Source organism: uncultured Methylovirgula sp., from assembly GCF_947646745.1.
Classification (GTDB): Bacteria; Pseudomonadota; Alphaproteobacteria; order Rhizobiales; family Beijerinckiaceae; genus Methylovirgula.
The window spans coordinates 1-47929 of record NZ_CANSHK010000026.1 but is presented as its reverse complement, the minus strand read 5'-3'; the positions used below and the strand labels follow the sequence as shown (position 1 = coordinate 47929).

52 protein-coding genes and 1 tRNA gene are annotated in these 47929 nt (G+C 63.1%); 20 read left to right on the top strand and 33 right to left on the bottom strand.

Annotated features, from left to right (window positions below):
* Together Q0025_RS09330 and Q0025_RS09325 are read right to left on the bottom strand one after the other, a co-directional pair.
* Nucleotides 1–1422, bottom strand: a 1422-nt coding sequence (locus Q0025_RS09330) for a nitrite/sulfite reductase (protein ID WP_297298278.1), incomplete at its 3' end; no start/stop codon positions are given.
* A 1-nt stretch (nt 1423) separates the two neighbouring features.
* Nucleotides 1424–1975 carry a DUF2849 domain-containing protein gene (locus Q0025_RS09325; RefSeq protein ID WP_297298276.1) on the bottom strand — a complete coding sequence of 184 codons (552 nt, stop codon included), beginning with the start codon at nt 1973–1975 and terminating at the stop codon, nt 1424–1426.
* Nucleotides 1976–2084: 109 nt separating this feature from the next.
* Here Q0025_RS09325 and Q0025_RS09320 point away from each other — a divergent pair, with 109 nt between their 5' ends.
* Both Q0025_RS09320 and Q0025_RS09315 read left to right on the top strand, forming a co-directional pair.
* Nucleotides 2085–2747, top strand: a complete 663-nt coding sequence (locus Q0025_RS09320) for a DedA family protein (RefSeq protein WP_297298274.1) — start codon at nt 2085–2087, stop codon at nt 2745–2747.
* 68 nt (nt 2748–2815) lie between these two features.
* Nucleotides 2816–3109, top strand: a complete 294-nt coding sequence (locus Q0025_RS09315) for a hypothetical protein (RefSeq protein WP_297298273.1) — start codon at nt 2816–2818, stop codon at nt 3107–3109.
* A gap of 1 nt (nt 3110) precedes the next feature.
* Here the strand turns inward: Q0025_RS09315 and rimO are convergent, their stop codons facing one another.
* Nucleotides 3111–4454, bottom strand: a complete 1344-nt coding sequence (rimO, locus tag Q0025_RS09310; protein ID WP_297298271.1) for a 30S ribosomal protein S12 methylthiotransferase RimO — start codon at nt 4452–4454, stop codon at nt 3111–3113.
* 141 nt (nt 4455–4595) lie between these two features.
* Nucleotides 4596–5297 (bottom strand): outer membrane protein, encoded by a 702-nt coding sequence (locus tag Q0025_RS09305; RefSeq protein WP_366939429.1) that lies wholly within the window; start codon nt 5295–5297, stop codon nt 4596–4598.
* Nucleotides 5298–5777: 480 nt separating this feature from the next.
* Here Q0025_RS09305 and Q0025_RS09300 point away from each other — a divergent pair.
* Nucleotides 5778–5867: transfer RNA gene (locus tag Q0025_RS09300), tRNA-Ser, on the top strand.
* Nucleotides 5868–6988: 1121 nt separating this feature from the next.
* On the opposite strand, the gene Q0025_RS09295 is transcribed toward Q0025_RS09300, so the two are convergent.
* On the bottom strand, nt 6989–7222 hold the full coding sequence (locus Q0025_RS09295; protein ID WP_297298267.1) for a hypothetical protein: 234 nt from the start codon (nt 7220–7222) through the stop codon (nt 6989–6991).
* Between the two features lie 426 nt (nt 7223–7648).
* The gene (locus Q0025_RS09285; RefSeq protein WP_297298263.1) at nt 7649–7987 is read right to left on the bottom strand and encodes a hypothetical protein; all 339 of its coding nucleotides are present in this window, start codon (nt 7985–7987) and stop codon (nt 7649–7651) included.
* Between the two features lie 101 nt (nt 7988–8088).
* On the opposite strand from Q0025_RS09285, the gene Q0025_RS09280 reads away from it, so the two are divergent.
* Nucleotides 8089–8787 carry a methyltransferase gene (locus tag Q0025_RS09280; RefSeq protein ID WP_297298261.1) on the top strand — a complete coding sequence of 233 codons (699 nt, stop codon included), beginning with the start codon at nt 8089–8091 and terminating at the stop codon, nt 8785–8787.
* Here Q0025_RS09280 and Q0025_RS09275 read toward each other — a convergent pair.
* The gene (locus Q0025_RS09275; protein WP_297298259.1) at nt 8767–9531 is read right to left on the bottom strand and encodes an SDR family oxidoreductase; all 765 of its coding nucleotides are present in this window, start codon (nt 9529–9531) and stop codon (nt 8767–8769) included. The genes Q0025_RS09280 and Q0025_RS09275 overlap by 21 nt on opposite strands.
* A gap of 179 nt (nt 9532–9710) precedes the next feature.
* Here Q0025_RS09275 and Q0025_RS09270 point away from each other — a divergent pair, with 179 nt between their 5' ends.
* Complete coding sequence (locus Q0025_RS09270; protein WP_297298282.1) at nt 9711–10604, top strand: AraC family transcriptional regulator; 894 nt, start codon at nt 9711–9713, stop codon at nt 10602–10604.
* Here the strand turns inward: Q0025_RS09270 and Q0025_RS09265 are convergent.
* From Q0025_RS09265 to Q0025_RS09255, 3 genes are all read right to left on the bottom strand, one after another.
* Nucleotides 10585–11055: a hypothetical protein gene (locus tag Q0025_RS09265; protein WP_297298257.1), complete on the bottom strand. Its 471-nt coding sequence runs from the start codon at nt 11053–11055 to the stop codon at nt 10585–10587. The two genes, Q0025_RS09270 and Q0025_RS09265, sit on opposite strands and share 20 nt — an antisense overlap.
* Nucleotides 11056–11187: 132 nt before the next feature.
* A complete protein-coding gene (locus Q0025_RS09260) occupies nt 11188–12690 on the bottom strand; it encodes a peptidase S10 (RefSeq protein WP_297298255.1) in 1503 nt (500 codons plus the stop codon).
* Nucleotides 12691–12754: 64 nt separating this feature from the next.
* Entirely contained in the window at nt 12755–14314 is a 1560-nt protein-coding gene (locus tag Q0025_RS09255) for a HAMP domain-containing sensor histidine kinase (RefSeq protein WP_297298254.1), read from the bottom strand.
* Between the two features lie 263 nt (nt 14315–14577).
* On the opposite strand from Q0025_RS09255, the gene Q0025_RS09250 reads away from it, so the two are divergent.
* Both Q0025_RS09250 and Q0025_RS09245 read left to right on the top strand, forming a co-directional pair.
* A complete protein-coding gene (locus Q0025_RS09250) occupies nt 14578–15408 on the top strand; it encodes an MBL fold metallo-hydrolase (RefSeq protein WP_297298252.1) in 831 nt (276 codons plus the stop codon).
* A complete protein-coding gene (locus Q0025_RS09245; protein WP_297298250.1) occupies nt 15377–16024 on the top strand; it encodes a uracil-DNA glycosylase family protein in 648 nt (215 codons plus the stop codon). Before Q0025_RS09250 ends, Q0025_RS09245 begins: the two co-directional genes overlap by 32 nt.
* A gap of 16 nt (nt 16025–16040) precedes the next feature.
* Here the strand turns inward: Q0025_RS09245 and Q0025_RS09240 are convergent, their stop codons facing one another.
* Nucleotides 16041–16733: a TerC family protein gene (locus tag Q0025_RS09240; protein ID WP_297298249.1), complete on the bottom strand. Its 693-nt coding sequence runs from the start codon at nt 16731–16733 to the stop codon at nt 16041–16043.
* Between the two features lie 139 nt (nt 16734–16872).
* Nucleotides 16873–17511: a peptidase C15 gene (locus tag Q0025_RS09235; protein ID WP_297298247.1), complete on the bottom strand. Its 639-nt coding sequence runs from the start codon at nt 17509–17511 to the stop codon at nt 16873–16875.
* Between the two features lie 140 nt (nt 17512–17651).
* Between Q0025_RS09235 and Q0025_RS09230 the strand changes: the two genes are divergently transcribed.
* Complete coding sequence (locus Q0025_RS09230) at nt 17652–17960, top strand: STAS domain-containing protein (protein WP_297298245.1); 309 nt, start codon at nt 17652–17654, stop codon at nt 17958–17960.
* Here the strand turns inward: Q0025_RS09230 and Q0025_RS09225 are convergent.
* The 7 genes from Q0025_RS09225 to Q0025_RS09195 all read right to left on the bottom strand — a co-directional run bounded on the left by Q0025_RS09225 (nt 17957) and on the right by Q0025_RS09195 (nt 25276).
* Nucleotides 17957–19243: a glycerate kinase gene (locus Q0025_RS09225; protein WP_297298243.1), complete on the bottom strand. Its 1287-nt coding sequence runs from the start codon at nt 19241–19243 to the stop codon at nt 17957–17959. The two genes, Q0025_RS09230 and Q0025_RS09225, sit on opposite strands and share 4 nt — an antisense overlap.
* A gap of 107 nt (nt 19244–19350) precedes the next feature.
* Entirely contained in the window at nt 19351–19800 is a 450-nt protein-coding gene (locus Q0025_RS09220; RefSeq protein ID WP_297298241.1) for an Rrf2 family transcriptional regulator, read from the bottom strand.
* A 118-nt stretch (nt 19801–19918) separates the two neighbouring features.
* Complete coding sequence (locus Q0025_RS09215) at nt 19919–21766, bottom strand: ABC-F family ATP-binding cassette domain-containing protein (protein WP_297298239.1); 1848 nt, start codon at nt 21764–21766, stop codon at nt 19919–19921.
* Between the two features lie 62 nt (nt 21767–21828).
* Complete coding sequence (locus tag Q0025_RS09210; protein ID WP_297298237.1) at nt 21829–22218, bottom strand: nuclear transport factor 2 family protein; 390 nt, start codon at nt 22216–22218, stop codon at nt 21829–21831.
* Between the two features lie 48 nt (nt 22219–22266).
* Nucleotides 22267–23115, bottom strand: a complete 849-nt coding sequence (locus Q0025_RS09205; RefSeq protein WP_297298235.1) for a DJ-1/PfpI family protein — start codon at nt 23113–23115, stop codon at nt 22267–22269.
* 43 nt (nt 23116–23158) lie between these two features.
* Entirely contained in the window at nt 23159–24100 is a 942-nt protein-coding gene (locus Q0025_RS09200; protein ID WP_297298233.1) for a DJ-1/PfpI family protein, read from the bottom strand.
* Nucleotides 24101–24214: 114 nt separating this feature from the next.
* The gene (locus tag Q0025_RS09195) at nt 24215–25276 is read right to left on the bottom strand and encodes an NAD(P)-dependent alcohol dehydrogenase (RefSeq protein ID WP_297298231.1); all 1062 of its coding nucleotides are present in this window, start codon (nt 25274–25276) and stop codon (nt 24215–24217) included.
* 255 nt (nt 25277–25531) lie between these two features.
* On the opposite strand from Q0025_RS09195, the gene Q0025_RS09190 reads away from it, so the two are divergent.
* The 4 genes from Q0025_RS09190 (at nt 25532) to glpX (ending at nt 28877) form a co-directional block, all read left to right on the top strand.
* Nucleotides 25532–25930, top strand: a complete 399-nt coding sequence (locus tag Q0025_RS09190; RefSeq protein WP_297298229.1) for a heme-binding protein — start codon at nt 25532–25534, stop codon at nt 25928–25930.
* A 115-nt stretch (nt 25931–26045) separates the two neighbouring features.
* Nucleotides 26046–26477, top strand: a complete 432-nt coding sequence (locus Q0025_RS09185) for a dihydrofolate reductase (RefSeq protein ID WP_297298227.1) — start codon at nt 26046–26048, stop codon at nt 26475–26477.
* A gap of 73 nt (nt 26478–26550) precedes the next feature.
* Nucleotides 26551–27855 (top strand): homoserine dehydrogenase, encoded by a 1305-nt coding sequence (locus Q0025_RS09180; protein ID WP_297298225.1) that lies wholly within the window; start codon nt 26551–26553, stop codon nt 27853–27855.
* Between the two features lie 8 nt (nt 27856–27863).
* On the top strand, nt 27864–28877 hold the full coding sequence (gene glpX / locus Q0025_RS09175) for a class II fructose-bisphosphatase (protein WP_297298223.1): 1014 nt from the start codon (nt 27864–27866) through the stop codon (nt 28875–28877).
* Between the two features lies 1 nt (nt 28878).
* Here glpX and Q0025_RS09170 read toward each other — a convergent pair whose 3' ends face one another.
* From Q0025_RS09170 to Q0025_RS09125, 10 genes are all read right to left on the bottom strand, one after another.
* Nucleotides 28879–29322, bottom strand: a complete 444-nt coding sequence (locus Q0025_RS09170; RefSeq protein ID WP_297298221.1) for a hypothetical protein — start codon at nt 29320–29322, stop codon at nt 28879–28881.
* Nucleotides 29323–29477: 155 nt separating this feature from the next.
* Nucleotides 29478–29780: a GlsB/YeaQ/YmgE family stress response membrane protein gene (locus Q0025_RS09165; RefSeq protein WP_297298219.1), complete on the bottom strand. Its 303-nt coding sequence runs from the start codon at nt 29778–29780 to the stop codon at nt 29478–29480.
* 93 nt (nt 29781–29873) lie between these two features.
* Nucleotides 29874–31106, bottom strand: coding sequence for a gephyrin-like molybdotransferase Glp (gene glp / locus Q0025_RS09160; protein WP_297298217.1), 1233 nt, complete (start codon nt 31104–31106; stop codon nt 29874–29876).
* The gene (gene moaC, locus Q0025_RS09155) at nt 31093–31590 is read right to left on the bottom strand and encodes a cyclic pyranopterin monophosphate synthase MoaC (protein ID WP_297298215.1); all 498 of its coding nucleotides are present in this window, start codon (nt 31588–31590) and stop codon (nt 31093–31095) included. Before moaC ends, glp begins: the two co-directional genes overlap by 14 nt.
* Nucleotides 31591–32427, bottom strand: coding sequence for an indole-3-glycerol phosphate synthase TrpC (gene trpC, locus Q0025_RS09150; protein ID WP_297298213.1), 837 nt, complete (start codon nt 32425–32427; stop codon nt 31591–31593).
* A gap of 75 nt (nt 32428–32502) precedes the next feature.
* Nucleotides 32503–33531, bottom strand: a complete 1029-nt coding sequence (gene trpD, locus Q0025_RS09145; RefSeq protein ID WP_297298211.1) for an anthranilate phosphoribosyltransferase — start codon at nt 33529–33531, stop codon at nt 32503–32505.
* Between the two features lie 340 nt (nt 33532–33871).
* Nucleotides 33872–34471, bottom strand: coding sequence for an aminodeoxychorismate/anthranilate synthase component II (locus Q0025_RS09140; RefSeq protein WP_297298209.1), 600 nt, complete (start codon nt 34469–34471; stop codon nt 33872–33874).
* A gap of 31 nt (nt 34472–34502) precedes the next feature.
* On the bottom strand, nt 34503–35507 hold the full coding sequence (locus Q0025_RS09135; RefSeq protein ID WP_297298207.1) for an aldo/keto reductase: 1005 nt from the start codon (nt 35505–35507) through the stop codon (nt 34503–34505).
* A 142-nt stretch (nt 35508–35649) separates the two neighbouring features.
* Nucleotides 35650–37161, bottom strand: coding sequence for an anthranilate synthase component I (gene trpE / locus Q0025_RS09130; RefSeq protein WP_297298206.1), 1512 nt, complete (start codon nt 37159–37161; stop codon nt 35650–35652).
* Nucleotides 37162–37164: 3 nt separating this feature from the next.
* Complete coding sequence (locus Q0025_RS09125) at nt 37165–39093, bottom strand: peptidylprolyl isomerase (protein WP_297298204.1); 1929 nt, start codon at nt 39091–39093, stop codon at nt 37165–37167.
* A gap of 164 nt (nt 39094–39257) precedes the next feature.
* Here Q0025_RS09125 and tpiA point away from each other — a divergent pair, with 164 nt between their 5' ends.
* From tpiA to Q0025_RS09105, 4 genes are all read left to right on the top strand, one after another.
* Nucleotides 39258–40022 carry a triose-phosphate isomerase gene (gene tpiA, locus Q0025_RS09120; RefSeq protein WP_297298202.1) on the top strand — a complete coding sequence of 255 codons (765 nt, stop codon included), beginning with the start codon at nt 39258–39260 and terminating at the stop codon, nt 40020–40022.
* A 123-nt stretch (nt 40023–40145) separates the two neighbouring features.
* On the top strand, nt 40146–40535 hold the full coding sequence (gene secG / locus Q0025_RS09115; RefSeq protein ID WP_297298200.1) for a preprotein translocase subunit SecG: 390 nt from the start codon (nt 40146–40148) through the stop codon (nt 40533–40535).
* The gene (locus Q0025_RS09110; RefSeq protein WP_297298198.1) at nt 40532–40825 is read left to right on the top strand and encodes an HdeA/HdeB family chaperone; all 294 of its coding nucleotides are present in this window, start codon (nt 40532–40534) and stop codon (nt 40823–40825) included. Before secG ends, Q0025_RS09110 begins: the two co-directional genes overlap by 4 nt.
* Nucleotides 40826–40896: 71 nt before the next feature.
* On the top strand, nt 40897–42525 hold the full coding sequence (locus Q0025_RS09105) for a CTP synthase (RefSeq protein WP_297298196.1): 1629 nt from the start codon (nt 40897–40899) through the stop codon (nt 42523–42525).
* 6 nt (nt 42526–42531) lie between these two features.
* Here the strand turns inward: Q0025_RS09105 and Q0025_RS09100 are convergent, their stop codons facing one another.
* Both Q0025_RS09100 and Q0025_RS09095 read right to left on the bottom strand, forming a co-directional pair.
* Nucleotides 42532–43395, bottom strand: coding sequence for a sigma-70 family RNA polymerase sigma factor (locus Q0025_RS09100; protein ID WP_297298194.1), 864 nt, complete (start codon nt 43393–43395; stop codon nt 42532–42534).
* On the bottom strand, nt 43392–43850 hold the full coding sequence (locus Q0025_RS09095) for a carboxymuconolactone decarboxylase family protein (RefSeq protein WP_297298192.1): 459 nt from the start codon (nt 43848–43850) through the stop codon (nt 43392–43394). The genes Q0025_RS09100 and Q0025_RS09095 overlap by 4 nt, the downstream gene beginning before the upstream one ends.
* 190 nt (nt 43851–44040) lie before the next feature.
* Between Q0025_RS09095 and Q0025_RS09090 the strand changes: the two genes are divergently transcribed.
* On the top strand, nt 44041–44382 hold the full coding sequence (locus Q0025_RS09090) for a hypothetical protein (RefSeq protein WP_297298190.1): 342 nt from the start codon (nt 44041–44043) through the stop codon (nt 44380–44382).
* Between the two features lie 4 nt (nt 44383–44386).
* Here the strand turns inward: Q0025_RS09090 and queF are convergent, their stop codons facing one another.
* The gene (queF, locus tag Q0025_RS09085) at nt 44387–44836 is read right to left on the bottom strand and encodes a preQ(1) synthase (RefSeq protein ID WP_297298188.1); all 450 of its coding nucleotides are present in this window, start codon (nt 44834–44836) and stop codon (nt 44387–44389) included.
* Nucleotides 44837–44875: 39 nt separating this feature from the next.
* A complete protein-coding gene (locus Q0025_RS09080) occupies nt 44876–45316 on the bottom strand; it encodes a MarR family winged helix-turn-helix transcriptional regulator (RefSeq protein ID WP_297298186.1) in 441 nt (146 codons plus the stop codon).
* Nucleotides 45317–45555: 239 nt separating this feature from the next.
* Here Q0025_RS09080 and Q0025_RS09075 point away from each other — a divergent pair, with 239 nt between their 5' ends.
* From Q0025_RS09075 to Q0025_RS09065, 3 genes are all read left to right on the top strand, one after another.
* Nucleotides 45556–46482: a ketopantoate reductase family protein gene (locus tag Q0025_RS09075; protein ID WP_297298184.1), complete on the top strand. Its 927-nt coding sequence runs from the start codon at nt 45556–45558 to the stop codon at nt 46480–46482.
* 36 nt (nt 46483–46518) lie between these two features.
* Nucleotides 46519–46899, top strand: a complete 381-nt coding sequence (locus tag Q0025_RS09070; protein ID WP_297298183.1) for a tautomerase family protein — start codon at nt 46519–46521, stop codon at nt 46897–46899.
* A gap of 25 nt (nt 46900–46924) precedes the next feature.
* Nucleotides 46925–47929, top strand: a 1005-nt coding sequence (locus tag Q0025_RS09065) for an aldo/keto reductase (RefSeq protein WP_297298280.1), incomplete at its 3' end; no start/stop codon positions are given.

The window sequence follows — 47929 nt, the reverse complement described above, 5'->3', positions numbered from 1 at the left end:
GCCGAGAATGCCGATGTGGCCGACATGGTGATGGCCGCAGGCATTGATGCAGCCGGAAATATTGATGTGCAGCTCGCCGATTTCGGCGGCGCGGCCGTTGTCGCCGAAGCGCTCGGAAATGCGCTGCGCGACCGGGATCGAGCGCGCCGTCGCCAGCGAGCAATAATCGAGGCCGGGGCAGGCGATAATGTCGGTGACGAGGCCGATGTTGGCGGTGGCGAGCCCCGCGGCCCTCAGTCGGTCGTAGACCGCCGGCAGGTCGTCGAGCGCGACATGCGGCAAGACGAGATTCTGCTCATGCGCGACGCGGATCTCGTGATGCGCATAGGTCGCGGCGAGATCGGCAACCGTCTCCATCTGCTCGGCCGTGATGTCACCGGGAATGCCGCCGATCGGCTTCAACGAAATCGAGACGACGCCGTAGCCCGCCACTTTATGCGCGACGACGTTTTGGGCGGCGAAATGGGCGAAGTCGGCGTCCTGCGCCCGGCGGGCTTCGAAATTCTGCGCCGGCACGAGCCGCGACGGCAGATCGGGCAGGGCGAAATAGCTCTTGACCCGGTCGATGATCGCCGGTGTCAGCACCACGTCCGGGTCGCGGCTGCGGGCGAATTCGGCTTCGACCGCCTCGCGCATCGCCTCGGCGCCTTTCTCGTGCACGAGAATCTTGATGCGCGCCTTGAATTTATTGTCGCGGCGACCTTCGAGATTATACACGCGCAAAATCGCGGCTGTGTAATTGATCAGATCGGCCTTGGGGACGAAATCGCGGATCTTATAGGCGACGAAGGGCGAGCGGCCGAGACCGCCGCCGACGTAAGCGGCAAAGCCGATCTCGCCGTCCGCATTTCGGACGATGTGATAGCCGATATCATGCACCTGGATCGCGGCCCGGTCGCGCGGCGCGCCGGCGATCGCGATCTTGAATTTGCGCGGCAGATAAGAGAATTCCGGATTGAGCGACGACCATTGCCGCAGCAGTTCGCAATAGGGCCGCGGGTCCTCGATCTCGTCCGCGGCGGCGCCGGCGAATTGGTCGGCCGTGACATTGCGGACGCAATTGCCCGACGTCTGGATGGCGTGCATTTCGACGCTGGCGAGCTCGCTCAAAATGTCCGGGCAATCGGCCAGCGCCGGCCAATGAAATTGGATGTTCTGCCGTGTGGTGAAATGGCCATAGCCCTTGTCGTAACGCCGGGCGATATGCGCGAGTTTGCGCAACTGGCGCGGCGACAACGTCCCGTAGGGGATCGCGACGCGCAGCATATAGGCGTGCAATTGCAGGTAGATGCCGTTCATCAGCCGGAGCGGCCGGAACTGATCCTCGGTCAATTCGCCGGACAGCCGGCGCGCGACTTGGTCTTTGAACTGCGCGACTCGCTCCGCGACAAAGGCCGCATCGAATTCATCGTAACGATACATGTCAGCTCCGCGCCGTCAGAGTGGGATGCGAAAAAGTGGACACCGGTTTTTCGCGTAAATCCCGCCCTGGATTATTAGAATCGATCACGTCCATGGTTTTGGATCGATTCGATCCAAAACCATCGTGCGGCGATGTCTTATAAGCAACGGTCGGTCCCAGCTCGCGAATGGCGTTGCGCAGGCTGATCGCATGCAGCCCATCTGTGCCTTGCTCGACCGGCACGGCAATAGCTTCGACGACTTTATTCTCGGCCACGGCGGCCTGGGCCTGTTGAAGCGCGGCCTCGATCTCCGGCTGTGCCGAAAAAACCGCCGCGCCCGCGAGCGATTCCACCCAATTCCCCTTCGAATCGAGGTAGACGACCAATCCGTCGCTGAGCCGGTTTGCCGAAACGACTTGCATCACGCCGCGTTTTCCCAAAAAGCTGAAGGAGCGGATAGGGATATAGGTCGAGCCGCGGGATTTTGCCAGAATTTTGTGACAATTGTTATATATCACAAGATAATGATGTGATATCGGCCGCGGCTCGGGTGCGGCGGCGGCCCTCAACATCCGGTCGCAAGTCTCGCATGGTGTGCCTAGGTCTTTTCGAAGACATGGAATTTTCGAAGCCGCATCGCGCTTTCAAGCCGATGCCCGCAATGCCCGCTTAGGAGGTCATTTGTTTTTTGGGATCGATTTCCACCCGTTGATCGCGCGCCACGGTTATGCGGTCGTCTTTATGGTTGTGCTGCTGGAAGGGGCAGGGTCGCCACTGCCCGGCGAGACGGCGCTGGTGCTGGCAGCGATCTATGCCGGTGCGACCGGGCGGCTCGATATTGCGACGGTTTTGCTGGTTGCGATCGCCGGCGGCATCCTCGGGGGTACGGGCGGGTATTGGATCGGCCGCGCCATCGGCGCCGAATTCCTGAGCAAGTACGGCAAATGGATCGGGCTGACGGAAAACCGGCTCGCGCTCGGCCGGCATCTCTTTCAAAGCCACGGCGGCAAGATCGTGTTCTTCGGGCGGTTCGTTGCTGTCCTGCGCGTCATTGCCGCGCTGCTCGCCGGTCTCAATCGCTATGATTTCCGGCTGTTTTTCCTGTTCAATGCGGCGGGCGTCGTCACTTGGGCGGCGGTGATGGGGCTCGGCGGCTATTTCTTCGGCGATGCCATGACGCGCGTCAGCGGTCCGCTGGGTGTGGTCGGCCTTTTATTTGCCGTTGGCGTCATCGTCGCCTTCTTCGTCGTGCTGCGCCAGCACGAGAAGAAATTCGAGACGCAGCTCTCCGATCAGGCCCTGGCGAAGAAGGACGGGGTCGATTTGGAGACGCACCAGCCTTGAGCGGCTGCGGCCGCGCTGGAACAGCCGCGTGAGACAGGCGTTCGTCCTCCCCACAGGAGACGCCGCTCATGCCAGAGACTCACAGACTGTCGCGGTCCGGCACGGTTTTGATGATTGTCGCATCGACGGCGGCCGCGCCGCCGATCGCGGCTTGGGCGCAAAGTCCGGGCTCGGCCGCTAAGCCGAACACGACCATTCCGGAAAAGCAGCATATGGGTCCCGTCAATCCGCCGCGCGATGGAATCATCACGCCGAAGCATGACAACGATCCAGATATGACGAAGAAACCGCCGCCTCAGAGTCCGAGCGAGACGCCGGTCATTCCGCCGTCGGCGACCCCCGGCGGCAACGAGGCGAAATAGGCTATGCGGCGGTGCCGTAAAGGTCGTAGGCGTCGGCGCGCTCGATCTTGACCAGGACGATGTCGCCGGGACGAAGCGGCCGGCGGCTTGCGACATAGACCTTGCCATCGATCTCCGGCGCGTCGGCCTTGCTGCGGCCTTCGGCCACCGTGGTGCCGGCCTTGTCGATGATAACGTGTAGATGCCGTCCGGTTTTGCGTTTGAGCAAATTGGCGCTGATCGTCTGCTGGTGCTGCATGAAGCGACGATAGCGCTCTTCCGCGATCTCCGCTGCGACCGGCGGCAGGCCGAGATCGTTGGCCGCAGCGCCGGCGACGGGCTCGTATTTGAACGCGCCGACCCGGTCGAGCCGCGCTTCGCTGAGCCAGGCGAGGAGAAATTCGAAGTCCGCTTCGGTCTCGCCGGGAAAGCCGACAATGAAGGTCGAGCGTAAGGCGAGATCCGGGCAGGCGGCTCGCCAAGCCTTGATTCGATCGAGCGTCTTTTCCTGATCGCCCGGGCGCCGCATTGCCTTCAAGACGCTCGGGCTTGCGTGCTGCAAGGGGATGTCGAGATAGGGCAGCACTGTGCCTTCGGCCATTAGGCCGATCACCTCGTCGATATGCGGATAGGGATAGACATAATGCAGCCGCACCCAGGCGCCGAGACTGCCGAGCTCGCGCGCGAGGTCGATGAATTTGGCGCGCACCTGCCGGTCGCCGAGCGTGCTTTCCGCATAACGCAGATCGAGCCCATAGGCGCCGGTATCCTGCGAGATGACCAGCAGTTCCTTGACGCCGGCGGCAACGAGCTTTTCCGCCTCGCGCAGGACATCGGCGGCAGATCGCGAAACGAGATCGCCGCGCAGCCGCGGGATGATGCAGAAGGAGCAGCGGTTGTTGCAGCCTTCGGAAATCTTCACATAGGCGTAGTGGCGCGGCGTGAGCTTGATGCCTTGTGCCGGCACGAGATCGACGAACGGATCGTGCGGCGGCGCAATTGCCGCATGGACGGCGTTGACGACGCTCTCATAGGCCTGCGGTCCCGTGATCGAAAGGACATGGGGATAGGCAGCGCGGATCGTCTCCGATTCGGCTCCCATGCAGCCGGTGACGATCACTTTGCCGTTTTCGTCGAGCGCGGCGCCGATGGCGGCGAGCGATTCGGCCTTGGCGCTGTCGAGGAAGCCGCAGGTGTTGACGATGACCGCGTCGGCGCCGGCATGGCTGCGGGTCAGCTCGTAGCCTTCGGCGCGCAGCCGGGTGATGATTCGCTCGCTGTCGACCAGGGCCTTGGGGCAACCGAGCGAGACGAAGGAAATTTTGGGCGGATTGGCGGGCTCCGCCGCCGAGGGCTCACGCGTCATCGCGGTCAAGTGCCATGTCCGCGCCGCCGCCGCAAGCCTCAGAAAACAGCGGCCGGATCGGCCCGGGCCGAAAGGGCGCCACGGCCCAAAGAAAAACCCGGCCACAAGGGCCGGGTTTTCCGATTCGCTGAAAAGCCGATCTCAGTACTTGGACACGATCGGCGCCGGCGGCGCGAACATGTCGAACTTGTACGAGAAGCCCGCCTGCACGCGGTTGTCGCGGATGTGGTGGGTGACGAAACCGTCGACATCCGAGAAGACCGGCGAGTCGGTCTGACGACCGTAGTCGGTGTAGCGGTATTCCGCACGGACCGACCAGTTGTTGTCGATGGCGTATTCGATACCGCCGCCAACCGTCCAGCCGAAGTGGCCGTTGTTGAAGCTGTCGAACGCGACGCCGTCGTTATACGAGGTGTGGAAGTTGCCGTAGGCGCCACCACCCGTTGCGTAGACGAGGATGCGGTCGAAGGCGTAACCGATACGGCCACGGATCGAGAAGTCCTCGTTCTCGTGCAGGCCATAGAAGAGGCCGGCCGAAGTGTTGCTGGCGCGCGTCGAGGCCCCGTTCACATCGCCTTCGAGGCCGAAGACGAACTGCGAAACCTGATAGTTATAGCCGATGTGCGCGCCGCCGATGACGCCGGACTGGCTCAGGCGCGGGAACGGCGCGAGGTCATCGACGCCGGTGGTGCCCCAGTCATAACCGACCTGACCACCGATATAGACGCCCGACCAGCTGAAAGCCGGCGGCGGCGGCGGCGCATAGACCGGCGGGCCTTTGGTGCTCGGCAGATCGGCCGCGATTGCGACGGAGCCGAGAATGACCGACGAAATGGCCGTCAAAGCCGTCGTCGCAATTATCTTACGCAACATCAGGAATCCCCTCTTCGAGTTGGCACATGAAGCCAGCTAATTCCAACTGATGGCTGGATCAATAGACCTAAGTTCGAAAACTAAGTCTAAACCCCGTTTAGCGCCGCGCTGTAGTACTTATGCAACGCTGCCGATAGACAAGCCTCAATCCGCCGCCAGTTAGTGTTGCTAACAAGCGATATTGAGGGCGCAAATATGGCAGACCCGGGGAGCAATTTGGTCGCGTGAACTTGAGACAGGCAGAGGCTCTGCCGTATCAACTTTCCGTCACCAAATCCGAAGGTGCGAAGCGGAAGCGCATGCTGAAAAGCCTATGCCGCCAATTCGCTCTCCGGCCCCCTGTATGGCACGGCGCTGGTCAAAGTTTCCTTAACCCCCGAATGCTCGAAACCAGCCGATGCAGAATGTCGCTTTAGTGTTGCGCCGTAGCCGTGCCATAACGCACATCAAGGAAGGGTGGCCGAGCGGTTTAAGGCAGCGGTCTTGAAAACCGCCGTGGGTGAAAGCCCACCGTGGGTTCGAATCCCACCCCTTCCGCCAGTTCCGCTAAAACTTTGAGTTTGAACGAATTCCGTCCCAAAGCCGACGTAGCGGTCCTGCCTTGACATTGCCCCCGATCAACACTGCTGCCTGGCCGAAGGTTCGATCACTTTGTATGACCGGCCGGTGATCATTCGTGTTCGGATATGCGGGCCTATCCGCGCGAGGCACCGCGGCGCGGGAAGCGCATTCGACGCAGGCCTAACGAATCATGAATGAGGCGGTGATGTCGGAGGAGGGCCAGCGGCGAAACGAATCGCCGCCGACATCATCTGAAGTTGCGAAATGTCGAAGCAGAGTGCGAACGTCGTTACCGATCCGTGACCGGCGACGGTTCGACGTCATCGGTGCCGAACGGATCACGATAGCGCGGCGGCGAGAAGAGACATCGCTTTCATCGCGTGCTTTCCATCCTCATTGGAGCGGCAGCGCAAAGCTGCGTGCTTCAATCGAAATATTCGTTCAGCTAAGCGCTTCTTCTATGGCCGGCGAACTAAAACCTGGTTTAGAGATCGCGGTCATCAGCTGATATAGTGGCATAAAGCTTATTTTAAGTGCCGGATGGTCGGATTCGATGCGGGCTGTGCTTCGCATTACTTGGCGAATCTGGACGTTCGGCCGCCCGTCCCCTCCAGACCCAAGGGGGTCGCCCCGAGGCAGCGAGGCTTCCTCCGCGCGCTAGGGGGTGGACCGCTCGATCGGCCCGGTGGCCGCGATCCGCTAGCCGGATGCTTTCATCAGTACGGCGATCAATGTCGCTTGCGCGGAACGGGACGAGGCGATCATCGAAGCGAGCAACGCCGTGCATGCCCTGGCTCTTAGCTTCTCGGCCGATGCAAACACGCCACCGCAATTCGTCGTGCGGCGGAGCCCCATAAACATGTCCATCAGTCCGCTACGTATCGAGACTACCATTCCCCGCATGCACTCGAATATTTCGTTGGGAAATGCCCGGCACCGAAGCGCCGAAGCGGCAATCGCCGAACAACAGGACTTGCGCCTTCGCCCTTGTACAGCGGCGTTCATACATCGGCGGTCAGGGGACGATTGCGCGCAGGACCGAAAATCTCGATCCTTCTACGAATCGAGAGTTCGGTAATGCTCACAATCATTTGCAAGTATCAAGATTCGTCGCGAGGGATAGTGCGCGCTATATCCGCCGCTTCGAGTGTTGCGCCGCTTTCGGTGACGAGCCGATAGAAGTGCCACGACTCGGGCTTGATCTTGAGCTTGAAGTACGTGAGCCCTTCATCGAGCGTCGAAAATCGAAGAATGGGTACGCCGAGCGCCGACGGCGCGGCATGTGCCGGACTAAGATACAGAGAGCACGACTCGAATCGATTGAACGCAGACATCAAGCCCTCTCACCGAGGTTTCTGTCGTCATTATGGCCGGCGCGGCGTGTTCTTTGTCTGTTGCATGCTTGCAATTACGCGTGCATGACCTCGTAATCCTACAACGAAAGTGGAAAACAATAAGACGGACATAACTTTTCTTGCGAGTGGTCTGTCGCAATGCTAACTCAAGCTAGCACAGGAGGATCCGTGAATGGCAAGGCGAGCTGTGAAAACGGCGAAAGCGACAAAAACGGCAAAAGCGAAGAAGACGACGCGCCGCGTAATCAGACCTTGGACCAAGGACGATATTCGCAATCTCAAGGCGCACTCCAAGGCTAGGACGCCTGTCGCCAAGATTGCGAAGGAGATGAAGCGCACCGTCGGCGCACTCAGGCGCCGCGCTGGTATTCTCGGCATCGGCCTTGGTGAGCACCGCTGAACGGGCTAACTTGCGCGCCAGAAGGTGATGACAAGGCCGCCGGCGACGATCAATGCGCCGCCAAGGAAGATGGGAAGGTCGGGCCGCGCGCCGAAGAAGACGAGATTGACGAGTTGCGCGATCACGAAGAACAGCGTGACGTAGATTCCGAGCAGCTTGCCGAAATCCCAAGGCGGTGAATTCACCGTGAGGCCATAGGCAAAAAGAACAGCCGCGCCGATGGCAAAAATTCCGACTCGCGCCGGTGTACCCGACGCGTGAAGACCCTTGCGCACGATCGCATCGCCGCCCGCTTCGAGCGCGGCAGCAATGGTGAGAACGAGATAGGCAAAAACAGGATTCATCGGGGCTACCTTCGCGGGGCATCCTGCGGCAGGAGGCCGAAGGCCAGCCGCCATAACAGCGCGGTCGCTAGATTACATGCGCGATTTGCCGCAGGTTGATATTGCCGAAGCGCAAGCCGACCCTCACCGAGCTGGACGCGGCAGCGTTCATCAAGGCGCATTTGCCGCTGGCGCCGGTCAATGCGATTCCCCAGATCCGTCTTCATCGCGCGCAGGCCGCAAGCGGCTTATGGCGGCTGGCGCAATCGGCAAAGCAGGGCTTCGCCGCGCCCTATTGGGCCTATCCCTGGGCGGGCGGCATCGCGCTGGCGCGATATCTTCTGAATGAGCCGGCGGCCGTCGCCGGGCGCTGTGCGCTCGATCTCGGCGCCGGGTCCGGCCTCGTCGGCATTGCCGCGGCAAAAGCTGGCGCCCGGCAGGTCTTCGCCGCCGATATCGACCGCTATGCGCTTGTCGCGCTCGGCCTCAATGCGGCGGCAAACGATGTCACCTTGACGGCGATCGGCGGCGATGCGCTTGCCGGGCCGGTTCCCACCGCCGACATCATCCTCGTCGGCGACCTGTTTTACGAGGCGGCTCTCGCCGCGCGTGTGATGGCCTTTCTCGACCGATGCGCCAGCGCGGGCCGCGACGTTCTCATTGGCGATCCTGGCCGTGCCTTTCTGCCGTTGCCCCGGCTGTGCCGGCGTGCCGAATATGAGGTGACGGATTTCGGCGACGCCGGCACGGCTGCGCGCACGAGCGCGGTCTTCTCGATCAAGCGCGCCGCCGCCAAAATGTCAGAGGAACATCCCGCCTGAAACCTCGATCCGCTGCCCGGTCAACCAGTGGTTTTCATCGCCGAGCAGACTGGCGATCATCGGCCCGATGTCGTCCGGCACGCCGACGCGGCCCATCGCCGTAACCGAGGCGACGTATTTGTTGAGTTCGGGATTGTCGCGTACCCGGCCGCCGCCGAAATCCGTCTCGATCGCTCCCGGTGCGACGACGTTGGCGGCGATCTGGCGCGGCCCGAGCTCCTTGGCGAGATAGCGCGTGAACACCTCAATCGCGCCCTTCATCGAGGCATAGGCCGAGTAATTGGGGAAGCTGAAGCGGGCGAGGCCGCTCGATAGGTTCACGATGCGCCCCCCGTCGGCAATCAACGGCAGGAGCTTTTGCGTGAGGAAGACGACACCTTTCAAATGCACGCGATAGAGGCCGTCGAAATCCTCTTCGCTCATCGTCTCGATGGAACCGGGGGCGCTGTGTCCGGCATTGTTGACGAGGTAATCGAAATGCGTGCGGCCCCAGGTGTCGCGCAATGCCGTCGCGATCGTGTCCGCGAAGGCGGCGAAAAGCGACGTGTCGCCGGTATCCAACGCCAGCGCGAGCGCTTTGCGGCCCGAAGCCTTGATTTCGGCGGCGACTTTTTCCGCCTCGGCCTGATTGGTCCGATAAGTGAAGATGACATCGATGCCGCGCGCCGCCGCGGCGATGGCGGTGTTGCGGCCGAGGCCGCGGCTGCCGCCGGTGATGAGGGCGATTTTCTGCGTATGCGTCATTGCGGGCTCCATGTTTACGAGAATTGGGGCTTGCGAGAATTCGGCCCCGATATGGGCGCGGCGGGCGCGGCCGTCATTGCCGAAACTCCCGAAAAACTTGCCTGATCCTCCAATCCGGCTTGGAGGTTTGGCCGTCGGACTCTATTTTTGAAAGCAGAATGGCTCAGAGTTCCCATCCGATGTCCCATGCTTTGAAAGACGCCATCCGCTCTTACTTCGCCAAGAAGGGCTATGCCGACGGCCTTTATGCGACGGAGATCGACGGCCTCACGCTGATGCGCAGCACGACGGAAATTCTGCCCAATCCAACGGTCTATCGGCCGTCGCTTTGCGTCGTCGTACAAGGCGCCAAGCAAGTTTTGTTCGGCGACCGGTTGTTCAAATACGCGGAGATGCAATATCTGGTGATCAGCGTCGCTTTGCCGGCCTTTGGGCGTGTGACGAAGGCAAGCGCCGAGACGCCGCTGCTCGCTTTCTATCTCGATTTCGACATGAGCATCTTGCGCGACGTCATGAGCGCGCTCGAGGCGCCGCCGCCGAAGAGCGGCGAAGCCGGCTTTGGCGTTTTCGTCGCGAATCTGAGCGAGCCTTTCGCCGATTGTCTGACGCGGCTCATCCGCTTGCTCGAAAGTCCGGCAGCAATCCCCGTCCTTTATCCGGCGGTCATGCGCGAAATCTGCTTCTGGCTGCTGACCGGGCCGCATGGCGGCGAGGTTTGCACGCTCGCCCTGCCGAATAGCCATACGCAACGCATTTCCCGCGCGATCCATCTGCTGCGCGAACAATTTTCCAAGCCGATCCGGATCGAGCAACTCGCCGCGGTGGCGGGCATGAGTGCCTCGTCATTCCACCAGCATTTCAAGATGCTGACGGCCATGACACCGCTGCAATATCAAAAGCAGTTGCGGCTTCTCGAAGCCCGCCGCCTTCTGATCGATAGCGGCGCCAATGTCGCGCATGCCGCCTATCGGGTGGGTTATGAAAGCGCCTCGCAATTCAGCCGCGAATATGCGCGCATGTTCGGCCGGCCGCCAAAACGCGACGCCACGGACCTCAGGGCGCAGCCGGCGTGATCGGGCCGTAGCCATAACGCAGGCAGACCGTGCCGACGATGTGACGGGCGCGCAAATCTTCGGGCATCGCGACAGCGATGAAGGCGACGCGGCTCAGGCTTTCCCGCGGGTCGGCGTTTGGAAATGCGAGTTGCGCATAAAACGCGATCTTGTCTTTGCCGTCTCCGAAGGTGCCGCAATAATCGCTCGTTCCGTCACGGCTGAGGAGGATCAGCGCCGGCCAGTCGACGCCGGCAGGTGTTGGATCCATCGACGTTGCGGTGAGGGCGGCGAGGATGGTTTTCTTTTCGGCGTCGGTGAGGTCGCGACGCGGTGCGGCGAGCGCCTTTTCCGACGGCCGCTCTAGGGACAGCCGTCCGGCAATCAGCCCTGCAACGCCGACCGCTAGGCACAAAAGGAGCTTCGGAAATATCGCGCTGCGCCCCGATACGCCGAGCGTGGCCATATTCATGGAATTCCTTGAAAGAACAAGTTTAGTCAAAAATCAATTCAACTTATAGGCAAGCGGCCAAGCCAAATACAGCCGTTCGTATCGTCGGCGTAAATATTAATGCTGAATAGAGCGGAATCCGGCGCGGGCTATCTACTTGTCCTGGATCAATTTGCGCGCATCGTCGCGGAGCGCCGCGCGGGATTGATCGCGCGCGTAAAGCATATGGCCGCCGCCATAGACGACGAGCCGCACACGGTTTTTATCGCCCATCGGCGCGATCTGATCGAGCAGCAGTTTCGAGGCGAAATAGGGTGTCACAAGGTCGGTCGCGCCATGCGCGACAAGAACGCGAAAATGCGGATCGAGCGCCAAATCTTCCTTGAGATCGCTCAACGCTTCGGCATTGCCGTGACCCCAATCCCAGTTTTCGCTGACACTTTCATTTAGGATCTCGTAGCGAGCGTCGACGAACCATTTGAGCTCATTCGCGGCGAGGTCGGACATGGCGCTGGTCAGCGGTACTTTCAACGAATCGAGCACCGGATCGGCATAGGTGCTGCGCGCCGCGTGCGGATGCGGATCGAAGCCGGTGACAAGCGCGTCATAGGCGCTCGCGACACGGCCTTCGGCGCGATCGCGCTCGCGTTCGAACGTTGCGGCATCGATGCGCCCGCCAAGCTTGCGCACCAGCGCCGGATCGAGGCCGGTGAAGCCCGCAACCTTGTCGCTCACCCGCGCAAGCGCCGCTGCATCGGCTTCGCCGCGCAGCAGATCGACGATATAGGGGCCCGCGGCATAGGCTTCGACGTCGGCGAGTTTCGCCCGCGCATCGAGGCCGGTGAGGTCGCGCGCCGCCGCGGTCAGAGAGGGCAGGCGGGTCGCGAAAATCAGCGGATTGTTGGTGCCGTTGAACCAGCCGAAATCGAGCACCGGCGAGATCATGATGATGCCGTTGACGCCGACGCCTTCGGCGTCCGTCAGGCGGCGCGCCAGTTTCGGCGCGCGGAAGCCGCCATAGCTTTCGCCGGCGATGAATTTTGGGCTTTCGAGCCGGTGATTTTCCGTAAGCCATTTGCGGATGACCACGGCGAGCGCATTGATGTCGCCCTCGACGCTGCGAAAATTTTTCGCCGCGTCCTTATTGAGCGTGCGGCTGTAACCGGTTTCCGGCGCGTCGATGAAGACGAGGTCGGTGAAGTCGAGCCAGGTCTCGGCGTTGGGGACGGGAAGGGGCGGCGCGGAGGGCGGCAGCTTGCCGTCTTCGAGCGGCAGGCGCCACGGCCCGAGCGCGCCGAGATCGAGCCAGGCCGAGCCCGCACCGGGGCCGCCATTGAAAGCGAAGGTAATCGGCCGCTTTGCCGGATCCTCGCCGTTCTTCAGGAAAGCGACGTAAGCAATGTCGGCGACCGGCGCGCCGGTATTGGCATCGCTGAGCCGGATCGCGCCCGCCTTGGCGGTGAAATCGATTGTCCGGTCGCCAAGCTTCAGGACGTGCGAGGTTGTGGAGGCAGGCGGCAGCGGATTGGGGGGCGTGGTCTCGACCGGCGCATGCGGGGCGGCGGTGCTATGCTTGGCCTCTTGCGCCGCAAGCGGCAGCGCGATGCAAGCCCAGCCGAAAAAAACCAGAGCCAAAAATCTCGCCGCACTGATCATGGCCAGTCTCCAAGCGCGCCGAACGGCATAGGCCTGTCGAATGTGGTGGGGGTGAGGCGGAAATTCAGGCGGCGGTGCGGGCTTGGCGCGGCGCCTCGGGCGCGGGCGACAGCTCCAAATCTTTCGGATCGAGTTGCGGTAGCGCGTCCATCACCCGTTCAGGCGGAAAGATGACAATGACTTCCGTGCCTTCGCGGACACGCGACTTCAACGTAAACGTGCCGCCATGCAATTCGACCAGGCCTTTGACGATCGGCAGGCCGAGGCCGGAGCCTTCTTCGGCATTCTTTTGCGCCAGCGTGCCGCGGCCGAAAGATGACATGACGATCGGAATTTCTTCCTCCGGAATGCCGGGGCCCGTGTCCTTGACCGAAAAATATTGACCGCCGGTCGAGGTCCAGCCGACTTTGATCGTCACCGTTCCGCCCGGCGGCGTGAATTTCACGGCGTTCGACAGAAGGTTCAGCGCGACCTGGCGCACGGCGCGCTGATCCGCCCAGATGCGCGGCAGTGCCGGCTCCGAGGATTCAATGATCGTGATGTCGCGCTTCTTGGCCCGCAAGGCGATCAGATGGCGGCACTCGTCCATGACGGCGTTGAGCGCAACCGGCTCCGCCTTCAACTCGTAACGGCCTGCCTCGACGCGCGACAAATCGAGGATTTCATTGATCAGCGCCAGCAGATGCTGACCGCTCGAATGGATGTCTTTCGAATATTCCTTGTAAGAAGGCACTTTGTGAGCGCCGAACAATTCCGCCTGCATGACTTCGGAGAAGCCGAGGATCGCGTTGAGCGGCGTGCGCAATTCATGGCTCATGGTGGCGAGAAAGCGCGATTTGGCGAGATTGGCTTCCTCGGCGCGGCGGCGCGCCACGTCGCTGTTGATCTTCGCCTGTTCCAGCTCGGCGATCAATTCATCCTTTTCCGTTTCAAAGGAAAGCGAATCGACCGAGCGGGCGTAGAGCTTTTTGGCCAGCACGGCGAAGTAGAGCAACGTCCCGCAGGCGAGAACGGCCAATGGAATTGTCCGGTCGCTCAGGTCGGCGGGCCAGAGAAAAGCAATCGTTGCCGCCGTCATCGGTGCAAGGCCGGCATAGACCGCGACGGGAATCGACGCCGTGATCGTCGCATTCATCGCGGCGATGAGCAGTAGCATGACCAGCACGAAGGTGCGCGCGTTGGGATCGCCGGTTTCGCCCAGCGCGCCGATCATCTGCGCCCAGACGATGCCCTGCATCACTTCGGCGATGACGAAATTGCCGCGCCAATTGCCGACATTGATCCGTGCCGACTCGAGCGAGAGAAACTTTTTGGCGAGTTGATGCAGAACGGCCGTAACGACGAGGGCGAGGCCGAGCCAGACCAACAAGCGGCCGAGCGGCGCCCAGGCGAGGGCGACGAGCGCCGCGACAAGCGCAAAGAGTGCGAAGGTGAGTGACGACCCTTTCCGCCCCTTGGCATAAAGTTGCAGCAGTTCGACGTCGAAGGCACGATGGCCGGAGCCGGAGGAGGTGAGCTTTTCGCGCGCCTCGCGGACCTTTGCAGCCAGCCGCCGGCGCTCGGTCGCGACCCTCGGGTCAGTGCCGCGGCCGCGCTCGATCATCTCGGCGGTGACTTCGGTCATCCTTGGAAAAATCCGTCGATTTGTAAAACCGCGCGCAAGTTTTCGTTAGAGTGTGGCGAAGAAAGATTAACGGTCGCCTGATAGAATCGTTAAGATAGAGTCAATCAACCGGCGCTAAAACGTCCGGATCATTGTGCCATCCCGCACATCTTGCATTCCAAATATTGGTTAAGGATAGTTTTCGCTATAGTTGATCGTGCCGGAGGGGCGCGAAAGGCGTGCGCGTTGCGCGAGGAAATGTCCACCTTCCTTTGGATAGGCCCATGTCGTTTCTTTCCGATCCGGTTGCTTCCTTCGGTCTTGACCCGAGCAACAAAGCGACCCCCCACCATCCGGCGTCTGTTGATGGCATGAAGATCACGATCGTCGGTTCGGGCGATGCCTTCGGTTCGGGCGGCCGTGCCCACACATGCATCCGGCTTGATGCCCGGGCCGCGACCGTGGTGGTCGATTTCGGTTCCGGCTCCATGACAGCTTGGCAGAAGCTCGGCTTCGACAGCAATGATATCGACGCAGTCGTGATCAGCCATCTCCACGGCGATCATTTCGGCGGCATCCCATCGCTCTTGTTGCATGCGCAATTTGTCGCGCATCGCCGCAAGCCGCTGCTGTTCGTCGGGCCGCCCGGGCTCAAAGCGCGGCTGCAGGACATGCTCGATCTGTTCTTTCCCGGCAGCCCCAAGGCCGATTGGAGCTTTGCTTGGCAAGTTCGCGAAATTCCCGGTGGCCGCAAGATCACCGTTGCCGGTCTCAGCCTTGAGACGTTCGATGTGATCCATTCGCCGGGCAGTATGCCGACGGGCATGCGGCTTTCCGATGGCAAGCATGTCTTCGCCTATTCAGGCGATACGGCGTGGACCGACGTGCTCTATGCGATTGCCGCCGACGCCGACCTCTTCCTCGTCGAGTGTTCCTCGGGCGATGAGCCGATCCCGAATCATTTGCATTGGCCGCAGCTCAAGAGCAAGCTGAAGGGGTTCAGCGCCAAGCGCATCCTCGTCACGCATTTGGGCCCGTCTGCCATTGCAAAAATCCCCGAAATGCAGGCTGCCGGACTCAGCGTTGCCAACGACGGGCTCAGCCTCGACCTCTGATCTCAAGGCTTACGCCGACCGCATCCGCGCCTGCCGCTTCTGCCGCGATCTGCCGGCGCCGGCACAATTGCCGCAAGAACCGCGGCCTGTTTTACGCGTCTCGACGACGGCGCGGCTGGTGCTCGCCGGCCAGGCTCCGGGCACCCGGGTCAATGCCACCGGCATCCCCTATAATGATCCCTCCGGCGACCGGTTGCGGGCGTGGATGAATGTCTCGCGCGAGAGCTTCTACGATGAATCGCGCATCGCTATCGTGCCGATGGGCTTCTGCTTTCCCGGCCTCAATGCGCAGAAGGCCGACCTGCCGCCGCGCCGCGAATGCCGCCAGCTCTGGCATGACCAATTGTTCGATCTCATGCCGCAGGTCACTTGTATCATCGCGATCGGTCGCTATGCGCAGGATTATCATTTCGCGCGGGTCGGCCATTCGCTGCCGAAGGGCGCGACTCTGGCCGATATCGTCAGCGATTGGAAAAGCCACGCGCGCCTGACGCCGCGGATCATCGCTTTGCCGCATCCCTCTTGGCGCAACAATGCCTGGATCACGCGCAACCCTTGGTTTGAGGGAGAGGTCCTGCCGCTGCTGCGCACCGAAATCGCCAAGGTGATGGCTTGACGCCCTCGCCCGATACCTAAATCGCTGCGTCCTCTTTTCTCGGCCATAAAAGCGCGATCAGCAGGACGAGAATTGCGCCGGCCGCGCCGCAGAGCGGCATGAAATAGCGCCCATGCGCGACGGCGAGATCCGGCACCAGCGGCATGCCCGCGGCGAATTCGTTACCGATCATCTCGCCGCCGATAAAGCCGAGCATCGCCGCGCCGGCCCAGACCAGGACCGGGAAGCGCTTGATCAGCGCGAGCAGCAAGGTCGAGCCGGAGATGATCAGCGGCACCGAAAGGCCGAGCCCGAAGAGGACGAGCAGGGCCGACCCCTTCGAGGCGGCGGCAATGGCAACGACATTGTCGAGCGACATGACTGCATCGGCGATGACGATCACCCGCACCGCGCCCCAGATCGACGTCTGCTGGGTGACCGGTTTTTCGCCGCGCTCGTCGCGCGCCAGCTGAACCGCGATCCACAGAAGCAAAAGACCGCCGAGCAATTTGATGAAGGGCAAATTGAGCAGGCTGACGAAGACAAGCGTGAAGACGACCCGTAGGCCGATCGCTGCCGCCGTGCCGAGCGCAATGCCGCGCAAGCGCTGCGCCTTCGGCAGGCCGGCGCAGGCTAAAGCGATCACGACCGCATTGTCGCCGGAGAGCAGAATGTCGATCCAGATGATTTCCAGGATCGGGATGATGAAATTGGCAAGCACAGGGCTCATCCGTCCGCCGGTGGAGAGTTCGCGCTCTTGCTCTTGTCGCCGTACGCGGAAAGCGGGGAGCGTCCGCCTGGATTGTCGCTCCGCCCATGAGCGGCCTGCATAGCGTCCTTATCCATGACCCGGCGCGCCATTGCAAATTCTATGTGCCGCATGGCGACGCGGGAACGACGGGCTGCCTCCGACGCAGATCAGCGGTGATCGTGATGATGGCGATTTCGGCCGCGGCGACGATGCCGGCCAAATCCCGCGTGCGACGATAGCGGCGGGGCAATGGGATATGGATGAAGCCCGCCGGGACGTCGCGTCGCATTCGCAAAGTCTCGTAGAGCGTCGCATTGCAGAGATAGCGTCCGGCATCGTGAGACAGCGTCGCGGCGAGGCCGGCGGCGCGGAGTCTCGCGACGATCCGCGCTGCCGGAACGCGCACCGCGATGGTCTCGGGACCGGCGGCATCGATGATGCCGGACGCGGGCCGTTCGCCTTGTGCATCGGCAGCGCCGGGATGGCGGCAATTACGCGCGCGGGTCTCGACCGAAATGATCTTTCGTCGCGCCGCCACGCCGAAATGAAGGATCGCATCCGGCGTTTTGTCCGCGGCAAGGGCGCACAGACGCGCCGCAAGACCGGCATAGACGACGGGCAGCACATGCGTTTCGAGCCGGATGCCGAGCCTAGCGAAATGGTCGCGCCGTGCCGCTAGACTGCGCATCAAAGCAGCCGACGGATTATCCCGCACGCCCGGAAATTCGCCGAAGCCTGTGACAAGGATCGTGATCATCGCATCTGGTCAGATTTTGGAAAGGCTGTTGACAAAAATAGCCGCCGTGTCGATCCGCCAGCACCATAAGCAGAAGCGGCTGGTAATGTTCGGCCGGCAAAAACCGGGATGGGTTTTGCACAATATCGGAGGCGTTTACTGTGGCGGAACGGGAAGATCATGATGGGGTGACGACGCTCACGCTTGAACCGGTCCTCGACCTCAAGGCGACGACGCCGCTGGCGGAGCAGCTTTTGGCGCATCGCGGCGCGGATATTATCGTCGATGCCAGCGCGGTTGAGCGGCTCGGCGCGCAATCCCTTCAAGTGCTTCTGTCCGCCTTGGCGACGTGGCAGGCCGACGGGCACCAGCTGCAGTTCAAGCAGCCGTCCGAGGCTTTCATCGAGAGCCTGCAGCTTTTCGGTGTCGATGCGGAGCCCTTCATGAAGCATCCGCACTTGGCCGGCTAGCGCGGCTCCTCGGCAGCCTCAGCGGTAATCAGAATCGCGCGAAAATCGTTGACGTTGGTCAGCGTCGGGCCGGTGACGACGCTATCCCCCAAAGCTTCGAAGAAACCGTGGCCGTCATTGTCGGCAAGCGCGTCCGGCGGCTTGATGCCGAGCGTCCAGGCGCGCGCGAGCGTATCCGGACCAAGGTAGGCGCCGGCAATATCTTCAAGGCCGTCCACGCCATCCGTATCGCCGGCGATGGCGTGAATGCCTTTATGGCCGTCGAGTGCGACGCCGAGCGACAGCAGAAATTCGACGTTGCGCCCGCCGCGGCCATTGCCGCGCACCGTGACGGTCGTCTCGCCACCCGAAAGCAACAGGCAAGGCGCCGCGAAGGGTTGCTGATGCCGGGCGATCTGGCGGGCGATTGCCGCCATCACCTTGCCGACATCGCGCGCCTCGCCCTCGATCCGGTCACTGAGGATATAGGTCGGCAGGCCATGCGCGCGCCCGACCTCGGCGGCGGCTTCGAGTGCCATTTGCGGTGTGGCAATCATCTTGACGTCGCTGTTCTCGAGGCGCGGATCGCCCGGCTTGATACTTTCGCCGCGGCCGCTCGTCAGAACCTCGCGAACCTTGTCGTTCATCGCGATGCCATAACGGGCGATGATCGCCAGGGCATCCTGACAGGTCGTCGGATCGGCGATCGTCGGGCCGGAGCCGATGTCGGCCGGTTCGTCGCCCGGGACGTCCGAGATCAGCAAAGTCACGAGCTTCGCCGGATGGCACGCGACGGCCAGCCGTCCGCCCTTGATGGCGGAGAGGTGCCGGCGGACGCAATTCATCTCGCTGATCGTGGCGCCGCATTTGAGCAGCGCCTTGTTGAGGCTCTGCTCGTCGGCGAGATCGAGGCCGTCGAGCGGCAGCGGCAGCAGGGCCGAAGCGCCCCCCGAGATGAGACAGATGACGAGATCGTCCTGGCTCAGACCTTCGACGGCGGCGAGAAGGCGCTTCGAGCCGGCAAGGCCGGCGGCGTCGGGAACTGGGTGGCTCGCTTCGAGGACTTCGATGTCGCGGGTCGGCAGATGATGGCCATAGCGGGTGACGACGACGCCCGACACTTTGCCGGGCCAAGCCGCCTCGACCGCGCGGGCCATGGAAGCCGCCCCCTTGCCGGCGCCGATGACGATCGTGCGGCCATTCGGCGGCTTAGGCAGATAATGCGCCAGAACACGGGCGGGATCGGCGGCGGAAATGGCAGCGTCAAACAGCGACCTGAGCAGGACCTTGGGTTCAACTGACATTTGAAAGAAATCGCCTTCCAGTTTGTTTTAATTAATTATTTGCAGACGCTATAATGCGCCGGCAGGGCCTGGTCCGATGGCGACAATCGTCTCGCATCGGGCACGTGTCAGATCGTATAGGTGAATTCCTGCTCGCCGCTCAAGGCCAGAGCACGCATATCGGCCAGCGTCCGATTGTCCAGGATCTGGGTGATGGCTTCGCGGGCTTCGAGCATGACGAGACGGACGCCGCAGCGCTTTTCGTCGGTGCAATCATCGCAGCGCCGATAGGCGGTCTTGCTGGCGCATTGGATCGGCGCCAGCGGACCGTCGAGCACGCGGATGATATGGCCAACGCGGATATCCTGGGCGGAGCGGGCTAGCGTATAGCCGCCGCCCTTGCCCTTCTTGGAATTGACAAAGCCGGCGTTGCGCAATTCGCCGAGAATGGTGTCGAGAAATTTCTTCGGAATGTCGTTCGACGTGGCGATGTCGGTGACGAGCGACGGCTCCCCCGGCGGCCGGCCGGCCAGATGAACCATGGCCTTGAGGCCGTATTTTCCTTTTTTGGTCAACATATTCAGGGTTCGTCACCAATGCCCGGGTGGCATAGGAAAAGGATATTCTATTGTCCACCAAATTTATGTTCAGAATCAACAAACGCCGGCCTAGCACGCTTCTTTTTCATCTGAAGGTTCAGCGTGTCGGCTCGGCTTCGGCACTGAGCAGCAGCCATTCATCTTCGGCGGCAGCGAGGGCGCGTTCCAAATCATTGCGCTGGCGGGCAAGCTGGGCCGCTTGGTCGGGCGCCGTGGCGAAGGCCCCGGGCGCTGCCAACGCCTGATCGACGCGGGCGAGCAGATCTTGAAACTTGGCCATTTTCTCTTCCGCCGCGGCAAGGCGCTTTTTGAGCGGCGCGGCCTTGCGGGCCGGGGCCTGAGACGGCGCTGTCTCGGACTTGGCTGAGACCGGCGTTTCACCCCGGGCAGAGAGCACGAGGCGCTTGTAATCGTCCATCGTGCCGTCGAACGGCGCGACGCGGCCGTCGCCGACGACCCATAATCGGTCGGCGCAAGCGTCGAGCAGATAGCGATCGTGCGAGACGAGGATGACCGCGCCTTCATAATCGTTGATCGCTTCGATCAACGCGGCGCGGCTGTCGATGTCGAGATGGTTGGTCGGCTCGTCGAGGATGAGCAAATGCGGGCCGTTGAAGCTCGCAAGACCCATCAGCAGGCGTGCCTTTTCGCCGCCGGAAAGCAGGGCGATTTTGGTATCCGCCTTGATGTTGGGAAAGCCGATTTGTGCGCAGCGGGCGCGGATTTTCGCCTCCGGCTCGCCGCGCATGAGATCGGCGACGCATTGATAGGGCGTCGCCGCCTCGTTGAGATCATCGACCTGGTGCTGGGCGAAAAAACCGACATCGAGCTTTGCCGAACGCTCGACGAGGCCGCTCATCGGCTGCAGCCTTCCGGCGACGAGCTTGGCGAAGGTCGATTTGCCGTTGCCGTTCGAACCCAGCAGGCCGATGCGATCGTCCTCGGCGACGGTGAGCGAGAGCCGTTGCAGAACCGGCGTCTCGCCATAGCCGACGGCGGCGTTGTCCATGCGCACGATCGGCGGGCGCAGCGGCTTTTGCGGCGACGGCAGGGAGAAGGGCAGGACGTCGCCGTCGACGATGGCGGCGATGGGCTCCATTTTCGCCAGCATTTTAAGGCGCGCCTGCGCCTGCTTGGCCTTGGTCGCCTTGGCGCGGAAGCGATCGACGAACGCTTGCAGATGCGCCCGCTGCGCGTCCTGCTTCTTCTTCTGTTTGGCAAGCACCGCCTGCTGCTCGCGCCGCTGGCGCTCGAAACTCGCATAATTGCCGCGCCATAACGTGAGCTTGGCTTGGTCCAGGTGCAAAATGTGGTCGGCGACCGCGTCGAGCAGGTCGCGGTCGTGGCTGATGACAAGGATCGTGGCCGGATAGCGCGCCAGATACTCGATGAGCCAGAGCGTGCCTTCGAGATCGAGATAATTCGTCGGCTCGTCGAGCAGCAGCAGGTCCGGCGCGGAAAAGAGCACGGCGGCGAGGGCGACGCGCATGCGCCAGCCGCCGGAAAATTCGGAGAGCGGCCGGTTCTGCGCCGCGTGGTCGAAGCCGAGACCAGCGAGAATATGGGCCGCGCGCGACGGCGCGGCATGGGCGCCGATGTCGGCAAGCCGGATCTGGATGTCGGCGATGCGATGCGGATCGGTCGCCGTCTCGGCTTCGGCGAGGAGCGCGGCGCGTTCTTTATCCGCGGCAAGGACGAAATCGACGAGCGTGGTCGGGCCGCCCGGCGCCTCCTGTTCGACGCGGCCGAGACGCATCTGCTTCGGTATCGAGATCGTGCCGGAATCCGGCGATAGATCGCCGGCGATCATCCGAAACAGCGTGGTCTTGCCGGCGCCGTTGCGGCCGACGAAGCCGACCCGCGCGCGCTCCGGCAGCGCAGCGGTCGCTTTGTCGAAGAGGACGCGCGGCCCGAGCCGATAGGTCAGTTCATTGAGATGCAGCATCGGCGCCTTTTGGCGCAGAACGGACGACGGGTCCAGTTCAAATGAACCCGCGTGATCGCCGCCTATCCGAAGGAGGTGGGCCCGACCGCGCCGATCCAATGGCGCACTTTCGTGGCATCAGCCTCGTCCATGTAGAAGAAATGCGTCATCGTCGGATGAATTGTGCTGCCGGCGCCGTCGTCGGGCGTCATGTCAACGATGCCGCGGAATATTTTCAAGTCTCCGCCATCCCAATATTCGCTGACATGATGCCGGGCGGTGAATCCGGTATCGCTGAAGGCCTTGAGGTTGGCGCGGATCGCTTCGCGGCCTTTCCAGTCCGCCACGCCGAGATTGCAGATCGCGTCCGGCGTGAAACAATCGAAGCCCTTGCCGAAGGTCTTGTCGTCGATCTCTTTCCACATATCGAGGAGCCATTGCGGCGGCTCTCTCTTGGTGAAGACAAGCTGCATCGTCGCATCTCCTAAAACTGCCCATGATCGTGCGGCATGCGCGAGCGGTTACAGGGGCATGGCGACGCCGAGCGCTTTGGCAATGTCCCGCGCCGTCGCAAGCCGCGCTTCCGTCAGCGGCCGGTAGGCGGTCGTCACGGCCGCAAGGACATCCTGCGGCGCCGTCTCCGGCGTGCCGGCGTGGAATGGCGGATCCGGCGCATATTGGATATCGAGCTGGATGCGCTCGGCGATGTCATTGCCGCGCAGCAAGGCCGCGACCGCCAGCGCGCCGTCAATTCCCGCGGTGACGCCTGCCGCCGTGACGATATTGCCGTCGATGACGACGCGTTCCCGAACTGGCGTGGCACCGAAATAGGGCAGCAGATCGAGCGCCGACCAATGCGTCGTCGCGCGCCGTCCTTTCAAGACGCCGGCCGCGCCGCAGATGAGCGCGCCGGTGCAAACGGAGAACAGCGGCTTGCCGGCGGCGGCATGGGTGCGAATAAAGTTCAGTACCGGCGCATCGTGCATGAGCGCCTGCTGGCCGGGGCCGCCCGGCACTTGCAAAAGATCGAGCGCCGGGGCGTCGGGCAGCGGCATATCGGCGGTGAGGATCATGCCGCGGTGATCGCGAAACGGTCCGGGCCGCGCGCCGATGACATGCAGTTTCGCCTCAGGCAGCCGCGACAGGACCTCGAACGGCCCGGTGAAGTCGATCTGGTCCATGTCGGGGAAGATCAGGATGCCGATGTTGAGCGATTTGCCGCGAAACGCGGTGAAAGCGTCGGGTTCCGACGCAATCACGCTGCGCGCGTTTGCGCCCGGTATGCCGATCATCGCCACCGACAGGCCGAGGGCTGAAAGTTTTGCAAAGGCGCGGCGGTCGAGACGCAATTCATCGTGATGGTCTGTCATAGGACACCCATTGAAAAGAGAAAACGTGAAGTTCGTCCGCGTGTTAGCTGTCGCGCGGCGCGGCGCGCGCTCCCGGCTTCAATGATCGCTGTAAGCTTTTGCTGCTGCCAAAGCCGACGGAGGCGGCGACGGCTTGCTGATTGCCGGGCAGTTCCTGAACGCGCCGCCGCGCCGCTTCGATACGCAATTGCCGGATGTAGCGCCCCGGCGTCATCCCCGTCTCCTGCTTGAACAGACGGGTGAAATTGCGCGGGCTCATATGGACATGGGCGGCCATGTCTTCGACGCGCGTCACCGACTGAAGATTATCGGGCACCCATTGCTGCAAATTGCGGATCGGATCGCGATCGGCCATGCGCAGCGCCAGCGCTGTGCTGAGCTGCGGCTGGTCGCCCTGGCGCTGCAGGAAGACGACGAGATCGCGCGCCACGGCCTGCGAGACGGCATGGCCGCAATCGGCCTCGACCAGCGCTAGCGCCAGATCGATGCCGGCGGTGATGCCGGCTGATGTATAGATGTGCCCATCGCGAACGAAGATCGGGTCGTGCTGCACCGAAATGTCCGGGAATGCGTCGGCCAGTCGCGGCAGATAGCGCCAATGGCTGGTGGCTTGGCGTCCCGACAGAAGACCGGCATAGGCGAGGTAGAAGCAACCGGTGCAGATCGAGCCCAGCCGTCGCGTGCGCGTTGCTGCATCGCGCAGCCAATCGAGAAAAGCCGGATCGGCTTCGCCCGCCACGCCTTGCTCGCTGCCGGCGACCAGCACCGTATCGAGCGGCCCGGGGAAGTCATGGACGGATTGTTCGCAGACGATGCCGAGACCGAACTTGGTATCGACCTTCTTTTCCGGTCCTGCCGAAACCACCGCGACGTCGTAAGTTCCGGGCCTTTGCGCCTCGGCGCGGCAGAACACTTCCCACGGTCCCGTGACATCCTGAAGCGTCACGCGGGGCGGGGCGATGATGAGGATTTTTTTGCGGCTCATGTTCAAGGTCCGGTCTCGCCTGACGCGGGGAAATTACGACCACGCTTCCCCGTGGGCCAGGACAAAAACCGGACAGATCGCGCCAAAACGCGGCTGAAGCTCAGCTAAGGCTCGCTAAGCCGCGCCCTTGCGCAGCGATTGCATGTCGATGACGAAGCGGTATTTCACGTCGTTCTTCAGGAGCCGCTCGTAGGCTTCGTTGACCGTCTGGATCGCAATGACCTCGATATCGGCGACGACATTATGCGCGCCGCAGAAATCGAGCATTTCTTGCGTCTCCTTCATGCCGCCGATGGCGGAGCCGGCGACGGCTTTGCGGCCCATGATCAGAATGCCGCCTTGCACCGGCGGTTCGAGCTCCGTCAGCACGCCGACGATCGCCATCGTCCGGTCGCGCTTCAGCAGCGCCAGATAAGGGTTAAGGTCGTGCGGCACTGGCACAGTGTTGAGCAAGAAGTCGAAGCTTCCCGCCTGCGCCTGCATGGCCGCGTCGTCGCGGGAGAGCAGAACCTCGTCGGCGCCGAGCTTCTTGGCATCCTGCGCCTTGCCGGGCGACGTGGTGATCATCACGACATAGGCGCCGAGCGCCTTGGCGAACTTGATTCCCATATGGCCGAGGCCGCCGAGTCCGATGACGCCGACCTTCTGACCCGGCCCGACATTCCAGTGCTTTAACGGCGACCAGGTGGTGATACCGGCACAGAGCAGCGGCGCGACGGCTTTGAGATCAAGGTTCGCCGGCACTTTGGCGACGAAACGTTCCTCGACGACGATCTTCTCCGAATAGCCGCCGAAGGTCAGCTGCTCGCTGTTGCGCTCTTTGCAATTGTAGGTCCAGGTCGGGCCATGCTCGCAATATTGTTCGAGATCGTCGTTGCAAGCCGAACATTGGCGGCAGGAATCGACCATGCAGCCGACGGCGGCGAGATCGCCGGCCTTCAGCTTCTTGACATGCGCGCCGACCGATCGAACGCGGCCGACGATCTCATGACCCGGCACCATCGGATAAAGCGAATTGCGCCAATCGTTGCGCGCCTGATGCAGGTCGGAATGACAGATGCCGCAATAGAGAATCTCGATTTCGACATCATGCGGACCCGGCGTCCGGCGGGTGAAGGTGAAGGGCGCCAACGGCGAATTAGCGTCGCGGGCGGCGTAGCCACGGACTTCAGTCATATTGTCCTCGATTTTAAGATTTCCACGCGGCTTGCAGCAAAACGCTATGCTGAAGCCCAACTTCAATAAGATCGTCGGACAGTAGGTCCGCCGGCGTGGCCGCGGCAAGATCGGATCCTGGCACGGTTTGACAGATATTGCTGCAAATTCGGGCAAACCTATCCGCATGCGTTGGGGCGGCGCGAAAGGGCTGGCTTTGCCGCGCCAGTGGGCTAAATAGGCGCGTCGTAATTCCCTCCCGTAGGAGAACCTTGCATGATTACGAGTGAAAAGGCCCATCGCGTCATCGCCGCCGGCGAAGCCAAGGCAAAGGAAATCGGCCAGCCGATGAACATTGCGGTCGTCGATGCCGGTACCAATCTGAAGGCTTTCACGCGTATGGACGGTGCCTGGCTCGGCAGCATCGATATCGCCATCAACAAGGCTTTCACCGCCAAAGCCTTCGATCTTTCGACGAAAGAACTCGGCGAGAACAGCCAGCCGGGCGATCAGTTCTACGGCATCGACGTCTCCAATCACGGCCGGGTCATGATTTTCGCCGGCGGCGTGCCGTTGAAGGTTGACGGCAAGATCGTCGGTGCCGTCGGAGTCAGCGGCGGCAGCGGCGTGCAGGATCAAGCCGTCGCCGAGGCCGCGGCGGCCGTCTGCAAGTAAAAATTTCGCCAAATTCCCGAGAGGTGCGGCGGAGCGTTCGCCGCGCCTCTTTATCGCCCGCATGAAGCCGCTTTACCCGCGCGCATGAGACGCTAAAAGCGGGCAGGAGATCTTCATGCAAACCACCGACGTCCGCGCCGTTATCGCCATCGGTCTCAGCGGCCAATTCGGCCTTCATGGCCGCTTGCCCTGGGAGGGCAACAAACACCGCGCATTTGTCGACGATGTCACGCGCTTCTTCGAATTGACGCGCGGCCACGTCCTCATCATGGGCCACCGCACCCACATCTCGGTGCCGGATTTCGCCTTCAAGGACCGCGATATCGTCAAAATCCGCTCCTCCGAGAAGCCGGAGGAGGTGCTGGCGCGCTTCCCGGGCCGGGTGGTCTTCATCGGCGGCGGCCCGCCGGTCTATGCCGCCTATGCGCCGTTTATCCGCCATTGGGACATCAATCGGCTGCCTTACGACGGCGACGCCGACCGCTGGTTCGATCCGGCCTGGCTGATCGCCGGCGGTCATCGGGCTAAGCCCCCGGGGCTTTGTTGATCGCCCCGCCGAAATGGGGCAGAACGCGCAGCGAATTGGGCCGGCAACCTCCGGCGATTGAGCGGATTTTTCGATGTCGTCTCCCTTGCGCCTCGGTGTCGCCGGTCTCGGCACCGTGGGCGGCGCGCTTCTCAAGCTCCTCGACCGCCAGGCGGCTGCCTTGGCGGCGCGGACCGGCCGCGAGATCGCCGTGGTCGCCGTCTCCGCCCAGAATCGCGGCAAGGTCCGCGATCTCGATCCCGCCCGGTTCGATTGGGCCAGCGATCCGGTGGCCTTGGCCGCATCGCCGGACATCGATGTCTTTGTCGAACTGATCGGCGGCGCGGATGGCGTCGCCCGCGCCGCGGTCGAGACCGCCTTGCAGGAGGGCAAATCCGTCGTCACGGCGAACAAGGCGCTCCTCGCCAAGCACGGCCTGCATCTTGCTAGGCTTGCCGAGGCGAAGGGCGTGGCGCTCGGCTTCGAGGCGTCGGTCGCGGGCGGCATTCCGATCGTCAAGACCTTGCGCGACAGCCTCGCCGGCAATCGGGTTTCGCGCGTCTACGGCATTCTGAACGGCACCTGTAATTACATCCTGTCGCGCATGGAGGCGGAGCAACTTTCCTTTGGCCAATGTCTCGCCGAAGCGCAGAAGCTTGGCTACGCCGAGGCCGACCCATCCTTCGATATCGGCGGCTACGATACGGCGCATAAGCTCGCGATCCTCACTGCACTCGCCTTCGGCACCGAAATCGCCGCCGATGCCATCGCGGTCGAAGGCATCGAGCACATAACATTGGCCGATATTTCCGCCGCCGCGGAGCTTGGCTATCGCATCAAATTGCTCGGCGTCGCCGAGCGCACGGCGGCAGGCATCGAGCAACGGGTGCATCCGACCATGGTGCCGCGCTCTTCCGCGATCGCGCAGGTGATGGGCGTCACCAATGCGGTGACGATCGACGCCGATGCGGTGCAGGAGCTGACGTTGGTGGGGCCCGGCGCGGGCGGGGCGGCGACGGCCTCCGCAGTTGTTGCCGACATCGCCGACGTTGCGCGCGGGCTGAAAGCGCCGCCCTTCGGTCTGCCGCTGAAATCCTTGGCGCCGCTGCATCGCGCGCCGCTGCAGACGCATGAGGGCGGCTATTACATCCGGCTCTCGGTCTATGACCGCTCGGGTGCGGCGGCGGCGATTGCGGCCCGCATGGCCGAGCGCGCCATTTCGCTTGAAAGCATCGTCCAGCGCCGCCGTCCCGGCGAGCTGAAAGGCGCGAGCGCCGTGCCGGTCGTCCTCATTACCCATGCGACCTCGGAAAAGCTCATCGGCGAAGCCTTGAAGGCCGTACTCGCCGACGGCTTCATCGCCGAGCCGCCGCAAGTCATCCGCATCGAGCGCGAATAGGAGTGTCCGTGACCGATCTCGTCGTCAAGAGCCAGGATATCATCGATCGAATCCTGACCCTCGAACTCGTCCGCGTCACCGAGCGCGCCGCCGTCGCCGCCGCCCATTGGCGCGGCCGCGGCAACGAGAAGGCGGCGGACCAAGCGGCCGTCGATGCGATGCGACGCGAATTGCATCGCCTGCCGATCGAGGGCACCGTCGTGATTGGCGAGGGCGAGCGCGACGAGGCGCCGATGCTTTATATCGGCGAGAAGCTCGGCACCGGCTTCAGCCCAGCTGTCGATATTGCCGTCGATCCGCTCGAAGGCACGACGCTTTGCGCGCATGACATGCCGGGCTCGATCGCCGTGATGGCGATGGCGACCGGCGGCGGCCTGCTGCACGCGCCGGACGTCTATATGGAGAAGATCGCCGTCGGCCCGGGCTATCCGCAAGGCATCGTCGATCTCGATCAGAGCGTCGAAGAGAACGTTGCCGCCCTGGCGAAGGCCAAGGGCGTCGCGCCGAAAGAAATTTCCGTGCTCTTGCTCGACCGGCCGCGGCATAAGGCCATTCTCGAGGCTTGCCGGGCCATCGGCTGTCCCGTACGGCTGATCCCCGATGGAGACGTCGCCGGCGTGATCTTCACCACGCGGCCCGAAGACACCGGCATTGACCTTTATCTCGGCATCGGCGGCGCGCCCGAGGGCGTGCTCGCCGCGGGCGCCTTGCGCTGCGTCGGCGGCCAGATGCAGGGCAGGCTGATTCTCGACACGGAAGAAAAGGTCGAGCGCGCCGCCCGCATGGGCGTCAGCGATCCGCGCCGCAAATATCAACTCGATGAGCTCGCCGCCGGCGATGTGATCGTCTCGCTCACCGGCGTGACGGACGGCGCTCTCGTATCCGGGGTCGCCTTCGACAAGGATGCGATCCGCACCGAGACTTTAATTTATCGCTCGACGACGGGCACGGTGCGCCGGATTGCGGCAGAACATCGCCAGAAGGCGGCCTGGGACCATAAGGGCGGCGCCGCGAGCCTCTGATTTACGGGCAGAGCTTGACGCCGATGGCGGTGGCTTGCTGCCAGGTCATTTTCGTGAAGCTTGTCTTCTGCAGCGCATGATGCGCGGCGATCCAGCGCCGGACATTGGCCGGATAATAGCTCTCCGCGTAATTGTTCAGATAGGCGGGCGCGAGCTTGCCGTCGATCGTCGCGCCGTGGAAATAAAGCACCGCACCCTGACTGACGCAGGCGCCGGCGATGCCGAGCAGCAATGTGCAGGACGAAAAGCATTCGAGCGGCAGCCGGTAGAGATAATCGTTGCGGTGCTTTTCGACGAATTCGATGCGCTTCAGCAGGTTGCCCCCGTTGTCCTGCTCGACGAGATCGGGCAGGCGGTTGGCCGAGCGATCAAGCAGGCCCGCGGCTTGCGCCGTGGCGCTTTGCAGGGCCAGTGCCGCGAGAATTGCCACAAGCTTTTGCCGCATCGCTCTCCTCAATCTGCCGAATACCTATTTCAGCAGATTCGGCAAGCAATGTCCGCGCCTATCCTGCGAGGCAGGGAAAGTCCACAAGTCTCGGTGCCGGATGCGCCGATCGATTCCTGTTTCTGCGTTCGGGATGCTGTTGTTTGATCCTGATCTTAGAGCCAGCGGCGCGGCCCCTCGGCGCTCGGGCCGACGTCGCCCGTCTTGCCAGCGATCAGCCGCCAGATCAGCAGGATGACGACGGCACCGATTGTCGCGCCGATCAGGCCGGCGCCCTGGTCGAGACGATACCAGCCGATCGATTGGCCGATGAACGTCGCCACAAACGCACCAGCGATGCCGAGCAGAACCGTAAGAACGAAGCCGCTTGGATTGTTCGGGGCCGGGGAGAACCAGCGCGCCAGCATGCCCGCGACAAAGCCGATGACAATGATCCAGATGATGTGGCCCATGATCATTTCTCCCCAGTCTTAGCTCGACTCGTCGGCCAGCCTTGAGGCGAGCTTAGGCGGGCTCTTGACCCTGTCAATCCAGCCGGTGGGGCGAGGACGTTAACCCGGCGCCGGCGACAGTTTGATGATTCGGCACAGATCGCCGGCCGCGGCCGCGGGTGCATGCGGCGGACGCACCAAAAGGCATTGCGATTGCGCGAAGATGCGCAGCAGCGAGGAATCCTGCAGATCATGCGGCGTCGCCACGGGCAGCCCATCGCCGCTGCGGCTCAGCTCGGCGCGCAGATAATCTTCACGCTGTCCATTCGCCGGCACCGCGCGACCAAGCACCGCCGGTTCGGTTGGATCATCGCCTGCATGCGGATCGCCGCTCAAGGCGCGCAGCAGAGGAACGAGGAAGAGCAGGGCGCAAACGACCGACGAGGCGGGGTTGCCCGGCAGGCCGAGGATCAGCATGTCGCCGAGACGCCCGTGAATCAGCGGCTTACCCGGCCGCATGGCGATCCGCCAAAAGCCGAGTTCCATGCCTTCTTTCGCCAGCGCCGAACGGACAAGATCATGCTTGCCGACCGAGGCGCCGCCCAGCGTCACGAGGACGTCGGCTTCAGCCTTGCGGGCGGCGCGTACCGCCTTTTCGAGCGCCGCGAAATCGTCGCTGGCAATGCCGAGATCGATCGGTTCGCCGCCGCTTTGGCGCACATAGGCGGCGATGGCGAAGGAATTCGATGCGACGATCTGATCGGCGCCGACGGCTTCGCCTGGCTGCACCAATTCGTCGCCCGTGGCGAGAATCGCGACGCGCGGTTTGCGAACCACCGCGATTTCGGCATGGCCGCTCGCTGCCGCCAGCGCAATATCGACGGGGCCGAGCCGCGTGCCGGCGGGCAGAAGGCTCTCGCCCGCCGTGAAATCGATGCCGACGCTGCGGATGTGCCGCCCTTCGACGACCGCGCGCATCGCCGTCAGGCTTTCGCCCGCGAGCGTCGCGTCTTCCTGCATCAGAACCGCATCGGCGCCCTGCGGCACCGGCGCGCCGGTGAAGATGCGTACCGCCTCGCCGCGCCGAATGAGGCCGGCAAAACCGTGGCCCGCGGCACTCTCGCCGATCACCTTGAGCTGTGCAGGCAATGTTGCGAGATCGGCGGCCCGCAGCGCGAAGCCGTCCATCGCGGAGGCGGGGAACGGCGGCTGTGTGCGCTGCGCAACGAGCGGCGCAGCGAGCGTGCGCGCGAGGGCCTCGCTGAGCGGCACGCGTTCGCTGCCGCGCGGTTCGCTGCCGGCGAGAACCCGGGCCCGCGCCTCGGCCACAGACAGGAGATCAAGGGCGTTCATGTCGCTCATCACCACGTCGAAAGGTGCCGGATTTGCCGCCGGACTTTTCGACGAGCGCGATGCCCTCGATCCGCATGGCGCGATCCACCGCCTTCAACATGTCGTAAATCGTGAGGCAGGCGACGGAGACTGCGGTCAAGGCCTCCATTTCCACGCCGGTCTGGCCGCTGACCTTCGCCTCGGCCACGACGCGCAGGCCGGGCAGGGCTGGATCCGCCTGGATGTCGACGGTCGCTTTGGTCAGAGCCAGCGGATGGCAAAGCGGAATGAGCTCGGCCGTCTTCTTCGCCGCCATTAGGCCGGCGATCCGCGCCGCGGCGAAGACGTCGCCTTTTTTTGCATTGCCGGCGAGCGCGAGATCGAGCGTCTCGCGGCGCATCACGACCGAGCCTTCGGCACGGGCGATGCGATCGGTGGCGGGCTTCTCCGAAACATCGACCATCTGCGCCTGGCCGGTTTCGGCAAGATGGCTGAGCTTGGCCATTCAGCCGTGTGCCTTGTGCGCGAGCGCGGCGTGACGTTCGCTGTCGTCGCCGCAGAGCAAAAGATGCGTCGCAGCGGTCACATCGGCCTGCCGCATGAGGCTTTCGCCGACGAGAAAACAATCAATTCCGGATTTATGCAGGCGCAGACAATCGTCATGCGTCGCGATTCCGCTCTCGGCGACGACGATCCGATCGGTCGGAATCTTTCCCGCCAGCCGCTCGCAGGTCTCGAGCTTGGTCTCAAAGGTGCGCAGATCGCGGTTGTTGATGCCGACAAGCCGGCTCTCAAGTTCGAGCGCGCGATCGAGTTCGGCCTCATCATGCACTTCGACCAGAACGTCGAGCCGCAGATCATGCGCGGTCTTGTTGATCTTTTTGGCTTCTTCATCGCTCACGCAGGCCATGATGATCAAAATGCAATCGGCGCCGTAGGCGCGCGCCTCATAGACCTGGTAGGGATCGAAAAGGAAATCCTTGCGCAGCGCCGGCAGGCGGACGGCTTTGCGGGCTGTTTCGAGATAATCGAGCGCGCCCTGAAAGGAGGGCGTATCGGTGAGCACGGAGAGGCAGGCTGCGCCGCCTTGTTCATAGGCCTTGGCGAGCGATGGCGGATCGAAATCGGCGCGGATCAGGCCCTTCGACGGGCTCGCTTTCTTGACCTCGGCGATGAGGGCGAAACGGCCTTCGGCGAGCTTGGTTTCAATGGCATGGGCGAAGCCGCGCGGCGGATCGTGATTTTCGATCCGGCGTTCTAGCGTCGACAGCGGCATGCGCAATTTGGCTTCCGCGATTTCCTTGCGTTTATAGGCTTCGATCTGCTTCAGAATGTCGGCCATGGGCACCCTCAACCGCCCCCGTGGGCACTCTGCCACGAAGCGGCGTCAAGGCAAAATAGCAAGCCTTGCTTGATGTCAAATCCCTTTGGCGCTGGCGTGCGAGGCCTTGATCAGGCGCGCGAGCACGTCCGCGGCGCGGCCGGCATCGAGCGCGGCCGCCGCCTGCGCCGCGCCGTCACGCAGATCGGCGGCTTTTTCGGCGACGACGAGCGCGGCTGCGGCATTGAGGACTGCAATATCGCGATAGGCATTGCGCGCTCCGTGCAGGACGCTGTTCAGCGCCGCGGCATTATGCGCGGCATCGCCGCCTTTAAGATCGGCGAGGCTCGCCGGCTTCAATCCGGCATCTTCCGGATTGATGACGAAGGAGCGGATCGCGCCGTTTTCCAACGCCGTCACATAGGTCGGGCCGGTCGTCGTCGCTTCGTCGAGGCCGTCGGCGCCGTGCACCAGCCAGACGCGTTCGGCGCCGAGGTTGCGCAGAACCTCCGCCAAGGGCTCCAGCCATTCTTTGGCGAAGACGCCCAGCAACTGGCGCTTCACCCGTGCCGGATTGGCAAGCGGGCCGAGCAGGTTGAACAGAGTGCGGGTGCCGAGCTCGCTGCGAATTTGCGCAACGTTGCGCATGGCGGAATGATGCACTGGCGCGGTCATGAAGCCGATGCCGGCTTCGTCGAGGCAATGGGCGACTTCTTCCGGCGACAGGCCGATCTTGACGCCGAGCGCGGTCAGGACGTCGCTCGACCCGGATTTCGACGAGGCGGCGCGATTGCCGTGCTTGGCGACCGGCACGCCGCACGCCGCGACGATCAGAGCCGTGAGGGTCGAGACATTATAGGTGCCATGGCCGTCGCCGCCCGTGCCGACGATGTCGATGGCATCGGCCGGCGCCGTAACCGGCAGCATTTTCGCCCGCATGGCGGCAACCGCGCCGGTGATTTCTTCGACGGTTTCGCCGCGCACGCGCAGGCCCATTAGGAAGGCGCCGGTCTGTGCCGGCGTCACCGTGCCGCCGAGCAGCAGATTGAAAGCATGCTCCGCCTCGCCGCGGCTGAGGCTCGCGCCGGCTGCAATTTTCGCGATCAGAGGCTTGAAGGCGTCCATGGCGTCTCATTGCTCTGCTCTGCGCGCAAGCGCAAGGCTTTAGGCGACGCCTCGCTCGCGTTTCCTGCGATCTCGGCAGCCGGCCGGTCGCGATGGTCCAGTCGAGTGAAGGCCGCGATGGCGCGGCGGTCGGCAGAACGCGATCGGCGCTATCAGGCTCGAAAAGCGGCCGCGCAGCCGGCGGACGACTGCCGTTAGAGCGTGCTGCCATCCACGAGTCGGTGACGTGAGCTTCCGCGCGGATGCGAGCACCCGGACAGGCCGATCGGCGCCAGATAATGCGCGCGCCATGTCAGGATTGTGAAAGCGGCGCGGCGCTGAGTTTAGAATTTCAAGCTGGTCAGACGGCCTTGCGGGCTTTGTTCCATTCCTGTGCGAGTTCGAGGAAATTCGCCAGAATGCGGTGGCCGTGCTCGGATTCGATGCTTTCGGGGTGGAACTGCACGCCATGCACCGGCCGGCTCCTGTGCGAAAGCGCCATGACGAGGCCATCCGTCTCGGCGGTGATCTTCAGCACGTCGGGGAGGGTCTCCCGCTTGACGACGAGCGAATGATAGCGCGTCGCCCGGAACGGCCCGTTGATGCCGCGGAAAATCGTTTCGGCTTTGTGGCTGATCTCCGACATCTTGCCGTGGACGGGCACCGGCGCACGCACGACGTTGCCACCGAAGACTTCGCCGATCGCCTGATGACCGAGGCAGACGCCGAAGATCGGGATATCGGCGCTGGCGGCCTTGACGAGATCGAGACAGATGCCCGCTTCGTGCGGCGTGCAGGGGCCAGGGGAGAGCACGATCGCATCGGGCTTGGCCGCGATCACCTCGGCGACGCTGACCGTGTCATTGCGATGCACTTTTACCTCGGCGCCGAGTTCGCCGAGGTAATGCACCAGATTGAAGGTGAAGCTGTCGTAATTGTCGATCAGGGTAACGCTGGGCATAGCAGCCTTTTGAGCCGCGCGCGCCAGGAGGTCAAGCCGCCTGGCGCGCCGGCGGGGCCATGAATTCCGGCCCGACCGGATCCTTGATGTTTTCGGCGAGGATCTTGTCGATCGCGGCCAGCGCCGCTTGATCGAGCGTCCAGCCGGAAATCTCCGATACGGGATCGAGCTGGCTCGGCCGGCGTGCGCCCCAAAGCGCAATGCTCAAGGGCTGACGGTCGAGCACCCAGCGCACAGCCAGATCGAGCACGCTCTTGCCGTAGTTCTTCTCGGCGAAGGCCGCGAGCGCCGCGACCGCGGCGAGATATTGCTGGAAACGCGGCGGCTTGAACTTGGGATCGTTGCGGCGCAGATCGTCGCCGGTAAAGGTCGAGCTCGTGGTGATCTTGCCGGTCAGGAGTCCGCGGCAGAGCGGGCCATAGGCCAGTGTCGCCATGCCGTGCTTGGCCGCATAGGGCAGAACATCCGTCTCCGCGCCGCGCTCGAAGAGATTGTGGGGCGGCTGGATCGTGTGCAGCGGCGCGACGGCGCGAAAAGCTTCCATCTGCGCGACATTGAAATTGCTGACGCCGATGGCGCGGATTTTGCCGGCTTCGAAGAGCTTGCCGAGCGTCTCGGCGGTCTCGGCGACCGGTGTCGTCGGGTCCGGCCAATGCACCTGATAGATGTCGATCACGTCGGTCTGCAGACGGCGCAGCGAATCCTCGACCTCTTTTTCGATGCGCGCCTTGCTGGCATTGCGAAAAACCTTGCCGTCCTTCCAGTCGAGCGCGACCTTGGTGGCGATAATCGTCTTCTGGCGGCGGCCGCCTTCAGCCAGCGCACGGCCGACGATCTCTTCCGAATGGCCGAAGCCATAGACGGGTGCGGTGTCGACGATATTGATGCCGCGGTCGATCGCGCTCTGAATGGTGCGGATCGACTCAGCGTCATCGCTGCCGCCCCACATCCAGCCGCCAATCGCCCAGGTGCCGAGCGCCACGCGCGTCGGCTTAAGGCCCGTGCCGGGAATGGTGATGGTTTCGAGCTGCGACATGCTGATCCTCTCCTGCCTGATTCTCTTGCGGGGCTCGGACCTGATATCGGATGCGGAACGATGGTTGCGAGCGCGGCGCGCGGAATTGCGCAAGATCAAACATGCAGCGGAAATTTTCCGCGCAAGTTCCGGCAAGCGGAACCTATTGCCCCCGCTTCGCCCGCGCTGCGAAGCGCACTGCCTCTTCCGCCGCGCGAAACAGCGCTTGCGCCTTATTGACGGTCTCGCGCCGTTCGTAGGCGGGATCGGAATCATAGACGATGCCGGCGCCGGCCTGCACATGCATCTTGCCGTCCTTCACCACCGATGTGCGCAGAATGATGCAGGTGTCCATATCGCCATGCGCGCCGAAATAGCCGATGCAGCCGGCATAGATGCCGCGTTTGTCGGTTTCCAGCTCGTCGATGATTTCCATCGCCCGCACCTTCGGCGCACCGGAGACAGTGCCGGCCGGGAAGCCGGCGGACAGCGCATCGATGACGTCGTGGGACGGATCGAGCCTGCCTTCGACATTCGAGACGATGTGCATCACATGGCTGTAGCGCTCGATGGCGAACCGCTCGGTCACCTCGACGCTGCCAATTCTGGCGACACGGCCGACGTCATTGCGGCCGAGATCGAGCAGCATCAGATGTTCTGCGCGTTCTTTCTCGTCGGCCAGAAGATCCTCGGCGAGACGCAAATCCTCCGCCACGGTCTTGCCGCGCCAGCGCGTGCCCGCGATCGGCCGGATCGTGACTTTGCCGTCGCGGACCCGGACGAGAATCTCGGGACTCGAACAGACGATCTGAAAATCGCCGAAGTCGAGATAGCAAAGGAACGGCGCCGGGTTGACGCGCCGGAGCGCACGGTAGAGCGCGAAAGCGGGCAGGGTAAAGGGCGCCGTGAAGCGTTGCGACAGCACGACCTGAAAAACATCCCCGGCGCGGACATAGTCCTTGGCCTTTTCGACCATGGCGTGAAAACGCGCCTCGGACGTATTCGAGACTGGCGTCGCCGCCGCCGCGTCGCTTCCAAAGTCGGCATGCGGCAGCGGCGCCTCCAGTGTCGCAACGATCGCTTCGATCCGCTCGACGCCCTTTTCGTAGGCGACCTTGGCCGAGAGGCCGGCCGCCGGCCGCACCGGCGTCACGATAGAAATCTCGTCCGTGACGCTGTCGAAGACGACCATCACCGTCGGCCGCAACATGATCGCGTCGGGTACTCCGATCGGATCGGGTTTCGCCGGCGCCAGCCGCTCCATCTGCCGCACCATATCGTAACCGAGATAGCCGAAGACGCCGGCAGCCATTGGCGGCAGGCCCTCCGTCGCATCGATTCGCGATTCAGCGATGAGCGCGCGCAGCGCGTCGAGCGGCGCCGCCTTGCAAGGCACAAAGGCGGTGAGGTCGCATAGCGCCTCACGATTGATTTCGGAACGCTCGCCGGTGCAACGCCAGATGATGTCCGGATCGAGGCCGATCATCGAATAGCGGTCGCGCGTGCCGCCGCCCTCGACCGATTCAAGCAGAAACAGACGGCCCTTTCGGGAGGCCGACAATTTGAGAAAGGCCGAGACCAGGGTCTCGAGATCGCCGACGAGCCGCGTCGTAAGCAGCGCCGGCGCGCCCGTCGCGTAAGTCGCGGCAAAGACGTCGTAAGCTGGCGTGATCATGGGCTATTGCTGATCGGGTGCGGCGCCGGACACGGCCTGCCAGGCTTGCGGATTGATCCGCGTGCCGAGCCTGGTTTCGAGCTCGGTCACGAATTGCGCCGTCATGTCATCGTTAAGCGCCGTCTTCATCTGATCGACGACGTTGCGGAAATCGAATCGCTTGACGTTCAGCGGCGGTACGCTGGCACTCGCGACCCTGAAGACGATCCGTCCGCCGCCCTGCGCTTCGGCGGAGCCGGCCTTGCCGACGGCACGGTTGAAGACCTCGTCGAGCAGGCTGCTCGACAAGCCCTGCGGGTCCGAACGTTTGATCTTGTCGATGTTTTTGACCGGCAAATTGCCCTGTGCGGCCGCGATTGCGGTCAGCGGCGTCCCTGAATCGAGCTTCTTGACGAGGTCGACGGCCTTGTCGACAAGCCGGCGATCGGTCTCGTCGGCCGTCCAGTCCTGCGTGACGCGTGCCTTGACTTCGTCGAAGCTCTGGTTGCGCGCCGGATCGATGTTGAGAACGTCAAACCAGATCGCGCCGCCGTCCTTCATAGTGATCGGGTCGTTGTCGACGCCGATGTCGGAGGCGAAGACGGCTTTCAACAGCGCCTTCGGATCGCCGAGGTCGGCCACCGTACGGCCGCCCTTGTCGCGGCCTTCAGCGTCAAGTGCCGGAACGGTGCGTGCCGCGAGGCCGACGGCCTTGGCCGAATCGGCAACGGATTTCCCGGACGCGCGCTGATCCTCGATCGCGTCGTGAATCTTGCCGAGGTCCTTGCGCGCGCGCGCCAGCGCGAGTTCCTGCGCGATCGAATCCTTCACCGCAATCAGCGGGATGACGATCTTGGGAATGATCTTCTGCACGCGCAGGATCGCCCAGCCGAAGTCGGTCTTGATGGGCTTGGTTACGCCGCCGGCCGCCGGCACCGCAAAGACGGCGGCGGCGACAGCCTTATCGACGAGGCTCGTCTCGGTGACAGTCCCGAGGTCTGTATCCTTGGGTGTGAGCTTGCGTTCGGCGATGAGGGCGTCGAAGGTTTCGCCACCGCTGAGTTTGGCCGCCGCGGCTTGCGCCGATTTTTCGTCGGGGAGGACGATCTGCTGGATCTGCCGCTGTTCGGCCTGGGTATAATGCGCCGCTTTGACTTCGTTGTAGTGTTTCTCGATCTCGGCCTCGGTGATCGGATGCGCGGCATTCTCGGCGTCGGCCAGGGTCGTCGGAGTCAAAACGAGCAGGCTAACCTTGCGGTATTCGGGCTGCCGGTAAAGCTCGCGGTGCGATTCGAAGTAACTCTTGAGCTGGGCTTCGGTCGGCGCCGGCACGGCGCCCGCGGCTGATTTCGGCAGGACGATGTAATCGATGGCGCGCGTCTCGTTATAATAACGATTGATGATCTCGAGCATCGCTCGCGGGGCCGCGAGGCCGTCGGTCAAGGCCGAGACAATGTCCTGGCGCAGGGCTGCCGCGCGGGTCGCCCGGATATAGCCCTGCTCGGTCAGGCCATTGTCTTCAAGGCGCGATTCAAACATCTGCCGGTTGAACCGGCCGTCGGGCCCCTTAAAAGAATCGTCCTGCATGATCTGGCGGGCGATGACGCTGTCCGGCAACGCAAGACCCAGGCGATGCGCTTCCTGGTCGAGCGCCGTGTCGCTGAGAAGCCGGCTGAGAACCTGCCGATCGAGGCCGCGTTCGTGCGCCTCCTCGCTGCTGATCGCCCGACGCTCCTGCTCTTGCATCTGCAACAATTGCGTCTGGTAGGCGTTGCGGAATTGATCAGGCGTGATCTCGACCGAACCGACGCGCGCCAAAGTGTTCGCACCGAAGCCGCGGAAAATGTCGGCAATCCCCCAGAAGCCAAAGGCGATGATCAAGAAACCCATCACAATGGTCATGATCGTGCGGCCGATCCATGTCTGGGTGGAGGCGCGCAAAGCATCGAGCATATTTTTGAATCTCCGGCCAACCGGGGGTCGATTGGGCGCCGGACTATAGGGAGGCGCTCGCGGGCTGGCAATGCGCGCAAAGAGCGGTTCCGGCCCCTGCCGGATCAACAGATTTTGCCGTTCCGGCGGGGAGTGCTAGGGCCTAACGAAACGCGGGGCAAAGAATGTCGGGCAGATCGCGGCCGCTGGTCGCCGGGAATTGGAAGATGAACGGGCTCAGCGCCGATCTCGGCGAGGTCGCGGCGATTCGCGACGCCGTTGCCGCGGGTGGCGCGGGGGTTGCGGACGTCGTCGTCTGCCCGCCGGCGACATTGATCGCCGCGGCGGCGGCGCTTTGTTCCGGCTCGGCGATCGCCATCGGCGCGCAGGATTGCCATTCCGAGCGCTGCGGCGCCCATACCGGGGACCTATCCGCGCCAATGCTGCGCGACGCCGGCGCGACCTATGTCATCGTCGGCCATTCCGAGCGCCGCCTCGAACATGGCGAAACGGACGCGATCGTCTCGGCCAAGGCGGCGGCGGCGCTCGACGCCGGATTGAACGTGATCCTCTGCGTCGGCGAGACCGAGGCGGAGCGCAGCGCGGGCCAGGCTTTGACGCGGGTGGCCGCGCAACTTGAGAAATCGCTGCCGCAGGTGGCCCGCCTCGGGGAGCTCGTCATTGCCTATGAGCCGGTCTGGGCGATCGGCACGGGAGTCACGCCGACGCCGGGGGATGTCGCCGAGATGCATCTGTTTCTGCGCCAGCGGCTGGCAGCGCGCCTGCCTGGCGATGCGGTGCGCATCCTTTATGGCGGCTCGGTCAAGCCCGCCAATGCGACCGAACTGCTGCATCTGCCGGCCGTTGATGGAGCGCTCGTCGGCGGCGCCAGCTTGAAAGCGGCCGAATTCCTCGCGATCGCCGCCGCTTATCGTGAGCCAACTAATTGATTCCAAAATGTTTATGCTTCCAGCGCAGTTTCTGTGATGGAAATTGCGCTAGCCAGACGACGGGACCCGGTATAAGAGCGGGCAACCCGAAATTTTCGCCGCGCCGATAGGCTTTCCGCACCGATGCAAACCGTTCTGATCGTCATCCACATCATGGTCGTCCTCGCGCTGATCGCGACCGTTCTTTTGCAGCGTTCGGAGGGCGGCGCGCTCGGCATCGGCGGGGGTGGCGGCTTTATGACCGGGCGTGGCCAGGCCAATGTGCTGACGCGGGCCACATCCATCCTGGCGGCCCTGTTTTTCGCGACGAGCCTTGGCCTCACGCTGCTTGCCAATGCCGAGCGCTCGAACAAATCGATCTTCGAAGGCGCCGTGGCGCCGGCGAGCGCCCCTGGCGCCCCGGCCGCGCAAGGGACGGTTCTGCAGCAGCTCCAGAAAGAGCAGCAGCAACGCGCCATGCAGCCGCATGCGCCCGGACCGCCCGCGCAGCCGGAGCCGCCGCGTTCGCAATGATCGGGCGGGCGGTACTCGCCCTGATCGTACTCGCGGCCGCCGCGTCGCCGGCCGGCGCTGCGTCGGTCAATCTCAACACCGCGACATGCCGGGATTTTCTGACCGCGAGCCCGGTTGTGGTGGCGACCACCCTCGCTTGGCTCGCGGGCTATTATCAAGACGAAGACGCGCAACCGGTGATCGATTTTGACGGCCTCAAGACAAGCGCCGCCAAATTGAAATCGTTTTGCGCGGCTCATCCCGACGAGACGGTCGGTGCGGCGGCCGAAAGCCTGTTCGGCCGCGAGTAGATACGGCTTAATGTGGACGGCCGATAAAAAAGCTCCCCAAACGCAATAAAACAGGATATTCACCGAGGCCCATGGCGCGGTACATTTTCATCACCGGCGGCGTGGTCTCTTCCCTCGGTAAAGGGCTTGCGTCGGCGGCTCTCGGGGCTTTGCTTCAGGCTCGCGGCTATACGGTCCGGCTCAGGAAGCTCGATCCTTATCTCAACATCGATCCGGGGACGATGTCCCCCTATCAGCACGGCGAAGTCTTCGTCACCGACGACGGCGCCGAGACCGATCTCGATCTCGGCCACTATGAGCGCTTCACCGGCCGCGCCGCGGTGCGCGACGACAATATCACCACGGGCCGCATCTATCAGGAGATCATCACCAAGGAGCGGCGCGGCGACTATCTCGGCGCCACCGTTCAGGTGATTCCGCACGTGACCAACGAGATCAAGGATTTCATCCTGCGCGGCAATGAGGGCGCCGATTTCGTGCTGGTCGAGATCGGCGGCACCGTCGGCGATATCGAAAGCCTGCCGTTTCTCGAAGCGATCCGCCAACTCGGCAACGACCTGCCGCGCGGCCACGCGATCTATATCCATCTGACGCTGATGCCCTACATTCCGAGCGCCGGCGAATTGAAGACCAAGCCGACGCAGCATTCGGTCAAGGAGCTGCGCTCGATCGGCATCCAGCCGCAGATCATCCTTTGCCGTACGGACCGCGAAATCCCGCGCGAGGAGCGGCGCAAGATCGGCCTCTTCTGCAATGTCCGCGAAAGCGCGGTGATCGAGGCGCGCGATGTCGAGTCCGTCTATGACGTGCCGCGTGCTTATCATGCGGCGGGCCTCGACCGAGAGGTGCTTGCCGCCTTCGGCATCGAGCCGGCGCCGAAGCCGGACATGAGCCGCTGGAATGCGGTGACCGAACGCATTCACAATCCCGAAGGCGAAGTGACGATCGCCATCGTCGGCAAATATACGGGCATGAAGGATGCCTATAAGTCGCTGATCGAGGCGCTCGCCCATGGCGGCATGGCCAATCGCGTCAAAGTGCAGCTCGACTGGATCGAATCCGAGGTCTTTGAAGGTTCGGACCCCGCGCCGCGGCTCGAACATGTCGACGGCATTCTGGTGCCGGGCGGCTTCGGCCAACGCGGCGCCGAGGGCAAAATTCTCGCGGCCCGCTTCGCCCGCGAACGCAAGGTGCCCTATTTCGGCATCTGCTTCGGCATGCAGATGGCGGTGATCGAGGCGGCGCGCGCGCTCGCCGGGATCGCCGATGCCAATTCGACCGAGTTCGGCCCGACCAAAGATCCCGTCGTCGGCCTGATGACCGAATGGATGCGCGGCAATGAATTGCAAATGCGCGCGGCCGAAGGCGACCTCGGCGGCACGATGCGGCTCGGCGCCTATTCCGCCTATCTCAAGCCCGGCTCGAAGATCGCCGGCATCTACGAGGCGACCGAAATTTCCGAGCGCCACCGGCATCGCTACGAGGTCAATATGACCTATCGCGAGCAGCTCGAAGACAAGGGCATGATCTTCGCCGGATTGTCGCCGGACGGCTTGCTGCCGGAAACGATTGAGCTTGCCAACCATCCCTGGTTCATCGGCGTGCAATATCACCCAGAATTGAAATCGCGGCCCTTCGAGCCGCATCCGCTCTTTGCGAGTTTTGTCGCCGCCGCGATCGAGCAAAGCCGGCTCGTTTAGCGCGTCTCAATGCAGATGCCGCAATTTGTCCGGATTGCGCGTGACATAGACCGCCACGACCTTGCCGTCGGCAATGTCGAGCGCGGTCGTCTGCAAAACATCGTCCTGCTCGACCGTGACGAATCCCGGCAGGCCGTTGATGAAGCCGTAGCGCACGAGGCGCGACATATGCGCGGCGAACCTTTGCGCCAGCGCCGTTTGCAGACGCATGACATCATCGAGACCGGTGACCGGCCGCAGCGCCGCCGGCACCTTGCCGCCGCCATCGGAATAGATGGTCACATCTTTTGCCAGGAGCGTTTGCAATTGCCGCATGTCGCCGCTGCGCGAAGCGGCGAAAAAGGCCGCGGCAATCTCGAGCCCGTGTTCCTTATCGACCGGAAAGCGCGGTCGCGCCGCGCGCACGTGCGTGCGGGCGCGGCTTGCAAGCTGGCGGCAAGCCTCGGGCGCACGGCCGATCGTCGCTGCGATCTCGTCGAAGCCGAGGCCGAACACGTCGTGGAGAAGGAAGGCGGCGCGCTCGAGCGGCGAGAGGCGCTCGAGGGTCAACATCAGCGGCAGAGTGACATCATCGATTTCGTCGTCGTCCGTCGCGACGATCGGGTCCGGCAGCCAAGGCCCGATATAAGTCTCGCGCCGATGCCGCGCCGATTTCAACTGATCGAGGCAGAGCCGGGTCACGACGCGGCGCAGATAGGCTTCCGGCTCGCGCACGGCGCTGCGGTCGGTGGCAAGCCAGCGCAAAAACGCCTCTTGCACGGCATCCTCCGCTTCGGCGACGGAGCCAAGCATCCGATAGGCAATGCGGATCAACTTCGGCCGCAGCGGCGCGAAACGCGCCGCTGCGTCCTCGCTGCCAGCGTCGCTCACGCCGCGCGCCGCGCTTCGACCGCGGGGACGGCGCGAAAGCCGACCTGAATCCGGTTCCAGCCGTTAATCGCCACGATGAGCAGGGTAAGCGCCACCTGTTCGGGTTCCGAGAATTGCGCCTGCAGCGCCACATAGGTCTCGTCCGGCGCGTGCGTCTCGGCAAGCTGCGTCAACGCTTCGGTCCAGGCGAGCGCGGCGCGTTCGCGGGCGGTATAGAGCGGCGACTCGCGCCAGGCGGCGAGCAGGTAAAGCCGCTCCTCCGTCTCGCCCGCCTTGCGCGCCGCCGCGGCATGCATGTTGAGACAAAAGGCGCAGCCATTGATCTGCGAAGCCCGAATTTTGACGAGCTCCATCAGGCTCGGCTCCAGGCCGGCTTTCAAGGTCGATTGGCTGTACTCAAGCCAGGCCTGCATCAGCGTCGGGGCGGCGGCGAAAGCGTTAAGTCTTTCCTTCATCATCGTCTCCTATTTGCGTTCGCAAAGACTTGACGAACTGAGAACGCAAACGTGACACGCGGCGCCGAAAAATATGATCGGCCCGAGGGTGCGCCCGGGGCCTGTCGGCTGGTTTTGCTGTTTTCGATGCCTACATGGTAGATTGCCGGTCGAGGTCGCGGTTTGAGCCGTGCGGAGAAAGGTCATTCTAATGAAAATCTTAACTACCGCGCTGATCACTTCGGCGCTGGCTTTCGCCGGGGCGCCGGTGCAGGCCGCAACCCATTACGTCCACCACCACCACGTCCATGTGGTGCATCATTATTACCATCATCATTATTACTATGCGGGCGGTGGCGTCAGCTATTACCCAGGCGCGCCCGGCTATGGACCGCCGCCAGCCTATCCGCCCTATTACGGGCCTAATTATTATGGGCCTGGTGTTTACGCGCCCGGCTATTTCTATTTCGCGCCCGGCGAATATCTGGGAAATCGCAATACGCTCAAAGCGTTGATCGACAGCGAATGGGATCCGCCCTTTTCCGGCCGTTGAGGCTTTAGCCGCGCCCGCGATAGGGCGCGACGCCCTGGTCCGGTACCCAGACGCCCACCGGTAGCTTGCCGCTCTGCCAGAACACATCGATCGGCATGCCGCCGCGCGGATAGAAATAGCCGCCGATGCGCAGCCAGCGCGGCTTGAGCAGGCCGATAAGATCCTTGCCGATCCGTACGGTGCAATCCTCGTGGAAGGCGCCGTGATTGCGAAACGCGCCGAGATAGAGCTTCAGCGATTTCGATTCGACCAGCCAGCGGTCCGGCACATAGTCGATGACGAGATGGGCGAAATCCGGCTGCCCGGTCACCGGGCATAGCGAGGTGAATTCCGGTGCGGTGAAGCGGGCGACGTAATCCGCATCGGGATGCGGATTGGGGACGCGGTCGAGCTTTGCGTCGGCGGGCGAGGCGGGCAGGGCGGCCTTGCGGCCGAGGGAGGGCTTTTTGCTCATGGGCGCTTATAGCCCGGGTCGTTGCGGCCGGCCATCAGCTTAAGCCTCGCCGAGATCGGCGGCCGCGACATCGCGCAAGATGGCACGCAGCTCGCTGGCACGCTTGGCGCCAAAGGCCTTTTCGAACTGACGTTGGGCTTCGCGCCAGCCGTCGTGCGCACGCTTCATCCTTTCGCGCCCCGTCGCGGTCAGGCTGATCTCCTTGCTGCGGCGATCCTTGGCGTTTCGGGCGATCGCGATCAAGCCTTCGCGCTCAAGCGGCAAGATGTTGCGGCCAAGCGTCGTGCGGTCCATCACCATGGCTTGTGCCAAGGCATGGATGGTGCTCGGCCCGGCATGACTGAGCCAGGCAAGGATTGAATATTGTGTCGTTCGCAGCGACGCCGGCGCCAGAAAGCGGTCGTAGAATTGGGTGATGCGGCGGGCCGCCTGCCGCGTCGCAAGGCAGTTGCAGGCCGACGCGGCCTGGTCGAAAGGCATCGCATATCCTCAGCGGCTGTTCATCGGCTCTGCAAAGCATCAGCGCGAGCGCATATCATGCAATCTTTTCGCGGGCAGAGCACCGATGCGAAAAACCCAAACACGTCTTCGCGTCCCTGCCTGTGACATAAGAGCATATGCTCGTATGTCAACGGAGTGTGATCGCGGCCGGTTAGCACAGCCGTGCAAAACCGCTTAAGGAAAAACCGGCAAACGGAAATGGCCGCGGAGGGGAATTGATGCGGATACTTGTGGTGGGGGCGGGTGCGCTGGGCGGCTATTTCGGTGGCCGGCTTCTCGCGGCGGACAGAGACGTGACTTTTCTGGTCCGGCCGCACCGGGCGGCCCTGCTGGCCCAAAACGGCCTCGAGATCATCAGCCTCAAAGGCAATTTGCAGATCGCCGATCCGCCGATCGTGACGGCCGACAAACTCGCGCAACATTATGATGCCGTGCTTTTGAGCTGCAAAGCTTTCGATCTCACCGATGCGATCAGATCCTTCGCTCCGGCCGTCGGCCCGCAGACCATGATCCTGCCGCTCCTCAACGGCATGTTGCATCTTGACATCCTGGCGTCGCATTTCGGGGCCGAGCATGTGCTCGGCGGGCTCAGCAAGATTTCGGCGACGCTCGACGAAGCGGGGCGGATTCACCACCTCAGCACCTTCCACTCGATCAGTTTCGGCGAGCAGGACGGCGCCCGCACGGCGCGCATCGAAGCGCTCGACAGCACGCTCTCCGCCGCCGGATTCGATGCGCATCCGAGCGACAAGATCCTTGCCGAGATGTGGAACAAATGGGTGTTCATCGCCGCCGCGGCGAGCCTCGGCAGCCTGATGCGCGCGGCGGTCGGCGATCTCGTCGCCGCCGGCGCTGCTTCCTATGCGACCGCACTTCTCAAGGAATGTGCGGCGATCGCGGCGCGCCATGATTTCCCGCAGCAAGCCGAAAGCATGCGGTTCGGCGAAAACATGCTGACCGAGGCGGGCTCGACCTTCAAGCCCTCGATGTTGCGCGACATCGAGCGCGGACAGCGCACCGAGGCGCATCATATCATCGGCGACCTGTTGCGCCGGGGCGGCGACCTACCGACGCCGATCCTGCAAATCGCCGATATGCATCTGAGAGTCTACGAGACGCGCCGCGCGCGCGAAGCTGACGCTTAAGGTCAAATTCGGGTTCAGACTTAGGAGGAGACTTCGATGCCTCTCGTTCGAGTCGATCTGTTGCGTGGCAAGCCGGCCGAATATCGCCGCAAGGCCGGCGAAGTCATCTACGAAGCCATGCGCTCGACGATCAATGTGCCGGAGAGCGACCATTTCCAGATCCTCACCGAACATGAGCCCGGCGATCTTGTTTTCAGCCCGGATTATGTCGGTATCCGTCGCACCGACGATTGTGTCTTCATCCAGGTCGTTCTCAACGAAGGCCGGACCCTCGACCAGAAGCGTGCATTCTACCAGGCGATCGCTGACGGGCTTCACGAGCGGCTTGGTCTGCGGCGGGAAGACGTCTTCATCGTTCTCGTCGAAGTGAAGAAGGAGAACTGGTCTTTCGGCAATGGCGAAGCCACATATGCGTGACTCTATCCAGGCATATGGGGGGATGATGGAATATCGGCAGCTAGGCCATTCGGGGTTCAAGGTCCCGGTCTTGAGCTTCGGCACAGGCACCTTCGGCGGCAAGGGCGAACTCTTCGCCGCCTGGGGTTCGAGCGACGTCAAGGAGGCGACGCGCCTCATCGACATCTGCCTCGATGCGGGCCTCAATCTCTTCGACAGCGCCGATATTTATTCCGCCGGTGCGGCGGAAGAAGTTCTCGGCGCAGCGATCAAGGGGCGCCGCAATCAGGTGCTGATCTCCACCAAAGCGACGTTCCGGTCCGGCCAAGGGCCCAACGATGTCGGCTCCTCCCGCTTCCATCTTAGCCAGGCGATCGAAGGCTCGCTAAAACGCCTGCAGACGGACCATATCGATCTTTTCCAATTGCACGGCTTCGACGCGGTGACGCCGATCGAAGAAGTGCTATCGACGCTCGACGTTTTCATCCGCGCCGGCAAGATCCGCTATATCGGCTGCTCGAACTTCTCCGGCTGGCATTTGATGAAGTCGCTGGCGATCGCCGAGCGCTACAACCTGCCGCGCCATGTTGCGCATCAGGCCTATTATTCGCTGATCGGCCGCGAATATGAGTGGGAGCTCATGCCGCTCGGCCTCGACCAGAACGTCGGCGCGGTGGTCTGGAGCCCGCTCGGCTGGGGCCGGCTCACCGGCAAGATCCGCCGCGGCCAGCCGCTGCCGCAGACGAGCCGTTTGCACAAGACGGCGGAGATGGGGCCGCCTGTCGAGGACGAATACCTCTTTAAAGTCGTCGATGCGCTCGACGCCGTCGCCAAGGAGACCGGCAAGAGCATCCCGCAGATCGCCTTGAATTGGCTGCTCCAGCGTCCGACCGTCGCGACCGTCATCATCGGCGCCCGCAACGAGGAGCAGTTGAAGCAGAACCTCGGTGCGGTCGGCTGGTCGCTGACGCCCGAGCAGATCAAGGCGCTCGATGCGGCAAGCGAGCGGCCGCTGACCTATCCCTATTGGCATCAGCGTGCCGTCTTCACC

Coding starts and splice junctions, on each gene's coding strand:
- queF (WP_297298188.1), bottom strand. CDS start 44,836: ATGAGCAAAAAGCCCTCCCTCGGCCGCAAGGCCGCCCTGCCCGCCTCG.
- Q0025_RS09170 (WP_297298221.1), bottom strand. CDS start 29,322: ATGCGGCAAAAGCTTGTGGCAATTCTCGCGGCACTGGCCCTGCAAAGC.
- Q0025_RS09200 (WP_297298233.1), bottom strand. CDS start 24,100: ATGAGCCGCAAAAAAATCCTCATCATCGCCCCGCCCCGCGTGACGCTT.
- Q0025_RS09180 (WP_297298225.1), top strand. CDS start 26,551: ATGTCGTCTCCCTTGCGCCTCGGTGTCGCCGGTCTCGGCACCGTGGGC.
- Q0025_RS09250 (WP_297298252.1), top strand. CDS start 14,578: ATGTCGTTTCTTTCCGATCCGGTTGCTTCCTTCGGTCTTGACCCGAGC.
- moaC (WP_297298215.1), bottom strand. CDS start 31,590: ATGGCCAAGCTCAGCCATCTTGCCGAAACCGGCCAGGCGCAGATGGTC.
- Q0025_RS09135 (WP_297298207.1), bottom strand. CDS start 35,507: ATGTCGCAGCTCGAAACCATCACCATTCCCGGCACGGGCCTTAAGCCG.
- Q0025_RS09090 (WP_297298190.1), top strand. CDS start 44,041: ATGAAAATCTTAACTACCGCGCTGATCACTTCGGCGCTGGCTTTCGCC.
- rimO (WP_297298271.1), bottom strand. CDS start 4,454: ATGACGCGTGAGCCCTCGGCGGCGGAGCCCGCCAATCCGCCCAAAATT.
- Q0025_RS09285 (WP_297298263.1), bottom strand. CDS start 7,987: ATGAATCCTGTTTTTGCCTATCTCGTTCTCACCATTGCTGCCGCGCTC.
- secG (WP_297298200.1), top strand. CDS start 40,146: ATGCAAACCGTTCTGATCGTCATCCACATCATGGTCGTCCTCGCGCTG.
- Q0025_RS09080 (WP_297298186.1), bottom strand. CDS start 45,316: ATGCCTTTCGACCAGGCCGCGTCGGCCTGCAACTGCCTTGCGACGCGG.
- Q0025_RS09315 (WP_297298273.1), top strand. CDS start 2,816: ATGCCAGAGACTCACAGACTGTCGCGGTCCGGCACGGTTTTGATGATT.
- Q0025_RS09270 (WP_297298282.1), top strand. CDS start 9,711: ATGTCCCATGCTTTGAAAGACGCCATCCGCTCTTACTTCGCCAAGAAG.
- Q0025_RS09275 (WP_297298259.1), bottom strand. CDS start 9,531: ATGACGCATACGCAGAAAATCGCCCTCATCACCGGCGGCAGCCGCGGC.
- trpC (WP_297298213.1), bottom strand. CDS start 32,427: ATGGCCGACATTCTGAAGCAGATCGAAGCCTATAAACGCAAGGAAATC.
- Q0025_RS09185 (WP_297298227.1), top strand. CDS start 26,046: ATGCAAACCACCGACGTCCGCGCCGTTATCGCCATCGGTCTCAGCGGC.
- Q0025_RS09260 (WP_297298255.1), bottom strand. CDS start 12,690: ATGATCAGTGCGGCGAGATTTTTGGCTCTGGTTTTTTTCGGCTGGGCT.
- Q0025_RS09140 (WP_297298209.1), bottom strand. CDS start 34,471: ATGCCCAGCGTTACCCTGATCGACAATTACGACAGCTTCACCTTCAAT.
- Q0025_RS09190 (WP_297298229.1), top strand. CDS start 25,532: ATGATTACGAGTGAAAAGGCCCATCGCGTCATCGCCGCCGGCGAAGCC.
- Q0025_RS09195 (WP_297298231.1), bottom strand. CDS start 25,276: ATGACTGAAGTCCGTGGCTACGCCGCCCGCGACGCTAATTCGCCGTTG.
- Q0025_RS09105 (WP_297298196.1), top strand. CDS start 40,897: ATGGCGCGGTACATTTTCATCACCGGCGGCGTGGTCTCTTCCCTCGGT.
- Q0025_RS09215 (WP_297298239.1), bottom strand. CDS start 21,766: ATGCTGCATCTCAATGAACTGACCTATCGGCTCGGGCCGCGCGTCCTC.
- Q0025_RS09075 (WP_297298184.1), top strand. CDS start 45,556: ATGCGGATACTTGTGGTGGGGGCGGGTGCGCTGGGCGGCTATTTCGGT.
- Q0025_RS09225 (WP_297298243.1), bottom strand. CDS start 19,243: ATGTCAGTTGAACCCAAGGTCCTGCTCAGGTCGCTGTTTGACGCTGCC.
- glp (WP_297298217.1), bottom strand. CDS start 31,106: ATGAACGCCCTTGATCTCCTGTCTGTGGCCGAGGCGCGGGCCCGGGTT.
- tpiA (WP_297298202.1), top strand. CDS start 39,258: ATGTCGGGCAGATCGCGGCCGCTGGTCGCCGGGAATTGGAAGATGAAC.
- Q0025_RS09125 (WP_297298204.1), bottom strand. CDS start 39,093: ATGCTCGATGCTTTGCGCGCCTCCACCCAGACATGGATCGGCCGCACG.
- Q0025_RS09295 (WP_297298267.1), bottom strand. CDS start 7,222: ATGTCTGCGTTCAATCGATTCGAGTCGTGCTCTCTGTATCTTAGTCCG.
- Q0025_RS09240 (WP_297298249.1), bottom strand. CDS start 16,733: ATGAGCCCTGTGCTTGCCAATTTCATCATCCCGATCCTGGAAATCATC.
- trpD (WP_297298211.1), bottom strand. CDS start 33,531: ATGGACGCCTTCAAGCCTCTGATCGCGAAAATTGCAGCCGGCGCGAGC.
- Q0025_RS09165 (WP_297298219.1), bottom strand. CDS start 29,780: ATGATCATGGGCCACATCATCTGGATCATTGTCATCGGCTTTGTCGCG.
- Q0025_RS09265 (WP_297298257.1), bottom strand. CDS start 11,055: ATGAATATGGCCACGCTCGGCGTATCGGGGCGCAGCGCGATATTTCCG.
- Q0025_RS09210 (WP_297298237.1), bottom strand. CDS start 22,218: ATGCAGCTTGTCTTCACCAAGAGAGAGCCGCCGCAATGGCTCCTCGAT.
- Q0025_RS09205 (WP_297298235.1), bottom strand. CDS start 23,115: ATGACAGACCATCACGATGAATTGCGTCTCGACCGCCGCGCCTTTGCA.
- Q0025_RS09325 (WP_297298276.1), bottom strand. CDS start 1,975: ATGTTGAGGGCCGCCGCCGCACCCGAGCCGCGGCCGATATCACATCAT.
- Q0025_RS09220 (WP_297298241.1), bottom strand. CDS start 19,800: ATGTTGACCAAAAAAGGAAAATACGGCCTCAAGGCCATGGTTCATCTG.
- trpE (WP_297298206.1), bottom strand. CDS start 37,161: ATGATCACGCCAGCTTACGACGTCTTTGCCGCGACTTACGCGACGGGC.
- Q0025_RS09070 (WP_297298183.1), top strand. CDS start 46,519: ATGCCTCTCGTTCGAGTCGATCTGTTGCGTGGCAAGCCGGCCGAATAT.
- Q0025_RS09095 (WP_297298192.1), bottom strand. CDS start 43,850: ATGAAGGAAAGACTTAACGCTTTCGCCGCCGCCCCGACGCTGATGCAG.
- Q0025_RS09235 (WP_297298247.1), bottom strand. CDS start 17,511: ATGATCACGATCCTTGTCACAGGCTTCGGCGAATTTCCGGGCGTGCGG.
- Q0025_RS09110 (WP_297298198.1), top strand. CDS start 40,532: ATGATCGGGCGGGCGGTACTCGCCCTGATCGTACTCGCGGCCGCCGCG.
- Q0025_RS09255 (WP_297298254.1), bottom strand. CDS start 14,314: ATGACCGAAGTCACCGCCGAGATGATCGAGCGCGGCCGCGGCACTGAC.